This window comes from Actinoplanes palleronii, assembly GCF_016862315.1.
In the GTDB taxonomy this organism is placed as follows: Bacteria; Actinomycetota; Actinomycetes; order Mycobacteriales; family Micromonosporaceae; genus Actinoplanes; species Actinoplanes palleronii.
Map to the genome: position 1 here is coordinate 1 of NZ_BOMS01000102.1, position 55,307 is coordinate 55,307.

General features: G+C 71.4%; 53 protein-coding genes. 30 read left to right on the forward strand and 23 right to left on the reverse strand.

Annotated features, from left to right (window positions below; all coding sequences use genetic code 11):
* Positions 1-329 precede the first annotated feature (329 nt).
* Positions 330-788: a hypothetical protein gene (locus Apa02nite_RS31915; protein WP_239164703.1), complete on the forward strand. Its 459-nt coding sequence runs from the start codon at positions 330-332 to the stop codon at positions 786-788.
* 314 nt (positions 789-1,102) lie between these two features.
* Here the strand turns inward: Apa02nite_RS31915 and Apa02nite_RS31920 are convergent, their stop codons facing one another.
* Positions 1,103-1,951 (reverse strand): arylamine N-acetyltransferase family protein, encoded by an 849-nt coding sequence (locus Apa02nite_RS31920; RefSeq protein ID WP_203828342.1) that lies wholly within the window; start codon positions 1,949-1,951, stop codon positions 1,103-1,105.
* A gap of 26 nt (positions 1,952-1,977) precedes the next feature.
* Between Apa02nite_RS31920 and Apa02nite_RS31925 the strand changes: the two genes are divergently transcribed.
* Entirely contained in the window at positions 1,978-2,262 is a 285-nt protein-coding gene (locus Apa02nite_RS31925) for a putative quinol monooxygenase (RefSeq protein ID WP_203828343.1), read from the forward strand.
* On the opposite strand, the gene Apa02nite_RS31930 is transcribed toward Apa02nite_RS31925, so the two are convergent.
* Entirely contained in the window at positions 2,259-2,987 is a 729-nt protein-coding gene (locus Apa02nite_RS31930; protein ID WP_203828344.1) for a class I SAM-dependent methyltransferase, read from the reverse strand. The genes Apa02nite_RS31925 and Apa02nite_RS31930 overlap by 4 nt on opposite strands.
* A 116-nt stretch (positions 2,988-3,103) precedes the next feature.
* On the opposite strand from Apa02nite_RS31930, the gene Apa02nite_RS31935 reads away from it, so the two are divergent.
* Positions 3,104-3,295 (forward strand): CsbD family protein, encoded by a 192-nt coding sequence (locus Apa02nite_RS31935; RefSeq protein ID WP_067693612.1) that lies wholly within the window; start codon positions 3,104-3,106, stop codon positions 3,293-3,295.
* A 48-nt stretch (positions 3,296-3,343) separates the two neighbouring features.
* On the opposite strand, the gene Apa02nite_RS31940 is transcribed toward Apa02nite_RS31935, so the two are convergent.
* Positions 3,344-4,714 carry a KamA family radical SAM protein gene (locus Apa02nite_RS31940; protein ID WP_203828345.1) on the reverse strand — a complete coding sequence of 457 codons (1,371 nt, stop codon included), beginning with the start codon at positions 4,712-4,714 and terminating at the stop codon, positions 3,344-3,346.
* Between the two features lie 144 nt (positions 4,715-4,858).
* Between Apa02nite_RS31940 and kdd the strand changes: the two genes are divergently transcribed.
* The 9 genes from kdd (at position 4,859) to Apa02nite_RS31985 (ending at position 14,810) form a co-directional block, all read left to right on the forward strand.
* Positions 4,859-5,872, forward strand: a complete 1,014-nt coding sequence (gene kdd / locus Apa02nite_RS31945; protein ID WP_203828346.1) for an L-erythro-3,5-diaminohexanoate dehydrogenase — start codon at positions 4,859-4,861, stop codon at positions 5,870-5,872.
* A 5-nt stretch (positions 5,873-5,877) separates the two neighbouring features.
* Positions 5,878-7,425 carry an amidohydrolase gene (locus tag Apa02nite_RS31950; protein ID WP_203828347.1) on the forward strand — a complete coding sequence of 516 codons (1,548 nt, stop codon included), beginning with the start codon at positions 5,878-5,880 and terminating at the stop codon, positions 7,423-7,425.
* A 12-nt stretch (positions 7,426-7,437) separates the two neighbouring features.
* Complete coding sequence (gene kamD, locus Apa02nite_RS31955; RefSeq protein WP_203828348.1) at positions 7,438-8,994, forward strand: lysine 5,6-aminomutase subunit alpha; 1,557 nt, start codon at positions 7,438-7,440, stop codon at positions 8,992-8,994.
* Entirely contained in the window at positions 8,991-9,725 is a 735-nt protein-coding gene (gene kamE, locus Apa02nite_RS31960) for a lysine 5,6-aminomutase subunit beta (RefSeq protein WP_203828349.1), read from the forward strand. The genes kamD and kamE overlap by 4 nt, the downstream gene beginning before the upstream one ends.
* On the forward strand, positions 9,722-10,087 hold the full coding sequence (kal, locus tag Apa02nite_RS31965; protein ID WP_067693633.1) for a 3-aminobutyryl-CoA ammonia lyase: 366 nt from the start codon (positions 9,722-9,724) through the stop codon (positions 10,085-10,087). Before kamE ends, kal begins: the two co-directional genes overlap by 4 nt.
* Complete coding sequence (locus tag Apa02nite_RS31970) at positions 10,084-11,328, forward strand: glutamate mutase L (RefSeq protein WP_203828350.1); 1,245 nt, start codon at positions 10,084-10,086, stop codon at positions 11,326-11,328. Before kal ends, Apa02nite_RS31970 begins: the two co-directional genes overlap by 4 nt.
* A gap of 499 nt (positions 11,329-11,827) precedes the next feature.
* Positions 11,828-13,438: an apolipoprotein N-acyltransferase gene (gene lnt / locus Apa02nite_RS31975; RefSeq protein WP_203828421.1), complete on the forward strand. Its 1,611-nt coding sequence runs from the start codon at positions 11,828-11,830 to the stop codon at positions 13,436-13,438.
* Positions 13,435-14,223, forward strand: a complete 789-nt coding sequence (locus Apa02nite_RS31980) for a polyprenol monophosphomannose synthase (RefSeq protein ID WP_067693639.1) — start codon at positions 13,435-13,437, stop codon at positions 14,221-14,223. Before lnt ends, Apa02nite_RS31980 begins: the two co-directional genes overlap by 4 nt.
* A gap of 77 nt (positions 14,224-14,300) precedes the next feature.
* A complete protein-coding gene (locus Apa02nite_RS31985) occupies positions 14,301-14,810 on the forward strand; it encodes an FxsA family protein (protein ID WP_203828351.1) in 510 nt (169 codons plus the stop codon).
* 75 nt (positions 14,811-14,885) lie between these two features.
* Here the strand turns inward: Apa02nite_RS31985 and Apa02nite_RS31990 are convergent, their stop codons facing one another.
* Positions 14,886-15,224: an RNA polymerase-binding protein RbpA gene (locus Apa02nite_RS31990; protein WP_067693645.1), complete on the reverse strand. Its 339-nt coding sequence runs from the start codon at positions 15,222-15,224 to the stop codon at positions 14,886-14,888.
* 270 nt (positions 15,225-15,494) lie between these two features.
* Positions 15,495-16,637 carry a coiled-coil domain-containing protein gene (locus Apa02nite_RS31995; protein WP_203828352.1) on the reverse strand — a complete coding sequence of 381 codons (1,143 nt, stop codon included), beginning with the start codon at positions 16,635-16,637 and terminating at the stop codon, positions 15,495-15,497.
* Positions 16,638-16,745: 108 nt separating this feature from the next.
* On the opposite strand from Apa02nite_RS31995, the gene Apa02nite_RS32000 reads away from it, so the two are divergent.
* Together Apa02nite_RS32000 and Apa02nite_RS32005 are read left to right on the forward strand one after the other, a co-directional pair.
* Positions 16,746-17,279, forward strand: coding sequence for a TetR/AcrR family transcriptional regulator (locus Apa02nite_RS32000; RefSeq protein WP_239164718.1), 534 nt, complete (start codon positions 16,746-16,748; stop codon positions 17,277-17,279).
* Positions 17,276-18,769 (forward strand): MFS transporter, encoded by a 1,494-nt coding sequence (locus tag Apa02nite_RS32005; protein WP_239164704.1) that lies wholly within the window; start codon positions 17,276-17,278, stop codon positions 18,767-18,769. The genes Apa02nite_RS32000 and Apa02nite_RS32005 overlap by 4 nt, the downstream gene beginning before the upstream one ends.
* 67 nt (positions 18,770-18,836) lie before the next feature.
* On the opposite strand, the gene Apa02nite_RS32010 is transcribed toward Apa02nite_RS32005, so the two are convergent.
* Both Apa02nite_RS32010 and Apa02nite_RS32015 read right to left on the reverse strand, forming a co-directional pair.
* Positions 18,837-19,691 carry a phosphotransferase gene (locus tag Apa02nite_RS32010; RefSeq protein WP_203828354.1) on the reverse strand — a complete coding sequence of 285 codons (855 nt, stop codon included), beginning with the start codon at positions 19,689-19,691 and terminating at the stop codon, positions 18,837-18,839.
* Positions 19,688-20,917 (reverse strand): MFS transporter, encoded by a 1,230-nt coding sequence (locus tag Apa02nite_RS32015; protein WP_203828355.1) that lies wholly within the window; start codon positions 20,915-20,917, stop codon positions 19,688-19,690. The genes Apa02nite_RS32010 and Apa02nite_RS32015 overlap by 4 nt, the downstream gene beginning before the upstream one ends.
* Positions 20,918-20,984: 67 nt before the next feature.
* On the opposite strand from Apa02nite_RS32015, the gene Apa02nite_RS32020 reads away from it, so the two are divergent.
* The 5 genes from Apa02nite_RS32020 to Apa02nite_RS32040 all read left to right on the forward strand — a co-directional run bounded on the left by Apa02nite_RS32020 (position 20,985) and on the right by Apa02nite_RS32040 (position 24,920).
* Positions 20,985-21,959 (forward strand): ArsR/SmtB family transcription factor, encoded by a 975-nt coding sequence (locus Apa02nite_RS32020; RefSeq protein WP_203828356.1) that lies wholly within the window; start codon positions 20,985-20,987, stop codon positions 21,957-21,959.
* A 106-nt stretch (positions 21,960-22,065) separates the two neighbouring features.
* Positions 22,066-23,466: a PI-PLC domain-containing protein gene (locus tag Apa02nite_RS32025; RefSeq protein WP_203828357.1), complete on the forward strand. Its 1,401-nt coding sequence runs from the start codon at positions 22,066-22,068 to the stop codon at positions 23,464-23,466.
* Between the two features lie 135 nt (positions 23,467-23,601).
* Positions 23,602-23,997 carry a hypothetical protein gene (locus Apa02nite_RS32030; protein WP_067693661.1) on the forward strand — a complete coding sequence of 132 codons (396 nt, stop codon included), beginning with the start codon at positions 23,602-23,604 and terminating at the stop codon, positions 23,995-23,997.
* A gap of 132 nt (positions 23,998-24,129) precedes the next feature.
* A complete protein-coding gene (locus Apa02nite_RS32035; RefSeq protein ID WP_203828358.1) occupies positions 24,130-24,591 on the forward strand; it encodes an SRPBCC family protein in 462 nt (153 codons plus the stop codon).
* On the forward strand, positions 24,588-24,920 hold the full coding sequence (locus Apa02nite_RS32040; RefSeq protein ID WP_203828359.1) for an ArsR/SmtB family transcription factor: 333 nt from the start codon (positions 24,588-24,590) through the stop codon (positions 24,918-24,920). Before Apa02nite_RS32035 ends, Apa02nite_RS32040 begins: the two co-directional genes overlap by 4 nt.
* An 81-nt stretch (positions 24,921-25,001) precedes the next feature.
* On the opposite strand, the gene Apa02nite_RS32045 is transcribed toward Apa02nite_RS32040, so the two are convergent.
* Positions 25,002-25,886: a pentapeptide repeat-containing protein gene (locus Apa02nite_RS32045; RefSeq protein WP_239164705.1), complete on the reverse strand. Its 885-nt coding sequence runs from the start codon at positions 25,884-25,886 to the stop codon at positions 25,002-25,004.
* A gap of 36 nt (positions 25,887-25,922) precedes the next feature.
* Positions 25,923-26,942, reverse strand: coding sequence for a hypothetical protein (locus Apa02nite_RS32050; RefSeq protein WP_203828360.1), 1,020 nt, complete (start codon positions 26,940-26,942; stop codon positions 25,923-25,925).
* A 789-nt stretch (positions 26,943-27,731) separates the two neighbouring features.
* Here Apa02nite_RS32050 and Apa02nite_RS32055 point away from each other — a divergent pair.
* Positions 27,732-30,050, forward strand: coding sequence for an exonuclease domain-containing protein (locus Apa02nite_RS32055; protein WP_203828361.1), 2,319 nt, complete (start codon positions 27,732-27,734; stop codon positions 30,048-30,050).
* Positions 30,051-30,115: 65 nt separating this feature from the next.
* On the opposite strand, the gene Apa02nite_RS32060 is transcribed toward Apa02nite_RS32055, so the two are convergent.
* The 5 genes from Apa02nite_RS32060 to Apa02nite_RS32080 form a co-directional block, all read right to left on the reverse strand.
* Entirely contained in the window at positions 30,116-30,562 is a 447-nt protein-coding gene (locus Apa02nite_RS32060; RefSeq protein ID WP_203828362.1) for a VOC family protein, read from the reverse strand.
* A 157-nt stretch (positions 30,563-30,719) separates the two neighbouring features.
* On the reverse strand, positions 30,720-30,965 hold the full coding sequence (locus Apa02nite_RS32065) for a VOC family protein (RefSeq protein ID WP_239164706.1): 246 nt from the start codon (positions 30,963-30,965) through the stop codon (positions 30,720-30,722).
* Between the two features lie 37 nt (positions 30,966-31,002).
* The gene (locus Apa02nite_RS32070) at positions 31,003-31,632 is read right to left on the reverse strand and encodes a DUF2461 domain-containing protein (RefSeq protein ID WP_203828363.1); all 630 of its coding nucleotides are present in this window, start codon (positions 31,630-31,632) and stop codon (positions 31,003-31,005) included.
* A 112-nt stretch (positions 31,633-31,744) separates the two neighbouring features.
* Positions 31,745-33,943, reverse strand: a complete 2,199-nt coding sequence (locus tag Apa02nite_RS32075) for a tetratricopeptide repeat protein (protein WP_203828364.1) — start codon at positions 33,941-33,943, stop codon at positions 31,745-31,747.
* Between the two features lie 68 nt (positions 33,944-34,011).
* Positions 34,012-34,818, reverse strand: coding sequence for an NADPH-dependent oxidoreductase (locus Apa02nite_RS32080; protein WP_203828365.1), 807 nt, complete (start codon positions 34,816-34,818; stop codon positions 34,012-34,014).
* Positions 34,819-34,910: 92 nt separating this feature from the next.
* On the opposite strand from Apa02nite_RS32080, the gene Apa02nite_RS32085 reads away from it, so the two are divergent.
* Positions 34,911-35,951: an LLM class flavin-dependent oxidoreductase gene (locus Apa02nite_RS32085; protein WP_203828366.1), complete on the forward strand. Its 1,041-nt coding sequence runs from the start codon at positions 34,911-34,913 to the stop codon at positions 35,949-35,951.
* On the opposite strand, the gene Apa02nite_RS32090 is transcribed toward Apa02nite_RS32085, so the two are convergent.
* A complete protein-coding gene (locus Apa02nite_RS32090; RefSeq protein WP_203828367.1) occupies positions 35,941-37,554 on the reverse strand; it encodes a methyl-accepting chemotaxis protein in 1,614 nt (537 codons plus the stop codon). The genes Apa02nite_RS32085 and Apa02nite_RS32090 overlap by 11 nt on opposite strands.
* A gap of 122 nt (positions 37,555-37,676) precedes the next feature.
* On the opposite strand from Apa02nite_RS32090, the gene Apa02nite_RS32095 reads away from it, so the two are divergent.
* Entirely contained in the window at positions 37,677-37,952 is a 276-nt protein-coding gene (locus Apa02nite_RS32095; RefSeq protein WP_067693682.1) for a DUF6412 domain-containing protein, read from the forward strand.
* Between the two features lie 151 nt (positions 37,953-38,103).
* Positions 38,104-39,012 (forward strand): membrane protein insertase YidC, encoded by a 909-nt coding sequence (gene yidC, locus Apa02nite_RS32100; protein ID WP_239164707.1) that lies wholly within the window; start codon positions 38,104-38,106, stop codon positions 39,010-39,012.
* Here yidC and Apa02nite_RS32105 read toward each other — a convergent pair.
* The 4 genes from Apa02nite_RS32105 to Apa02nite_RS32120 all read right to left on the reverse strand — a co-directional run bounded on the left by Apa02nite_RS32105 (position 39,009) and on the right by Apa02nite_RS32120 (position 43,236).
* A complete protein-coding gene (locus Apa02nite_RS32105; protein WP_067693685.1) occupies positions 39,009-39,674 on the reverse strand; it encodes a SprT-like domain-containing protein in 666 nt (221 codons plus the stop codon). The genes yidC and Apa02nite_RS32105 overlap by 4 nt on opposite strands.
* A 75-nt stretch (positions 39,675-39,749) precedes the next feature.
* Positions 39,750-41,774, reverse strand: coding sequence for a xanthine dehydrogenase family protein molybdopterin-binding subunit (locus Apa02nite_RS32110; protein ID WP_203828368.1), 2,025 nt, complete (start codon positions 41,772-41,774; stop codon positions 39,750-39,752).
* On the reverse strand, positions 41,771-42,745 hold the full coding sequence (locus tag Apa02nite_RS32115) for an FAD binding domain-containing protein (RefSeq protein ID WP_203828369.1): 975 nt from the start codon (positions 42,743-42,745) through the stop codon (positions 41,771-41,773). The genes Apa02nite_RS32110 and Apa02nite_RS32115 overlap by 4 nt, the downstream gene beginning before the upstream one ends.
* A complete protein-coding gene (locus Apa02nite_RS32120) occupies positions 42,742-43,236 on the reverse strand; it encodes a (2Fe-2S)-binding protein (protein WP_203828370.1) in 495 nt (164 codons plus the stop codon). Before Apa02nite_RS32120 ends, Apa02nite_RS32115 begins: the two co-directional genes overlap by 4 nt.
* A gap of 120 nt (positions 43,237-43,356) precedes the next feature.
* Here Apa02nite_RS32120 and Apa02nite_RS32125 point away from each other — a divergent pair, with 120 nt between their 5' ends.
* On the forward strand, positions 43,357-43,791 hold the full coding sequence (locus tag Apa02nite_RS32125) for a DUF6010 family protein (RefSeq protein ID WP_203828371.1): 435 nt from the start codon (positions 43,357-43,359) through the stop codon (positions 43,789-43,791).
* On the opposite strand, the gene Apa02nite_RS32130 is transcribed toward Apa02nite_RS32125, so the two are convergent.
* Positions 43,742-43,936: a hypothetical protein gene (locus Apa02nite_RS32130; protein WP_203828372.1), complete on the reverse strand. Its 195-nt coding sequence runs from the start codon at positions 43,934-43,936 to the stop codon at positions 43,742-43,744. The two genes, Apa02nite_RS32125 and Apa02nite_RS32130, sit on opposite strands and share 50 nt — an antisense overlap.
* A 309-nt stretch (positions 43,937-44,245) precedes the next feature.
* On the opposite strand from Apa02nite_RS32130, the gene Apa02nite_RS32135 reads away from it, so the two are divergent.
* Complete coding sequence (locus tag Apa02nite_RS32135) at positions 44,246-45,562, forward strand: NAD(P)/FAD-dependent oxidoreductase (RefSeq protein ID WP_203828373.1); 1,317 nt, start codon at positions 44,246-44,248, stop codon at positions 45,560-45,562.
* Positions 45,563-45,925: 363 nt separating this feature from the next.
* Here Apa02nite_RS32135 and Apa02nite_RS32140 read toward each other — a convergent pair whose 3' ends face one another.
* Positions 45,926-46,660 (reverse strand): SDR family oxidoreductase, encoded by a 735-nt coding sequence (locus Apa02nite_RS32140; RefSeq protein ID WP_203828374.1) that lies wholly within the window; start codon positions 46,658-46,660, stop codon positions 45,926-45,928.
* A 174-nt stretch (positions 46,661-46,834) separates the two neighbouring features.
* Here Apa02nite_RS32140 and Apa02nite_RS32145 point away from each other — a divergent pair, with 174 nt between their 5' ends.
* The 3 genes from Apa02nite_RS32145 to Apa02nite_RS32155 all read left to right on the forward strand — a co-directional run bounded on the left by Apa02nite_RS32145 (position 46,835) and on the right by Apa02nite_RS32155 (position 50,302).
* Complete coding sequence (locus tag Apa02nite_RS32145) at positions 46,835-48,697, forward strand: hybrid sensor histidine kinase/response regulator (protein ID WP_239164708.1); 1,863 nt, start codon at positions 46,835-46,837, stop codon at positions 48,695-48,697.
* 175 nt (positions 48,698-48,872) lie between these two features.
* On the forward strand, positions 48,873-49,667 hold the full coding sequence (locus Apa02nite_RS32150) for an AbfB domain-containing protein (RefSeq protein ID WP_203828375.1): 795 nt from the start codon (positions 48,873-48,875) through the stop codon (positions 49,665-49,667).
* Complete coding sequence (locus tag Apa02nite_RS32155; RefSeq protein ID WP_239164709.1) at positions 49,664-50,302, forward strand: DivIVA domain-containing protein; 639 nt, start codon at positions 49,664-49,666, stop codon at positions 50,300-50,302. The genes Apa02nite_RS32150 and Apa02nite_RS32155 overlap by 4 nt, the downstream gene beginning before the upstream one ends.
* A 23-nt stretch (positions 50,303-50,325) precedes the next feature.
* On the opposite strand, the gene Apa02nite_RS32160 is transcribed toward Apa02nite_RS32155, so the two are convergent.
* Together Apa02nite_RS32160 and Apa02nite_RS32165 are read right to left on the reverse strand one after the other, a co-directional pair.
* A complete protein-coding gene (locus Apa02nite_RS32160; protein WP_067693714.1) occupies positions 50,326-50,652 on the reverse strand; it encodes an STAS domain-containing protein in 327 nt (108 codons plus the stop codon).
* A 95-nt stretch (positions 50,653-50,747) separates the two neighbouring features.
* Complete coding sequence (locus tag Apa02nite_RS32165) at positions 50,748-52,478, reverse strand: GAF domain-containing SpoIIE family protein phosphatase (RefSeq protein ID WP_239164710.1); 1,731 nt, start codon at positions 52,476-52,478, stop codon at positions 50,748-50,750.
* Between the two features lie 184 nt (positions 52,479-52,662).
* Here Apa02nite_RS32165 and Apa02nite_RS32170 point away from each other — a divergent pair, with 184 nt between their 5' ends.
* Positions 52,663-54,690: a PAS domain-containing sensor histidine kinase gene (locus Apa02nite_RS32170; protein WP_203828377.1), complete on the forward strand. Its 2,028-nt coding sequence runs from the start codon at positions 52,663-52,665 to the stop codon at positions 54,688-54,690.
* Between the two features lie 48 nt (positions 54,691-54,738).
* Positions 54,739-55,302 (forward strand): GNAT family N-acetyltransferase, encoded by a 564-nt coding sequence (locus Apa02nite_RS32175; protein ID WP_239164711.1) that lies wholly within the window; start codon positions 54,739-54,741, stop codon positions 55,300-55,302.
* The last annotated feature ends 5 nt before the right edge of the window (positions 55,303-55,307 follow it).

Below are 55,307 nucleotides of genomic sequence, written 5' to 3' on the forward strand. Positions count from 1 at the left end.
CCCACGTGTCCGGCTGGCGCTCAGGGGTGTCTCGCGGTCGTTGTGGCACCCCTGGGCGCCAGCCGTGCGCCTGCGGCTGGTCCGCAGCGGTGTCTCGCGGTGGTTTTGGGACCTCTGAGGGCCAGCCGGAGGCGCGCGGCCTTTTGGGTTCGCGGTGGGGACCGTCGGCACCGGCTGGGCGGGTCTTGCTAGGGCTGGGGGCTGTGTCGCGTTTGTTTGGCGGCGCTGGGAGCCAGCCGCACGGGCGCCGCGGGGACAGTTCGGTGAGGGGCTAACTGTCAGGGATTTAGCGTGGCGGGGCTCATGTCGTAGGGGAGAGGGAGGAAGCGGTGCCGGAACCGAACCGCATGATCGAGCAGGCTGTCTCTCATGCGCTGCGCCTCGCGCAGAGCTGGCCGCACTGGGACGGGACGCCGATCCCGGCCGATGACCGGTTCTACACACCGCACAAGGCGATCCGCCGGATCGGTGACCATCTGATCGACCACCTCGCCGAGGTCGAGGCGCGGCTGGCCGGGGTGCCGACGATCCCGGATCGCTGGCACGCGTCGGCGATCACCACGCCGGGGGACCTGGCAGTGTTCACCGCGGCGGACCTGGCCGAGGCGGAGAGCCGGCTGACCAGGTTGGCGCAGATCTGGACGGTGCGGCTGGCCGGGCTCACCGCGGAGCAACTGGACCGCCGTGAGCCCGGCGCCTGGACGATCCGGGAGATCGCCGAGCACCTGTCCGACACGTATTACGCGGACGCGGTCGGCTGGCTGTCAGGGGTCCCTCAGGTGCGGTGAGGCACCCCTGAGGCCCAGCCGGCCCAGCTTGCGCGGGCGCAGGACCGGTTCTGACCAGCCGGTGTCCGGGACTCCGGCGGCGAGCGCGCGTTCCTCGTACCGGAAATGGTTTCCATGATGGCCGCGAGATCGTCCAGTTCGCGCTGGACCGTGCCCGCCGGGCCGTCCGCGAGCCCCGCGACGCCCGGGCGAACGACGACCACATCCCGCAGCGGCCGAAAGCAGCGGCCGGGAGACGGCGGCCGGGAGACGGCGGCCGGGAGACGGCGGCCGGGAGACGGCGGCCGGGAAGTGGTGGCCGGGACAGCGAGCTGTCAGCTCGCCAGCCACTGCTCGTGGGCGGTGGCCAGCCGGGTCCACAGGTTGTCGCGCTCGGCCGCGGTGAACTCGGCGAAGGTGATCCCGAAGACGTCCGCGAGCGCCGTGAAATAGTCGTCCCGACTGGTCAGCTCGGTGCGGGCCGGCTCGTCACCGACCCGGGTGAGCACCAGGTTGCGCACGATGTCGGCCCCGGTGGCGTCCCGTCGCGCGGCCGTGGCGACCCGCACGAACCCGGACTCCGGCGACGTCGACAGGTGCTCGTGCTGGCCGGCGAACGCGGACATCCCGGTGGGTTCGGCCCGGAAGTCCATGCCGAGGAACGAGCCGCGCGGATCGTGGTCGAAGCGCCAGCCACCGGGTTCCGCCTCGGACGGCCGCAGCCGGTAGACGAACGGCCCCTGCCGGTGCTCGCCGGCCTCGAGGGGCAGCGGCCCGTGCAGCCCGTCACCCATGCCGAGGTCGACCAGCCAGGCACCGCCGGGCGCGTCGGCCGAGGGCAGCCCGGTGACGGTCAGGACCAGGTGGTTGGCGCTGGCCCCGGCCGGCTGCCCGGCGTTGCCCTGCACCCCGCCGACGTGCCGGGTGACCTGATAACCGAGGGTGTGCAGCAGTGCGGAGAACGCCCCGTTGAGGTGGTAGCAGTATCCGCCGCGCCCGGCCAGGATCCGCCGGGTGGACTCGGCCGGGTCGATGCCGGTGGGCTGGCCGAGCCAGATCTCCAGACATTCGTACGGCACGCGTTCGGCGTGTGCCCGGTGCAGCGCGTGCAGACCGGGCACGCTGGGCGCCTGCCCGGCCAGCTCGTCGAGCCCGAGCCGGCGCAGATATGCGACATCGTCCATGCCTGGACCCTATCGACGGAGAACACATGATTATCGTTGCCGGTGAGTTGCGGGTGCCCGCCGAGGACCGCGAGCGCTACCTGGCCGGGGTGGCGGAGGTGACCCGCTCGGCCCGTCGCGCGCCGGGCTGCCTGGAGTTCGCCCAGTCCGCCGACCCGCTCGAACCGGGCCGCATCCTGATCCACGAACGGTGGGACTCCGACGCGGACCTGCTGCGGTTCCGCGAGTCCGGCGGCCCGGAGCCGGCCCTGCCGCCGGTGCTCTCCGCCGACGTCAAGAAGTACCGGATCTCCGGCGTGGAAGCGCCCTAGCCCCGTTCGGCCCAGGCGCACGCGGTGCGGTAGGGCAGGGTGTAGGTGTCCTTGCCGAGCAGGGCCGGGTGGGTGGCGGTGAGCTGGCGGACCTGGGCGAGCACCGCGGCCCGTTCGTCGGCCGGGAGCAGGATGACGCCGCTGCGCGAGGCGACCAGGTCGAGCAGCTCGCCGGGCTGCACGGTGTGTGCCCAGTCGAAGGTGGCGGTGCTGACCGGGCCGAACGGCGGACCCATCGTGGTGTCGCGGGCGCGGTCCTCGCGGCCGATGATGGCGCCGAGGCGCTCCACCCAGTCGGCGCGTTCGTCGCGCAGGTTCCACAGCACGCCGAGCCGGCCGCCGGGGGTGAGCACCCGGGCGATCTCCGGCAGGGCGCGGGCCGGGTCGATCCAGTGCCAGGCCTGCGCGACCAGGACCACGTCGGCGCTGGCGTCCGGCAGCGGGATCCGTTCGGCGGTGCCGAGGTGGGCGGGCACCTCCGGCACGGCCCGGCGCAGCTCGCCGAGCATCCCCTCGGACGGGTCGACGGCGGTCACGTCGAGCCCCCGCGCCCGGATCTGCCGGGTCAGTTTGCCGGTGCCGGCCCCCAGGTCCAGCACGCGAGGCCGACCGGCGGGCAGCAGAAAATCAAGAGCGCTTTCCGGGTACGGCGGACGGCCCCGTTCGTAGGCCCCGGCTGCCGAGCCGAACGAGGAGGCGCCGGGGGCGGTACCGAAGGGATCCACGACGGTGACCCTATCGACAGCACCGGGAAAGATCACCTGGTGTGTTTCGGATCCGTGGCGATCGGGCAGTTCTCTGAGCGAAGCAACCGCAGCTAGCGACCACGGAGGGTTCACCGATGAGCATCACCGACAAGGCGAAGAACAAGGCCGAAGAGCTCGCCGGTAAGGCGAAGCAGGCCGTCGGCAACGCGACGGACAACGAGAGCCTGGTTGCCGAGGGCGTTGCTCAGGAGACCGCCGCGCACGCCAAGCAGGCCGGCGAGCACGTGAAGGACGCCGGCAACGACGTCCGCGACGCGTTCAAGTAGACCCAAGCGCACCAGAAGGCCCCGGCGGTTCGCCGGGGCCTTCTGCCGTCAGACGGCGAGAGCCGCGTCGGCTTCCTGCTTGCGCCACCACTCCTGGCCGGTCTTCGGCAGCGTGTCGATCGGGTCGTAGTAGGCGTAGAGCTTGGTCAACGCCTCGCTGTCGTCCTTCTCGATCGACGTGCGGTAGTTCTTCGTCCAGTACGAGATGCCGTGCTCACGGTCGTAGTCGGCGATCATGTGCACCCAGCGCTTGCCGACGAACGGCACGTCGCAGACGATCCGCGGCGTCGCATACCCCGGCAGGTAGCCCATCAGGTCGTGCTGCAGCTGCTGGGCGTGCCAGACCGGCACCCGCCAGTGCTCCGCGTTCGGGATCATGTCGCACATGTAGAAGTAGTACGGCAGGATCCCGGCCTCGCCCTGCAGCGCGAAGCACAGGTCGAGCAGGTCGGGCGCGGTGGCGTTGACGCCGCGCATCAGCACGCCCTGGTTGCGCACGTCGCGCACGCCGACCTCGAGCAGCGTCCGGGTGGCCTTGGCGACCAGCGGCGTCAGCGAGTTCACGTGGTTGACGTGGGTGTGCACGGCCAGGTTGACCCCGCGGCGCTCGGCGGTGACCGCGACCCGGTGCATGCCCTCGACCACGTCGTCCTGCAGCCAGTGCTGCGGCAGGCCCATCAGCGCCTTGGTGGCCAGCCGGATGTCGCGCACGGTCGGCACCGACAGCAGACCCATCAGGTACGCCTCGAGCTGCTTCCACGGCACGTTGGCCACGTCGCCACCGGAGACCACCACGTCGCGGACACCCGGGTGCGCCTTGAGGTATTCCAGGTGGGCGGCGTACCGGTCGACCGGCTTCTGCACCAGTTTGAGCTTGGGCACCGTGGGGGTGCTGTTGCCGACCAGGTCCATCCGGGTGCAGTGCCCGCAGTACTGCGGGCAGGTGGAGAGCAGTTCGGCGAGCACCTTGGTCGGGTACCGGTGGGTCAGGCCCTCGGCCACCCACATGTCGTGCTCGTGCAGCGAGTCGCGGCTGGCGTGCGGGTGCGACGGCCAGGTCAGGTGCCGGTCGGTGGCGACCGGCAGCATGTACCGCCGGATCGGGTCGGCGTAGAACGAGGCCGTGTCGGGCACCTCGTGCGGCACCATGGTGTTGACCATCTGCGGCGGGATCAGCATGGACATGGTGGCCATCTGGAGCTGGTCGGACTCCAGGTCGGCGTAGAACGACTCGTCGACGAGGTCGCCGAGCACGGCGCGCAGCTGCTTGATGTTCTTGACGCAGTTGACCCGCTGCCACTGCGAGGACTGCCACTGCGCGGCGGTGACGTCACGCCACCCGGGGAACCGGGTCCAATCCGGCTCGGCCAGCTCCCGCCGCTGGTACTCGTAGGGCTGTCCGGTCTCGAGATCGGTCACCTGGATTCCTCCCTGCTTCAGCTGTACAGATCAATCAAGCTACTGGAGAATCTTCGGCCTAGCCAGGTTGTGTACGAAAGATTTACGGTAGACCGGCACTTGGAAGCGATTGTTTAGCGTCTGCGATGAGAAGGAGCGTGTTCAATGTCGGGTTCGGTGGGTCTGGCGCGGGTGCTGGAACCGGCCGGGGTGCTGCCCCAGGCCGCTTGGCGCCTGGACGCCTCCCCGGAGATCGGGCCCGACGAGGTACGGATCCGCGTGCAGCGGCTCAACCTCGACGCCGCCAGTTATCGGCAGCTCGCGCAGAAACATGCGGGCGACGGCGCCGCGATCCGCGCCGAGGTGCTCGCGATCGTGGGTGACCGGGGCAAGATGCACAACCCGGTGACCGGCTCCGGGGGCATGCTGATCGGCGTGGTCGAGGAGGTCGGGCCGGAGTCGCCGCTGCAGGTCAAGCCGGGCGACCGGGTGGCCACCCTGGTGTCGCTGACGCTGACCCCGCTGCGGATCACCGACGGGCTGCGCGACTGGGACGGGCTCGGCGAGCAGGTCCCGGCGGACGGCACCGCGATCCTGTTCGGCCGCTCGATCGTCGGCGTGCTGCCCGACGACATGGCCCCTGAACTGGCCCTGGCGGTCTACGACGTGTGCGGCGCGCCGGCGCTGGTCGACCGGGTGGTCCGGCAGTACTCCGCACCGACCGTGCTGGTGCTGGGCGGGGCCGGGAAGAGCGGTTCGCTGTCCCTGGCGGCCGCCAAGCGCGCGGGTGCCCGTACCACAGCGATCGTCGTCTCCGCAGCGGAGCGCGACGCGCTGCAGCGGACCGGACTGGCCGACGAGATCGCGATCGCCGACGCGCGGAACCCGGTCGCGGTCTTCGACGCCGCCGGAGCGAACGACATCACCGTCGTCTGCGTGGACGTGCCGGGGTGCGAGCACGGCGCGATCCTGGCCACCGCACCCGGCGGCACCGTGATCTTCTTCTCGATGGCCACCAGTTTCTCCGCGGCCGCGCTCGGCGCCGAGGGCCTGGCCGCCGACGTGACGATGCTGGTCGGCAACGGTTACGTCCCCGGGCACGCCGCGTTCGCGGTCGACCTGGTGCGCACGGTGCCCGCGGTACGGGCCTTGTTCGAGGCGCGGGTAGCGGGAGACTGATCCGCATGACTTCACCCTCGGCCCAACCCTCGGTCCGCTACACCAACGGTCGCTTCTATTCCGCCGCCGAGCCGCGCGCCACCGCGATGCTGGTCCGCGACGGCGCCATCGCCTGGCTCGGGGACACCGCCGACGTGCCGGCCGCCGACCGTACGGTCGATCTGGCCGGCGCGCTGGTCACCCCGGCGTTCGTGGACGCGCACCTGCACGCCACCGACACCGGCCTGGCCGCCGACGGCCTCGACCTGTCCGGGGTCCGCTCGGCCGGTGAGCTGCTCGACGCGGTCGCCGCGTTCGCGGCCACCCGGCCGGCCGGCGGTGTGGTGCACGGGCACGGCTGGGACGAGTCGACCTGGACCGAGCAGACCCCGCCGGCCGCGGCCGAGCTGGACCGGGCCGCCGCCGGCCGCAAGGTGTACCTGTCGCAGGCGTCGGTGCACTCGGCGCTGGCGTCGTCGGCGCTGCTGCCGGCCGCCGAGGGAACCGACGGTTACCACCCGTCCGGCTGGGTGCGCGAGCAGGCCCACCACGCGGTACGCGCGGTCGCCCTCGGCGCGCTCACCCCGGAGCAGCGCACCGCGGCGCAGCGGACCGCGCTGAGCCGGGCCGCCGCGATGGGCATCGCCGCGGTGCACGAGTGCGGCGGGCCGGGCACGTCCAGCGAGGACGACTTCCGGTCGGTGCTGGCGCTGTCCGCGCAGGGCCTGCCGCAGGTGTTCGGGTTCTGGGGTGAGCTGGGCGGCGCCGAGCGGGCCCGGGAGCTGGGCGCGCACGGCGCGGCCGGCGACCTGTACGCCGACGGCGCGCTGGGGTCGCGGACCGCGTCGCTGCGCGCGCCGTACCACGACGGCGACCACGGGCACGGCGAGGCGTTCCTGACCGCCGAGCAGGCCGCCGCGCACATCCTGGACTGTGTCCGGGCCGGGTTCCAGAGCGGTTTCCACGCCATCGGCGACGCCGCGATCACCACCGTGCTGGAGGGCTTCGCGCTCGCCGCCAAGCAGGTCGGCGTCGACACGCTGCGCGAGGGGCACCACCGGATCGAGCACGTCGAGCTGATCGACAAGGCGATGATCGCCCGGCTGGTCGAGTTCGGGGTGATCGCCTCGGTCCAGCCGGTCTTCGACGCGCTGTGGGGCGGCACCGACCGGATGTACGCCCAGCGCCTCGGCGTCGAGCGGGCCCTGGCCAGCAACCCGATCGGCGCGATGCACGCGACCGGGGTGGCCCTGGCGTTCGGCTCGGACTCGCCGGTGACCGCGCTGGACCCGTGGTCGATCGTGGTGGCGGCGACCGCACCGCGCAACCCGGCGTACCGGATGAAGGTGCGGGCGGCGTTCGCGGCCGCCAGCCGGGGCGGGTGGCGGGCCGCCGCCGTGGACCGGGTCGGCGTGCTCGCGCCCGGCGCCTCGGCCACGTTCGCCGCCTGGGACACCCCGGGCGGGCTCAGCGAAGGACTTCCGGCACTGCTGCCGGACATCGACGGCGTGGTGCCGCCGCGGCCGGTCTGCCGGCGCACGGTGCTGCACGGCGACACGATCTACGAGAACTAGGAGCTCTTCACATTGGCCGGGAAGCTTGATCTGGACCCGCGGATCGTCGCGCGGGCGCGGGCGCTCGCCGTGCGGGCCGGGCAGCCCGTCGTCGACATCGCGCGGTCGCACACCACCGTGTCGGTGGAGCGGGCAGTGCTGCGCCTGGCCGGGGTGCACGGCGCCGACTCGGACGGGATCCCCTGGGTGAACCGTCTGGTCGACGCCGTGCGCGCGGATGTCGGGCTGGGCCACGGGGTGGCGGTGCCGGTGTTCCACGCGGCGGCCGCTACCGGCGTGGACGACCTGACCGTTCTGGCGCAGAAGGCGGCGGCCGGGGCGGTGCGCTTCGACGTACCGGAGAAGAAGGCCGAGGTGACCGCGGCCCGCAGGCGGGCCAAGAAGTCGGCCGCCGACGGTCTCAAGATCGTTGATCGGCGCCGGGCCGAGCGGGACCGGCTGATCAAACGGTACGGCGATCCGCAGCAACGGCCGTGGATCTACCTGATCGTGGCGACCGGGGACATCTACGAGGACATCCCGCAGGCGCAGGCGGCGGCCCGGGCCGGCGCCGACGTGATCGCGGTGATCCGGTCCACCGGGCAGTCGTTGCTGGACTACGTGCCCGAGGGCGCCACCCGGGAGGGTTTCGCCGGCACCTACGCCACCCAGGAGAACTTCCGGCTGATGCGGGCCGCGCTGGACGTGACGTCCAAGGAGCTGGGCCGCTACATCCGGCTGACCAACTACGCGTCCGGGCTGTGCATGCCCGAGATGGCCGCGCTGGCCGGCATGGAACGCCTGGACATGATGCTCAACGACTCGATGTACGGGATCCTGTTCCGCGACATCAACCCGATCCGCACCTTCGTCGACCAGCGGTTCAGCCGTCAGGTGCACGCCCGCGCCGGGATCATCATCAACACCGGCGAGGACAACTACCTGACCACCGCGGACGCGGTCGACGCCGCGCACACGGTGACGGTGTCGCAGCTGCTCAACGAGTTCTTCGCGCACGAGGCCGGGCTCGCCGACTGGCAGCTCGGGCTGGGCCACGCGTTCGAGATCAACCCGGATCTGCCGGAGTCGTTCCGGATGGAGCTGGCGCACGCGCTGCTGGCCCGGGAGATCTTCCCGGACGCGCCGCTGAAGTGGATGCCGCCGACCAAGCACATGACCGGCGACGTGTTCCGCGGCAACCTGCTCGACGGCTTCTTCAACCTGGTCGGCGCGCTCACCGGGCAGGGCATCCTGCTGGTCGGCATGATGACCGAGGCGGTGGTCACGCCGTGGATCTCGGACCGCGACATCGCCCTGCAGAACGTGCGGTACGTGCTCAACGGCGCCGGCAACCTGCACGAGGACTTCGTGCCGGCGCCGGGCGGGTTCATCCGCAACCGGGCGAACCAGGTGCTCGGCGAGGCGATCGAGCTGCTCGAGCGGATCGTCGACGACACGCTGATGGAGGCGATCGCGGACGGCACGTTCGGCCTGATGAAGCGCCCGGCGACCCGGGGCAAGGGCCTCGACGGCGTGGCCAAGCAGGATGCCGACTACTACAACCCCGTCACGGAAGCGTTGGAAGCATGAGCATCGTCCGGCCCTACGGGGACACCACCGGGGACGGGATGGTGCAGCTGTCGTTCACGCTGCCGATCCCGCACGACAAGCGCGCCGAGGGCGCCGCGATCCAGCTCGCCAACAAGATGGGCATGGACCCGGCGCTGCTGGTGCACGCGAAGCCGATGGGTGACGGGTTCACCTTCTTCGTCGTCTACGGCAAGGTCAGCCACCTGGTCGACACCGAGAAGGTGCAGATCGTCGAGCGCGACTTCCCGCTGCTGAGCGCGAAGGAGGTCAACGCCGTGATCAAGCGCAAGCTGCGGCGGCGGCTGAACGTGGTCGGCGCGTGCATCGGCACCGACGCGCACACCGTCGGCATCGACGCGATCCTCAACCTCAAGGGCATCGCCGGTGAGAAGGGCCTGGAGTACTACGCCGAGCTGTCGGTCACCAACATGGGCGCCCAGGTGTCGGTGCCCGAGCTGGTCGAGACGGCCCGCGAGCAGAAGGCCGACGCGGTGCTGGTCTCCCAGGTGGTCACCCAGCGCGACGCGCACCTGCACAACACCCGGGCCATGTCGGCGGCGTTCCGCGAGGCGCTGCCGGCCGGCAAACGTCCGCTGCTGATCGTCGGCGGGCCGCGGTTCGACGAGCTGATGACCGCCGACCTCGGCGTCGACCGGATCTTCACCCGCGGCACCACGCCCCGTGAGGTCGCCTCCTACCTGGTACACGCCCTGATCGGGAGCAAAGCATGATCACCGTGACGCATCGGCGCTACGTCCCGTACTCGCACGCGCACTACGCCGGGAACCTGGTCGACGGGGCGTACTCGCTCGGCCTGTTCGGTGACGTCGCCACCGAGGTGTGCATCCAGCTCGACGGCGACGAGGGGCTGTTCGCCTCCTACGACGACGTGCAGTTCAAGGCGCCGGTGCAGGCCGGCGACGTCCTGGAGATCACCGCCACGGTGGTCACGATGGGCACCCGCAGCCGCAGGATCGAGTTCGCGTCGACGGTGGTCTGCCGGGGGACCGGCGGCTCGGCCGCGCAGGTGCTCGCCGAGCCGATCGTCGCGGTGACCGCGGTGGGCACCGTGGTCGTGCCGCCGAAGGCGTGAGCGAGGTCGTCTGCGTCGACGTCGGGTCGACGTACACCAAAGCCGCCAAGATCGATCTGACCGGCGCGCGGCTGGTCACCCGGGCCGAGACGCCGACCACCACCGGAACGGACGTCCTGGCCGGTCTGGACGCCGCGGTGGCCGCGGTCGGCGGTCCCGGCCTGCCGCTCTACGTCTGCTCGTCGGCCGGCGGCGGGCTGCGGCTCGCGGTGGTCGGCTACGAGAGCCTGGTCACCGCGGAGGCCGGGCACCGGGTCGGGTTGTCGGCCGGCGCCCAGGTGGTGCACGTCGCGGCCGGTCCGCTGACCGGCGCGGCGATCACCGCGCTGCGCGCGGCCCGCCCGGACGTGCTGCTGCTGGTCGGTGGCACGGACGGCGGCGACGGCGAGGTGTTGCTGCACAACGCCCGGCGCCTGGCCGCGAATCGCTTGCGGATCCCGGTGGTCCTGGCCGGCAACGCGGAGGTACGGGCGGAAGCTCGTGAAATCCTGGAGAACCGTGGCGTGCCGGTGACCGTGACCGGCAACGTGCTGCCCAGGATCGGCGTGCTCGACCCGCTGCCGGCCCGCGCCGCGATCCGCGAGGTGTTCCTCAAGCACGTGATCGGCGGCAAACGCCTGTCCAAGGGCCCCCGGTTCGCGTCGCTGGTGCGCGCGGCCACCCCGGACGCGGTCCTGGCCGGGGTGGAACTGCTCGCCGACCGGGCCGCCGCCGGGGTGCTGGTCGTCGACGTCGGCGGAGCCACCACCGACGTGTACTCGGCGCTGCTGCCGGACGCCGAGGAGGAGACCGGCCCGCGCCGCGACGTGGCCGGCACGCTCTGGCGCTCCCGCACGGTCGAGGGCGACCTCGGGGTGGCCGTCGGCGCGGACGCCACCCGGGAGGCCGCCGCGGCGGAGAAGCTGCCGGTGCCCCGGGAGGACCGGGAGCTGGCCGCCACCGCCGCGATGATCGCGCTGCGCCGGCACGCCCGGGGCCACGCGGCCGGCCCGGGGCTGCCCCGCACCGGTGGCCGGGACCTGCGTGACGTACGCCTGGTGGTCGGCTCCGGCGGGGTGCTGCGGCACGGCGGGGGCGAGCACGTGCTGGGCGCGCTGCTGGCCGACACGGCCGGCGGCTGGGCCCTGCCGGACCGCGCCCGCACCGTCGTCGACACCCAGTACGTGCTCGCCGCGGCGGGCCTGCTGTCCACCGATCATCCAGCGGTGGCCACCGGACTGCTCGATACCCTGCTGTCCTGACGGGCGACGTCGATGGAGTGCATTTCCGGACACGCCGAGGAACGCGACACGCCGGTAGGCGCACCTGACGGTTGACAGACCGCCCCCGTCCGGACGTACCGTCTTCAGGTCCTGTTTCACGGTAGGCGACTGTGATTCGCTTCGTTCCCGTACCCACTGGCCCGCAGTCCTCGCTGGGGTCGCGCGTTCAGCCAGGTCCAGGGGGTACGGGCGCGCTGGCGACGCGGACCGGGTCGCGACACCGGTAGCCGAGACGAACCGAGCCTGGCCAGTAGACAACGGCACGCCGCGGGCAGCCAGCCCGTGCCGCGCCGGTCCGAAGGTCAGCGGGAGGTTCGGCGGGCACACCGGCCTGAGACGGATAGAAGCACCCGAGGGGCGCGGCTTCACGACGCCGCGTCCCTCAGCCACCTCTCATCCGCCCGGTACGCATTTGCCGCCGACTACCCGGCCGGAACGCCCCCACCAGGCAGGTAACCTGCTCCGCGTGGAACTGACGATGCCGCCACCCGACCTCGCCGAGCCGGGTCCGAGCACCCCGCCGCCCGACCGGCCCGCGCCGCTGCGCCTGCCGGTCGCCGCCGCCCTCGCGGTGGCCGCCGGCGTCGCGCTGCTGCTCGCCCTGCCGCCGTACGATCTGTGGTGGCTCGCCCCGGCCGGTGTCGCGCTGCTGGCCGCGGCCGTGCACCGGCGGCGGCTGCGGGCCGGTCTCGGCCTCGGCTTCCTGGCCGGGCTGGTGCTGTTCTTCCCGCTGCTGGAGTGGACCCGGATCGCGGCCGGTTTCGCGCCCTGGGCGCTGCTGAGCACCGCCCAGGCCGCGGTGCTCGGCCTGGCCGGTCTGGCCGGCGCGTGGCTGTCCCCGGTGATCGACCGGTGGCGGGCGCTGTGGCCGCTGCTCACCGGCCTGCTCTGGGTCGCCGACGAGGCGCTGCGCGACCGGGCGCCGTTCGGCGGCTTCCCGTGGGGCCGGATCGCGTTCAGCCAGGGCGACGCCCCGTCGCTGCGGCTCGCGGCGTGGGGCGGCGCGCCGCTGGTGACGTTCGCGGTGGCGGCGGCCGGCGGCACCCTGGTCGCGCTGGCCTGGCGCCGCTGGAGCGCCGCGGCGCTGCTGCCGGCCGCCGGGTTCGCCGTCGCCTTCGCCGTGCTGACCGCCGGGCCGGCCGCGGTGCCGCTCTCCGCGCCGGCCGGCCCGTCGCGCACCGTCGCGATCGTGCAGGGCAACGTGCCCCGGCTGGGCCTGGACTTCAACGCCCAGCGCCGGGCGGTGCTCGACAACCACGTCAGCGCGACCCGGCAGCTGGCGATCGACGTGGCCGCCGGCAAACAGCCGCAGCCCGACCTGGTGGTGTGGCCGGAGAACTCCAGCGACATCGACCCGCTGCGCAACACCGACGCCGCGCAGGAGATCTCCGACGCGGCCCGGGCGATCGGGGTGCCGATCCTGGTCGGCGCGGTGCTGCGCACCGACAACCCGGCCGACATCAAGAACGCCGGGCTGCTCTGGATGCCGGTCACCGGCCCCGACCTGACCCAGACGTACGTCAAGCAGCACCCGGTGCCGTTCGCCGAGTACATGCCGCTGCGCTCGGTCGCCCGGCTGGTCAGCGACAAGGTCGACCTGGTCAAGAACATGCTGGCCGGTGACCACGCCGGTGTGATCGACACCGGCGCGCTGACGCTCGGCGACGTGATCTGCTTCGAGGTCGCCTACGACGGGATCGTCCGCGACACGGTCACCAAGGGCGCCCAGATCCTCACCGTGCAGACCAACAACGCCACGTTCGACGAGGGCGAGGCCCGGCAGCAGCTGGCCATGGTCCGGCTGCGCGCGGTCGAGCACGGCCTCGACTCGCTGATGGTGTCGACGGTCGGTGTTTCGGCTTTCGTCGATACAGCCGGTGGCGTGCACGGCGCCACGGCCTTCAACACCGCCGGGGTGGTGGTGCATAAAATGTCCACCGGAGGTACGCGTACGCTGGCGACTCGTTCCGGGATCTGGCCCGAGGCGATCGCGGTGGCGCTGACCGTCATTCTCCTGGTCTGCGCGTGGCCGCTGCGCCGGAGGCGGACCATCACGAGCACAGGCGTAGAGAGCACGGAGGCACGGTGAGCGAGGTAGAAGGCTACCCGGGAGTGGGACGGGTCCTCGTGATCATTCCCACGTACAACGAGGCGGACAACGTCCGCCTGATCACCGCGCGGGTCCGCAAGGCGGTTCCCGAGGTGGACATCCTGGTGGCCGACGACAACTCGCCGGACGGTACCGGGGACATCGCCGACGAGCTCGCGCTCGCCGACGACCACCTCTTCGTGCTGCACCGTCAGGGCAAGGAAGGTCTCGGCGCGGCGTACAAGGCCGGTTTCGCCTGGGCCAAGGACAAGGGCTACGACGTCGTCGTCGAGATGGACGCGGACGGCTCGCACGCCCCCGAGGAACTGCCCAACCTGCTCGGCGCGCTGACCGAGGCGGACGCGGTGCTCGGCACCCGGTACATCGCCGGCGGCAGCGTGCACAACTGGCCGATGCACCGGCTGCTGCTCTCCCGCGGCGGCAACATCTACATCCGGATGGCGCTCGGCATGCCGTTCCGGGACGCGACCGGCGGCTACCGGGCGTACCGGATGGCCGTCCTCGACGCCATCGACGTGGCCACGGTCGCCTCCACCGGGTATTCGTTCCAGGTCGAGCTGGCCTGGCGGGCGTTCAAGAGCGGGTTCCGGGTGGTCGAGGTGCCGATCACGTTCACCGAGCGCGAACACGGCGTCAGCAAGATGAGCGGCAACATCTTCAAGGAACAGCTGCTCAGGGTCACCGTGTGGGGCGCGCAGGCGCGCAAGGAGAGCCTGATGAACCTGCTGGGGCGCAAACCCAAGCAGGAGCAGACCTGGCCGTGACGGCGCACTCAGGCAGGTCGCAGGTTCTGGTGTCATGCTGAAGAGGAACGCATGACACCCGATCGGGGAGAGTACTGATGCGCCGCAGCCGGATGGCCTACCTTCCCTTCGTCTTCCCCCTGCTCGCGATCGCCGAGATCTCGGCCTTCGTGGCGGTGGCCCACCTGATCGGCGCGGGCTGGGCGTTCCTGCTGCTCGCCGGGTTCACCCTGGCCGGGTTCGCGCTGCTGCGCCAGGAGGGCATCCGCGGCTGGCGGCACTTCCAGCAGGCCGCCGCAGCCGGCCGCCCGCCCGGCGCCGAGGTGGCCAACTCGCTCGTCGGCCTCGGCGGCGCGCTGCTGCTGGCCCTGCCCGGCTTCGTCACCGGTCTCGCCGGCCTGGCCCTGCTGCTGCCGCCCGGGCGGATCGTCGCGCGCCGCGGTGTGGAGCGGTTCGCCGAGCGCCGGCTCGGCGGCGGTGTCACCGGCGACCTGTTCGGCCCGCGCAAGGTGCGAGTGCACGTCGAGGACACGGTCGACTCGACCGTCGTCACCGATGACGTCCCGCGCCAGCCGGCCGCCGCCATTGAAGGGGAAATTGTCCGCTAGAGCGGCGGATGCCAGACACAGCAGAAGGGCCGTCCCGCGAGGGGCGGCCCTTCTTGTCAGTTCAACCTGCTGCGGTCAGCGGCCCCGGCGGGTCCGCACTTCCTGCAGCCGCTCGTTGAGGATGTCCTCCAGTTCGGCGATCGAACGCCGTTCCAGCAGCATGTCCCAGTGGGTGCGCGGCGGCTTGGCCTTCTTCGCCTCCGGCTCGTTGCCGTCGACCAGCCGGGCCACGCTGCCGTCGAACTTGCACTCCCAGGTGGTGGGCACCTCGGCGTCGACGGCGAACGGAACCTCGAACTGGTGACCCTTGACGCACAGGTACTCACGGGTCTGTCGGGGCGCCAGCTCGGTGTTACGGTCGGACTCGTAGCTGACTGCGCCTAGACGGCTGCCGCGCAGCATGCGTTCGCCCATGATCGGCTTCCCCTCGCTCGTGGTGCTGCTCTCGTTGGTGTAACGAAAGGGGCGGCCGCCGGATTCCTGCGCCCGCCGAGTATCTATCGGTCTCTTACCCGCCCGGTAAAGGCGATGTAACGCATTGAGCGTAACCGGCCAGCGACCATACCCTGCAAATTGAACGGTCGTGAAGTGGACCTTGGTCCCCTTTACGAGTGTTTGACCCATCTACGGGTGGTGCGATGTCGGTCACTCGGACGTTCATCACCCATTAACCGAGCGCCGGGCTCAGCTTTGTGCCGGAGCCGTCTGGGCCGGAGCCGGTGGACGACCCGCGCCGAGTGTGGCGAGCGCCGAGGCCAGGTCGCTGACCTGTGCGGTGAGCTGCCCGGCCCGCTGCTGCGCGGCGTCCGCGTCGGCGCGTGCCACCGCCAGGCGGCGTTCCAGATCGGCGCGCTCGTCGGCGGCCCGCTCCAGGTCCTTGCGGACCCGGTCCAGTTCCCCCACGGTACGCCGCAGCTCGTCACGTTCGGACGTCATCGCGGCCAGCTCCTGCCGGACCGCGGTGACCTCGCCGGCGGCCCGCTCGGCGCGCGCGGCGGCCTCGGCGGTCGCCTGTTCCGCGGCCTGCGTGCGGCGGTCCGCCTGGTCGGCGGCCTTGCGCAGCTCACCGGCCTCGGAGCGGGCCGCCGTGAGTGCCTCCTCGGCCCGGGTGGCGGCCTGCTCCGCCGTACGCCGGAAATCGTTGTGGTCGCGCAGCGCCGAAGCCAGATCGCGTTCCGCGGTGTCGCGCTGCGCCTTGGTCTCCTGGGTCTCGCGGCGCGCCGCGGACAGTTCCTCGGCGGCGGTGTCGCGTTCCGCCTCGGCGCGTTCGCGCAGCGCGGCCGCGGCCGTCGCGGCCCGCACCGCCTCGTCGCGGACCGTGACCGCCTCCTGCTCACGCTGGCCGGCCTGTTCGGCGGCCCGCGCGGCGTCGGTGGCCCGCTGCCGGGACTCGTCGCGTTCCGCGGTCGCGGCCACCGCGATCTGCTGGGCCGCCGCGGTCGCCGTCGCGGCCTGCTCGGCGTCGCGGCGCGCGTCGTCCCGCTCGCCGTGCGCGGCCGCCACCGCCCGGGACGTCTCGGCTCGGACCTCGGCCACCTGGCGCTCGACGCCGGCCGGGGACATCTCCGAGTGCAGTGCCTCGGTCAGCGTGCCGACCATCTGGTCGAGCCGATCGACCGCCTCCCAGGTGCGGGCCACCGAGCCGGCCAGGCCGGGGGAGGAACGGTGCCGCATCCGCACGTTGCGGGAGGCGCGCTGGCACTCGCCGTCGTTGTCCCGGCAGTACCGGAACGGCCGGCCGGCGGAGTTGCGCTGCGGCACCGGGCGCCCGCAGTGGGCACAGGGTCGGGTCTCGTTCGCCTCGGCGGCGTGGTCCTGCGTCGTCATAGCGTTGCCCACCCTAGGCCGCGCGACGATCTTCCCGGCGTCACCACACCGGGGGACTTTTTACGTGAGACAAGTTTGTCTCACGTGAGCTATTCTCGTCTCGTGCAGATGGATCAAGAGGCGTTGCTGCGGGCCGCCGCGGAGTTCCTCGGCCGCCGGCCGAACGCCACCCAGGACGAGATCGCCGAGGCGGCCGGGGTCAGCCGGGCCACCCTGCACCGGCACTTCGCCGGGCGCCGGGCGCTGCTCGACGCGGTCGACGCGCTCGCCGTGCGGGAGATGCGCCAGGCCCTCGACGACGTCCGGCTGACCGAGGGGCCGGCCGCCGACGCGCTGCGCCGGCTGATCACGGCGAGCCAGCCGGTCTCGCCGTTCCTGGCGCTGCTCTACTCACAGAGCCAGGAGTACGACTCGGACGAGCCGGGCGCCGCCTGGGCCGAGATCGACGAGGCGCTGATGGCGCTGTTCCGGCGGGGTCAGGAGAACGGCGAGTTCCGTACCGACCTGAGCCCGGCCTGGTTCTCCGACGCGCTGTTCAGTGTGGTCGCCGGGGCCGCCTGGTCGGTCAAGGTGGGCCGGGCCGCGGCCCGCGACTACCCCGCGATGATCACCGGGCTGATGCTGGACGGGGTGCTGCGGTGACCGCCGAGCTGGCGATGCAGCGGCGCGGGCGGACCGGGCGCTGGCTGGCGTTCAGCGTGCTGGTGCTGGCCGTGCTGCTGATCGCGGTCGACGCCACGGTGCTCAGCCTGGCCACCCCGTTCATCAGCCGTGAGCTCGGCCCGACCGGCACCCAGCTGCTCTGGATCGGCGACGTCTACTCGTTCGTGCTGGCCGGGCTGCTGGTCACGATGGGCAGCCTGGGTGACCGGATCGGCCGCAAGAAGCTGCTGCTGATCGGCGCGACCGCGTTCGGGGTGGCGTCCGCGCTGGTCGCCTACGCGCCGAGCGCCGAGCTGCTGATCGCGGCGCGGGCCCTGCTCGGGGTGGCCGGCGCCACCCTGATGCCGTCCACCCTGGCGCTGATCCGCAACATCTTCGCCGACCCGGCCGAGCGCAGCACCGCGATCGGCATCTGGGCGGCCGGCGCGTCGGCCGGCACCGCGTTCGGGCCGGTGGTCGGCGGGTTCCTGCTGGAGCACTTCTGGTGGGGCTCGGTCTTCCTGATCAACGTGCCGGTGATGGCGGTGCTGGTGCCGGTCGGCCTGTGGCTGCTGCCCGAGTCCCGCGACCCGGCGCCCGGGCCGTGGGACCCGGCCAGCGTCGCGCTCTCGCTGATCGGCATGATCGGGACGGTCTACGCGATCAAAGAAGCGGCCGTGCACGGGCTGCGGCCGGACATCGCGGCCGCCGGGGTGGTCGGCGTCGGCTCGCTGATCGTTTTCGCCCGGCGGCAGCTGCGCCTGCCGCACCCGCTGATCGACGTACGGCTCTTCCGGCACAGGACGTTCACCGGCGTGGTCGGCGCGAACCTGGTCTCGGTGCTCGGGCTGGCCGGGCTGGTCTACTTCCTCTCCCAGTACTTCCAGCTGGTCGCCGGTTATGCCCCGCTGAAAGCCGGCCTCGCCGAACTGCCCGCCACGATCGCGTCCACGGTCTCCGGGGTGCTGGCCGGCGCGCTGGTCCGGCGTACCTCGATGCGGATCGCGCTCAGCGGTGGCATCGCGCTGACCGGCCTGGCCATGGCCGCGCTGACAGTGCTGCGGCCGGACACCGGGTACCCGCTGCTGGGTGCTGCCCTGTTCGTCCTCGGCGTCGGGGTCGGCATCGCGTTCACCCTGGCCAGCGACGTGGTGCTGAGCAGCGTGCCGAAGGAGCAGGCCGGCGCGGCGTCGGCGGTCTCCGAGACCGCGTACGAGCTGGGCATGGCCCTGGGCATCGCGACCATCGGCTCGATCGTCACCGGCGTGTACCGCAGCGCCGCTCTGCCCGCCGAGGTGCGTGAGTCCCTGGCCACGGCGGTCGACACCGCGGCCCGGCTGCCCGTGGCCCGCTCGGCCGAGCTGCTCGAGAGGGCGCGGGCCGCGTTCACCGACGGGCTGGCCATCGCGTCCGGGATCGGCGCGGTGCTGCTGCTGGCCTCGGCCGCGGCGATCTGGGTGGTGTTCCGCGACTACCCGGACCGGCGGTGAGCCGAAGATCGGCCGGCCTCGGTCACCGGGCTGAGCGCTTCCGCAGGTGGGCGGCGTTCGGTCTCGGTCACCGGGCTGAATGCTTCCGCAGGTGGGCGACGTTCCAGGTGAGGTCGAGGGTGGCCGGGTCGGCGCCGGCGATGCCGAGGAAGAGCCAGGCGTGGAAGACCGGGCGGATCAGCCGCCGCTCGAGCTCGGACAGCGGGCGGACCTGGTGGTATCCGTCGATCACCGGGTCCTGGTAGCCGCGCCAGGCCAGCGCGAAGTCGGCGACCTGGAACGTGTGGTGGGCGAACTCGAAGTCCAGCAGGCCGGTCAGCCGGCCGTTGTCATAGAGCAGGTTCCACGGCGCGAAGTCACCGTGGATCACGCTGCGCGGGGCGGCGTCGGTGGGGTGGGTGGCGAACCACTCGGCGGCCGCTTCGCGGCATCGCCGCAACAGACCGCCGTCGACCGGATGGATCATTTCGTACGACCGGAGCGTCCGGTCCAGTTCCGGGTCGGCGACGACGTCGGCGGGGGAGTGGTACCCGCCGCACTGCTCGGTGATTCCGGTGGCGGCGAGGTCGTGATGCAGCTCGGCGAGCAGCCGGCCTCGGGCGCGTTGCTGTTCCGCACTTCCCGGACCCGCGCTGATCAGTGGGCGGCCGGGCAGTTCCGGGCAGAGCAGCCAGACGCCGTCCGGGGTGGGCAGCGGCGCCTCGGCCGGGTCCGGGGTGGGCCAGCCCCGGGCGCGCAGGGCCGCCGCGACCCGCAGCGGGTACCGCCAATCCGGGCTGTCGGCCGGGTTCAGCCGCTGCAGCACGAACGGCCGGCCGGCCCGGGTCACCGACCAGGTGAGAGTGGAGCGGGCGCCCAGCAGCGGACCCGGCGTGAGACGCCACCGGGCGAGAACACCGGGATCCGGGGCGGCCGTGGTCACCCCGCGATCGTATCGACCCCGGCCGCTCTCGCCGGACGGGTTCGCCGCCGGGGGATCAGCGGGGCGCAGAGCACGGTTGCCGCGGCGGCCGCTCCGATCGCCACGCTCGGCGAGCTGACCTGCGCGACCGTGCCGAGCAGTAGCGGGGACAGGCCCTGCAGGGTCATCAGGCCGGTGGAGAGCAGGGCGAACATCTGCCCGCGGCGGGACTCCGGGGTGGCGTCCAGCAACGGGCGTTGCAGGCCCAGCTGGTAGGCGTAGCCCGTACCGGAAAGGATCAGGACCGTGAGCGCGCCGCCCAGCGGCAGGCCGACGGTGAGCAGCGCCAGCGCGCCGCCGGCCAGCAGCACCAGCGGCCCGGACAGTCGTTCGCGGACCGCCGGCCGCACCCAGCGGCCGACGATCAGGTCGCCGAGCAGCATGCCGACCGGGACCGCGGCCATCAGCGCGCCCGCCGACCCGGCCGGGAAGTCACGCGCGGTGGCATACGCGACGAGCAGTGCCTCGGCGCCCGCCAGGAACGCCGACGGCAGCCAGTGCGCCAGCAGCAACCGGCGGATCAGCGGATCACCGAACAGTTGACCGACTCCGGTCAGGCTGGCCCGCACCGCCGAGCCGGCCTCCCCGGGCACGCTGTCCAGATCAGGCAGACCGGTGCGTACGATCAGCGCCGCCACCGCCTGCCCGGCCGCCGCGATCAGCAGCCCTTGCCGCGGGCCGGCCGCCGCGACCGCCACACCCCCGACGGCCAGCCCGAGCAGCTGCGCGCCGGACGACGCGGCGTTGAAGACCGAGCGGCCCAGCACGTACGCGTCGCCGGTGAGCACGTCGGCGACCAGCCGGCTGGTGGCGCCCATGAAGATCGGCGTGCCGCAGGCGACCACCCCGATGATGGTGAGCTGCGCCGCGACCGGCATGTCGACGGTGCCGATGAGCAGCGCCGCGGCGCCACCGGCCAGGTAGCCGGCGACGATCAGCGGACGCGGCCGGATCCGGTCGGTCAGCGCGCCCAGCAGCAGCCCGCCGACCAGCTGCGGGAGGAAGCCGGCCGCGAACGCCAGGGCGCTCAGCAGGGCGGAGCCGGTGCGCTCGAAGACCAGCACCGACAACGCGAAGATCCGCAACGACTCGGCGGCGATCGCGGCGGTGCGGGCCAGGAACAGCACGCGGAAGCGGGGTTCGGCGAAGACCTCGCGGTAGGTGGCGCCTTGTTCGGCAGCGGTCATGGGAGCACGGTGCCGTGCAACGGGCCGGCACCGCGACTGATTCGCCTGGGGACGTAACATCGACCGGGTGGTGCGGTTCGAGGTCGGGGCCGAGGATCTGGTGCGGACGCGGTTCGCGGTGTCGCCGATCTTCGAGCTGCAGTCGTTGCTGCGGGTGCTGGCCGGGCCGGCGCCGGGTCCGCCGGCCTCCTGGCTGGCGCGCTTTAGGTCCGGTTTTGATCAGCTGCGTGACGACCCCTGCCTGGCCGCGGTGCTCGCGTTGAAGACCGCGCGGTCGGGGGCGAACTTCTATGCGCCACCGCCGCGCGGGATGGCGCAGACGATCGGCGAGGATCTCGCCGCGGTGCGCGCCGTGCCGTTGCCGGTGGCCCGCCAGGAGATCGATTTCTATCTGACCCGGCGACGGGTCACGGCGGCGGCCCGGACCGTCCTGTACGCCGGCGACGTGCTCGACCGGATCGCCGACTTCCTGGCGAGAGCCTGGTCGGTGCTGCTCGCCGAGCAGTGGCCGGCGATGCGCGCGGTCTGCGAGCGCGACGTCGTGCACCGCGCCGCCGAACTGGGCCGGGCCGGCTGGGCGGCCGCGCTGTCCGGGCTCGGCCCGAAGGTCCGCTGGCGCGACGGTGGCATCGACCTGTCCGGGCACACCGGCACGGCGGGCGCCCTCGACGGCAGCGGCCTGCTGCTCGTGCCCTCGGTGCTGATCTGGCCGGGCACCGCCGTGTTCGGCGATGACCCCTGGCCGAAAGCGATCGTGTATCCGGCGCGGGGTGTCGGCACCCTGTTCGAGCCGTCGCCGCCGGCCGCGCCGGACGCCCTGGCCGCGCTGCTGGGCCGCAGCCGGGCGCAGCTGCTGATCAGTCTGGCCGAGCCGGCCAGCACCACCCAGCTGGCCACGGTCCTCGGCCTGGCCACCGGCGCGGTGGGTGACCACCTCGCGGTCCTGCACCGGGCCGGCCTGGTGAGCCGGGCGAGGGCGGGGCGCTCGGTGCTCTACACGCGCACCCCGCTGGGCGACGCCCTCGCCGTTGCCGCCGCCTGATCCTGGTGCGGACGCCGCTGCTGATGCGCGATGGCGGAGGTTCTTCATCTGGTGTTCGGCGAGTGGTGCATCGACGGGAGGTGATGGATTTTCTAGGGTTTCGGCCATGACTGATCTTCGGGTTCGGGCGCGGTTCGTGGCGGTCGCCGCGACGCTGCTCACCGCCGTGCCGCTGACCGCGCATGCCGCTGCCGGCGACGACCTGCCGTTCGCCGGAGCGGTGTTCCGGGCCACGCACAACTCCTACTCGGGTGACATCGCCGGGGCGCGGGGCTCGATCACGGAGCAGCTCGACGCCGGGGTGCGCTTCCTGGAATACGACGTGTGGAGCGGGGACCACGCGAGCGCCGGCGACTACCGGATCGGGCACAGCGCGGCCGGTGATCAGGTCGACCACACCGGTGGCAATCCGGCCGGGGATCAGCTGCGGGCCTGGCTGACCGTGGTGAACGACTGGTCGGCGGGGCACCCGGCGGCGGCGCCGATCACGGTGCTGCTCGATCTGAAGGACGACCTGACCGCGCGGACGTCGTACAAGAACGGGAATCTCGCGGCCCTGAACGAAGAGATCGGTGACGTGTTCGGCGGTCGTCTGGTCCGCGGTCTCGACACACCCGCGGGACTGGGGCCGATCGGGTCGCTGCGGGGGCGCGTGGTGACCGTGCTGTCCGGCAGCGCGACGGCCCGCACCGGATACCGGCGGGATACCGGCAACAATCCGGCGGTGGCGATCAACGCGCGCGGGCAGGTCGTCGAGGTGCACGACAACGGGGCCGGCGTGCTCTGGTACTGGACCGGTGTCCACGGCGCGGACGGCTCGCTGACCTGGCGGCGGCACGGGAAATACGACACCGGCAAGACGCCGGCGGTGGCGCTGAACAACGACGGCACCGTCGTCGAGGTGCACCAGGCGCCGACCGGAAACGCCCTCTGGTCCCGGGTCGGCCGGCTCGACGACGCCGGCGAGATCACCTGGTCGGCGTCGGCGAAGTACGACACCGGGGTGCTGCCGACGGTCGCCTTCCCGGACCTGGCCGGCAGTGCGGTCCGCGAGATCCACCGCAGCCAGAACGGCAGCCAGAACTGGGACTGGACCGGCACGGCCGGTGCCACGGCGGTCGCCTGGGGCGCGCACGGGACGACCGCTGACCCGCGCTTCCCGACCACCACCGCGACCGTTGACGGTCACTCGGTGACCGTGGCGGCGGCGGGTTCGCTGACCGCGGCCACCGATCGGGTGGCGGCCGCGCCGATCCGGCTGCCGCAGCTGGCGTTCGTCGAGTACCAGTCCGGGGACAGTGCACTGCTCAAGGACGGTGCGGTGTTCTGGGCCGCGACGGCGTCGAACAAGTCGTTCATGGTGGCCGGGCGGCAGGCCGGGGTGAGCGTGCGGGGGTGGGACTTCGACGCGGCGGGCCTGGCGACGGTGCCACTGGCGAACTTCCCGGCGACGAACACCCCGGCCGCGGCGTGGTACCGGACGCTGCTCGAGGACGCGGTGGCCTGACCGGGCCGCGGTCCCGTCCGCCGGAAAGCCCCGCAGATCGGCCGAAAAAGAAAATTGATGTTCGTCTGTTTAGGCCGGGCTTATGAGGTCATTGACTCCCCGAAGGTTGCCAGTACCTACAAAGGAGGATCATTCATGGCGTTCCGGACCCGAACCCTCAGTGCCGCCGTTGCCCTCGCCGGTGCGGCCGGCCTGACCGTGTTCGCGGTGTCGCCCGCCCAGGCCGCGACCCCCTGCGTTCAGAAGATCTCCGTCGTCAACAACGGCGGCTTCGTGATCAACTACCAGGTCACCACCCGTACGGGTGAGCTGTCCGCGCCCACCGACGACTACCCGATCAACCAGTACCGGGTGGTCGACCTGAACTCGACGCCGATCGCGGAGGGTTCCGACGTGCGGCCTCTGGTGCACGCCCAGGCCGGCAACACGGTTGCCGGCAACGTGTTCGTGTCGTTCTGCAACAACGGGCAGACCGCGACCTACACCGCGAGCGGCACCACCCTGAACTACAGCGTCACCCTGCTGACCTGATAGCGCGCCGGGTCCGGCCGGGCGATCGGCCGGGCCCTGGCGGCAGGACAACTCCCCATGTGCAACCGAAGGTTGCGCCAGCCGTGGCGGCAGGCTAGCGTTATGTGCAACCAAAGGTTGCAGGAGGGTGTCATGGAGCTGGGAAGCATCGAGCGCGAGATCTTCGTCGACGCGTCGCCGGAGGTGGTCTTCGAGGTGGTCAGCAGCCCGGAGCACATCAAGGGCTGGTGGCCGGACGACGCCGACTACCAGGCCGTTCCCGGGTCGGCCGGGACGATCAGCTTCGGGGACTGCGACGCGGGCGGCAAGTCGGAGACGTTCACGGTCGTCGCCGTCGAGCCGCCGACGACGTTCTCGTTCCGCTGGACGCATCCGGTCGGTGTGGCCGCCGCGGTGGACAACTCGCTGCTGGTCACGTTCGATCTGACCGCGAGCGGCGGCGGCACGCTGGTGAGGATGACCGAGACCGGGTTCCGCGAGCGGGGCTGGTCGCAGGCGCTGATCGAGGAGCAGTACCAGGCGCACGTCACCGGGTGGGACTTCTTCCTGCCGCGGCTCGCGCCCTACGCCGGGTCGCTCCAGGTCCGGAAATGACCACCGCGGTCGACGACGATCTCTGGTCGGCGATCGGCGACCCGACCCGGCGGCGGATGCTCGACCTGCTGCTCGTCGCGGGGGAGGGCACCGCGACGTCGCTCAGCCAGCAGATGACGGTGACCCGGCAGGCGGTCGCCAAGCACCTCGGCGTGCTCGACCGGGCCGGCCTGGTCCGGGGCGCGGCGGCCGGCCGGGAGAAGCGGTACCGGGTCGACGACGCGCAGCTGGCCCGGGCGGTGGCCCAGCTGTCGTCGGTCGGCGCGGCGTGGGACGCCCGGTTGCGGCGGATCAAGCAGATCGCCGAGGCGATCCAACAGGATCGATGACCTTTATCGGTACGGGGTGCCGGCCGACCCGCGCCCCGTACCGAAAAGGATCAGTCTTGGTAGGAGGTGGAGTCCTCGCTGTCAGCCGCAGGCGGCACGGCCACTCTCGCTCGGTGTGTTCCAGCCGATTATCGCTCGAGCGGCAGGCCCGTCGATGTGTACGCCGCTGACCACGGCACCCGTCAGGTTGGCGCCGGTCAGGTCTGCGCCGGTGAGATTCGCCCCGGCGAGGCAGGCGTCGGTCAGGATGCCCTTGGGGAGGTCGGCGCCGGCCAGCACCGCGCCGCGAAGGTCGGCGCCGCGCAGCTGTACACCGGCCATCTTGGCTCCGCTCAGATCCGCTCCGGCCAGGCTGCCACCGTCGAGGATGGCTCGGATCAGGGTGATGCCGGACGCGTGGGCACCGTCGAGTGCCGCATTGGTGATGCTCTGGCCGGTGAGGTCCGCACTGCGGAGATCGGCTCCGGCGCCCCAGCCGCTGTTCAGCATGGCCACTAGCTCGGCCGGCGAGCTCGGCGTGGCGGAGGGCCTGACCGATGCGACGGCCGCGGCGGTGCGCACCGGCTCGTCCGGCAGGACTTTCATCTGCCAGCCCACGAACGCGACGCCGATGAGGCCGGTCGAGACCGCCAGGACGGCTACTTTGGTGGGGCGCTCGAAGGTGGCACCGCCGACCACCATCACAATCGTCGCTACTGCCGCGATGCCGGCGGCGGTTACTCCGAATGCGCCGAACAGCTGGCTCGCGAGGGCCAGGAGCCCGAGCACGACCAGCGGCCAGAGCCACAGGACTCCGTCGAACCAGCGCCGGTCTGAGGGAACGCCAGCGGTTCGAGGGGTGATCGTGGGGGCCGTGCCGGGACCCTCGGCTGTCCGACCGGCAGGGTTGCCCGTGGCTGCCGGGTCGTGGTCTGTCCGCTCCGGCGGTGCGGCGTCGGGAGGAAGTGGGCCCGGGTCCTCGGTCACGCTGGCATCTTGCCAGGCGTCGTGGTTCTGCTGCACCTACTCCGGAGCGTCAGGTGGCGTCCGGTCGGACGGTGGCGCAGGCGTCCCGGCCGCCGGTGACTCGGGCCGTTCATAGGTCAACCAGGCACTGTCGTTCATGCGGAACAGTTCCATCAGGGACCGATTCAGCTGTCGTTCGGCAAGGGTGTTCGGAGGATGGGGCAGGTGCAGGCGCTCGTACAGGGCGAAGCGGCCGAGGTCCGTCAGGACGGCGAGGCTCATGCCGTATTCGTGTGCGAGTGCCACCGCGCCGCGGTAGGAGAGATACGCGACCGAGTACGGCGCCGCGGCGAGCAACAGCCACGCCCCGTTGCTGCTCATCACGACGACAGTCACCAGCGTTGCCAGCAGGGCCAGGAACGAGGTCCGCAGGGCGAGTTCCATCTGTACGCGCTGGTTCTGTACGTAGTCGATCTCGGGCTGGCCGGCCACCATGACCAGCCGTGGCACGGTCACCAGTGGATCCAGTCCGTACGGCCGGGCAATGGCGTCCTCGTAGCGGCGCAACACGTTCCCGAGCCGCGTCGGCAGTTCGCGGCCCAGGTCGGGTTCGGGATATGCCGCCAGCTCGCGCTGGATCTCGTCAGCGGTCATCCCGGCTCGGATCTCGTCGGGGGAGGCGCTGTAACGCCGTCGGGGATCACGGCCGGTGAGTCCGGGCCGTGCCTTTCCGTGGCGGCGGATCAGCGTGCGGCGGCGTTGCCGGTGGTGGATGGTGCGGATCAGCGCGAGTTCGACGGCGAGCCGGGAGCTACCCCAATATCCCTCGAAGAGCTGGATGAGCGGGAATTGCAGAGGATTCAGGGCCAGCGCGAGTACCAGCGCGCCGATGCCCAGTGCGGCGAGTCCAGCGGGGTCGAAGTCCGTCGCCTTCGACCAGTCGACCGGCTCGGTGGGGGCTCCGGTGCGGAACAGCAGGTAGAGGTACGAGACGAAGACCGTCGCAGGAAGGGCGCTGACCACACTGAAGTAGCGTCCGATCCGTCCTGCTCCGGAACTGACGACGTCGGTGCTCATCTCCGGCCCGGCGGTGGCTCAGTGCACGACTCGCACCGTTGTTCGCCCCCTTCCCTCGCCCTGACCAGATTTCCGAACTGGCAACTCGGGCACCCTCTCGTGGTGACGTAGAACCACGTCCCGTCGTGGTGGCACCGGAGCCAGCGTGGATCCAGCCCGGCCCGGGCCTGCCCGAGACCCCAGCAGTGCGGGCACAGGTGGCCGTCGAAGGAGTGCAAGCCGGTGTTGCACTGCCATCGTGATCCGGGGACGGTGCGGTATGCGGTGCCGCCGCAGGGGCACACGCACCACAGGAACAGCCGGTCGAAAGTCTCGCAGAGACCGGCATGCCGGCCCGGTATCTGTCGCGCCGGATCGGCACAGCCCGCGTACGGGCAGGGAACCGTGGTGAGCTGCCCGCCCAGTGGTCCGGGCGGGATGTTCCCGGTGGAGGATGCCAGCATGATGGTCGGCATCAGCAAGAGCAGTTCCGTGACGGCGTTGCGGGACGGGGCGGATTGCCGACAGCCCATCAGCCACCCCCTCGTCGGCTCCTATCGTCAGGCTAGGAACCCGTCGGCATGGTCGGAACCGCCGTTCAGCCGATAGTTACTGATCGATATCAATAGCGGTCTACCGGCGTCGGCGGCATCAGGGTGGACACGGCACGGGGGTACTTGAGGCTCACGGTCGTGCTGTGTGGAGGATGCGCGCATGGCGACACGTTTGCACTTTCCTGGTCGTGTGGTGCGCGGGCCGCTCTTTCCGGTGGCTGTGGAGCGGGGAATGGTGTGACTAGCGTGCCTGGTCGTGGTAGATCGTTTCGGCGCGGCCGACTCTGTGGACGTACGGCATCTGGTTGAGGTGCACCGGGAGAACTTTGTTGTTGCGCGGCCTCGGGTCGCGGTGGCGGCACCGCTACCGGATCGTGAGGCTGTGTACCGGCATTACGAAAAGCATGCCCTGCGTGGTGTCGGATTGTTTGATCGGGCGGGGCGGGCCCGTGCGCGTCAGACGGCTGCTGAGTACACCGAGCAGTGGCTCGCGGTGCAGCGGGCTGAAGGCGAAGCGCAGCGGATCGCGCAGCAAGCCGGTTTCGATGATCAGTGGCAGCGGCTTGTCGGCAACGACGAGGACACCGTTCTCGGAGTCCTCGCGGCGGCATTTGAGGCAGTGCCGGGTTGCGCTCCCGTCGCGTCTCTTACTGTCGACGAGGATCGGGTAGGGCTGGCGTTGGTCGCGGCGACGGACAATGTGGTGCCGGCTGGGTTGACCGGCAGCCAACGCGCAGGGGTCTATCAGACGATGGTGAAAAGCCATGCGCTCGCGGCGGCCAAGCAGACCTTCGCGCTGGCGCCGGGTCTGACATTGGCGCGGGTGGTGGTGGTCCGCAACGACCTCAGGCGGCCCTGCATTCTTTCGTTCGCGGTGACTCGGGCGGCGGTGGAGAGCATCCGGTGGGATGTGGCCGGTGCCGATGAGATCGTCGCGTCGGTCGCCTCCGAGGTGCTGGTCGAGCGCGATGGCGTGTTTGGCGATCTCGGACCAGTCGATGCCCTGATGAACGAGGTATACGCAGAACTGGCCGCGGGCGCGCGGCGTGCTCTCGCCGACATGGCGGCGGGGGAGCCCGAGGCGGCGGCCGAGTATCCGGCCGGGTTCGCGGTAGTCGATGTGGAGACCAGCGGGCTGTCGCCGGAGTACGACCGGATCGTCGAGGTCGCCGTCGTCGGAACCGACCGGAACGGAAACGTCGTCGATGAGTGGACGACGCTGGTGAATCCGGACGGACCGGTGGGCCGGACCGACCTTCACCGGATTTCTGTCGCTGACGTGGCTGACGCGCCTCGCTTCTCGGACATCGTCGGGGAGCTGACCCGCCGGGTGGCAGGACGGGTGATCGTCGGTCATAACGTGCAGTTCGATCTTCGGTTCCTGCACGCGGAATTCGCTCGGGCACGGCTGCGGATGCCGCAGGTGGTGTCGTTGTGTACCTATCAGGAGAGCCACGGGTATCTCCCCGGCTTGCGTCGGCGGCGCCTCCCGGACTGCTGCCACGCCGCGGGCGTGGTACTCACCGACGCCCACGCGGCACTGGAAGACGCCCGGGCGGCCGCGGGATTGCTGCGTGTCTATCTGGGGTCCGGGCACGACCTTGTCGACACACATCGGCGACTGCCTCAGCATGCCGCACGGATCGGATGGCCGCGGGTGACCGGGACCGGCGCAGCGGTCAAAGTCCGGCCTCCGGCGGTCCCGCCGCCGATCCCGGCGCCCGCCGGCGCGCTCGCCGCGTTGCTGGAGGATCTGCCGATCTCGGATCTTCTCTCGGAGGAGGCGCCGCTGTCCGCCGCCGGTTATGTCGAACTTCTCGCTGAAGCGCTTGAGGACGGCGTTCTCACCGCGGAAGAGGCGGCCGCGCTCGCCGAGCATGCCCGGTTCGCCGGCCTCACTCGTTCCGACGTGGATGCCGCGCATCGCGGGTTCGTGCTGGCCTTGGCTCGCACGGCAGTGGCGGACGGCCGGGTTTCGGTCGACGAGCGGCGCGAGTTGAACAACGCCGCGGACATGCTCGGTCTGCCGGAGGGCTTGGTCAAGCGGCTGCTGTCCGAGGCGGACTCGGAATGGGTTGCGCAGCTGAGCCGTGCGTGCCGGCCTTTGCCGGGCGGATGGGCTCATGGTGAGCCGCTGCGAGTGGGTCAGAAGGTGGCCTTCACCGGCGGCGACCCGGTCCGTCGCGAACGCCTGGAGATCGCCGCGCAGGCGGCCGGGCTCCGGGTGATGAACAACGTGTCGAGGCTGACAACGGTGCTGGTGACGCCGGAGGCGCAGCCGGATTCCCGCAAGGGTGAGGCTGCTCGTCAGCACGGCACCCGCATCGTGCGGCCAGGTGTGTTCGAGCAGCTTGTCGCGAACGTCCAGGCGGCGGCACCGGAGATGTCGGTGGCGCCGAACGCCGAGCCTGAGGTGGCTGTAGCGGCGGTGACCGGCAGGCGAGTGCCGGGTGTGCCGGCTTCGCCGGCGATCATCCGAGCGTGGGCGCGGGAGAACGGCTACGTCGTCGGACCACGAGGGCGCCTGCCGCAGGATATCCAAGCCGCGTTCGTCGCCGCTCAGGGAGCGATATAGATCTCGTGCTGACCCGTGTCAGCCTCGCGGCTCACCCTGCCGCGGGGCTGGCCTGGTTCTCGCGTTCAGGAGACGCAGAATTCGTTGCCTTCGGGGTCGGTGAGGACGGTCCACTCGCCGCCGGGTTCTTTGACGTGGCGGAGCAGTGTGGCGCCGTGTTTCTGCAGCCGGGCTACCGTCTCATCGCGCCGGCCCTCGGAGTGGACGTCGACGTGGAGCCGGTTTTTCACTGTTTTTGCCTCGGGAACCCGGGTGAACAGCAGCCGGCGGCCCTGGCCGGTGCCGCTGACCGGGTCGAACGGGTCGTCGGGGTGGCGAACGGCGGCGTAGTCACGCCAGTACCGCCGGCTCTGGAACTCGATGGTCAAGCTCTCCGGGGCTGCCTTGGCGGCGAGGAGCTGTTCGATCAGCGGGCTGTTGTCCTCGATCACGTACTCCAGTGCTTCGGACCAGAACACCGCCTGCTGGTGCGGATCGCCCGCGTCGATGACCAGCTTCCAACCGAGTGCCATGAACATCTCTTCCTGCTCGGGACCGCGCCGCGCGCAGCCTCATGATTACCGTCCGTCCTGCCATCGGCAGCAACGAGAGGCAGAATCCTTACAGGGCGCAAGGGTGAAAGTCACGCATGGTAATTATGCCGCGAAATTGATTCTTGGTTCATCACACTTACCCTCCGGGATGCGCTGGAAGAACAGGCGCGGGCCGGTGGCCTTGGGGTCGGCCGCGGCCGAGGCGTCGTTGCGGCGTTCCGGGGGGGACGCCCCACGCGTCCAGGGCCTGCTCCCAGGAGTCGAAGCCGGGCGGTGGGGGCTGCACCTGATAGCCGAGAGCCTCGGCCCAGAACGCGGCGAGCGCGCCCGGGTCGGCGCAGTCGAAGGTGATCTGAACTTCGCGTGCGATGTCTGGAGGCATCCCTCGAGCTTGCCGCAGATAGCGGTCAGGTCCCGTCCTAATCCGTGCCGGGGACGTTGTCGTTCAGCCATCCGCGCAGCGGCAGGCTCGCGCGCAGGAAGCCGACGATCCGGGTCTTGGCGGCCGCGGTGCCCAGCCAGGCGGCCGGTGGCCAGTCGTGCCAGGTGGTCAGTCCCTTGTGCCGGAGCAGCTCGATGCGCGGATGGTCCTTCGGGTAGCCGCGCGGCGCGGTCTTGAGGCTGCCGTGCCCGACCACCTTGACGCCGGCCTTCTCGGTCGCGGCGATGATCTCGGTCAGCTCGGTGCCGGTGCCGGCCGCCGCGACCGCGCCGCGGTAGCGGGCCAGCTGGCCGGGGTCCATCTGGTACATCCCGGACCCGGCGGCCAGCCCGTCCGCGGACAGCTGGAGGTAGCCGCCGTCGGTCAGCCACGCCCCGAGGTGCGTCTTGTACGGCGTCTTGTCCTTGCTGAACCGCACGTCCCGGTACGGCCGGAAGATCTTCCCGGGCCCGAACTCCGGCTCCAGCTCGTCGAGCAGCGCGAGCATCGGCCCGCGCACCTGGGCCTCGTAGAACTCCAGGTGCTTGGTCCAGTACGTCTTGGAGTTGTCGGCGGCGAGCCCCTCGTAGAACTCGAGCGCCTCCACCGGCCAGCCACGGAACGTCATAGGGGTCACGGTAGGGCACGTACATGACCCGTGCAGCGACCGTTTCTCGGCGAGCGGGCAGGAGCCGCGGCATCCGGTGCTGAGGATCAGGAGTCTTGACCGTTGGCTGCGGTCAGCCCAGTTGCTGTCCAGCCTGCTGTCGGGCATAGGCAAGATTACTTTTGCTGATCCGGGTGGTCGGGTGATCGTCGCCGAGAACTCGGCGTAACTCGGCGACCGTTATTTCGAAAAGTGGAATCGCTCGATCAAATTTGCCCGCGAATTGGTAGGCGCTGGCCAGGTTATCCTGGCATATCAGCGTGCTGGGATGGGCCTCGCCCAGGACCTCGCGGTAATCAACGATAACTGCCTCGAGGAGAGGGATTGCCTCGTGCGCCTGACCAGCTTTGCGGTAGGTGTCGGCAAAGTTCATGCGGGCGGTCAAGGTATCGGGATGTTTTTCGCCGAGTAAACGTTCATTCTCGGGTACAAGTGCTGCGAATAACTGGATGGCGTCGGCAAGTCTATCAATGGAAAGATATGCTTGGGCGAGATTATTGCGGGCGGTCAGGGTGCCAGGATGATTTTCGTGAGACATCAATATTTCGTCGGCAAGGACGTGCTCAAGCAACTGCACACTCTCAGCCGATCGGCCTACTTCCTGGTAAGCCTGAGCGAGGAAGCTGCGGCAGGCCGAGACGTGTGGATTCGGTTCTCCGTATATGCGGCGGAAGTCGACGAGATTGGCTTCAAGAATGGTAATAGCCTCAGTGGGGCGGCCAACCGAGGTATAGGCGTGCGCAAGGTTGTCGCGGCAGTTCAGGACCAGAGAGTGATCGCCGCCAAGGGAGGGACCTGCGATGGCAAGAATGCGCTCGTATTGCCGGATCGCGGCGGCTGGTCGTCCGGCGGACTGATGGGCGTGCGCAAGATTGTGACCTACCACCAGAGTCCTCGGGTGATAGGCGCCGAGTGTGTGGCTCAAATCCGTAAAAAGCGACTCGAACATGGACGTCGCCTGGTCGAAGGCGCCCTGATTTTCAAGGTAGGTGGCGGTGCGGTCGAGTAGTGCCGCGAGTGTGTCGGTTCGGTCCATGCCCTCAAGGTGTGTGCTAACAGCGTCGATGTGGGGCAGGAGAGCGTTCCATCGCGGCCAGTTGTTTACGTCGCTGAACGGGTCCTGGGAGATCGCGCGGGCCAGAAGTCCGACTGCGGCCAGCGGTGCTGCCGGGCCACCGGTCTGAGTGCGACTGACTGCCTGGACAAGGCGATGGACGCTGAGGGTTCGCGCAGTCCGCGTGATCATGCTGTACGACGCGAGCAATGCCAGCGCGTCCTCGACGTCCAGGGGGTCCTTCGCTGCCGGGTCCAGCACCGTCTCCGGCAGGGCGTCCGGAGCGAAGAACGCGAGAATCAGCAGCAATCGTGGAGCGATCTGTGACCGCTCGGCGACAGTCTCCATCGTTAATGCCCACACTTGATGGAGGGCCCGTTCGGCGGGGAATCCTTCCGGCACGGTGGCATACATCTTCTTCGGAAAACGAGCGAGCCTTCGCCGATATTCGGCAAAGGCGATGCCCCGCTGTCCGATGTAGGCAGCTGCCTGGTCCAAAGCCAGAGGCAGGTCACCCAACTCCTCGGCCAGCAGATCAGCCTCGCCGTCGGTGTCCTCGCTGCCGCTCAGATTCGACAGAAGCTCCAGGCTGGCGGCTCGGTCGAGTGGCGACAGGCGCAGGGGACTGAGCCGCAACCGGGTCCAGACCAGTTCGCCGAGATCCCGGCGGGTGGTCATCAGGACGCTGCCTTGGCCGCGGATCTGTCCCAGCAGGGTAGTGATGTCGGCCGGGTCCTCCACGTTGTCCAGGATCAGCAGCCACCCCGTGTGATTCTGCAGCCAGCCCAGTGCCCATTCCGCAGCATCAGCCAGCAGCGTCACCTCGGGGTGCAGGCGCCTCGTGAGATCAACTAGTCCCAAAGCTACGCGTTCTGGGGTGTCCGCGGTGATCCACCAGACCAATGAGTACCGCTCGCGATGGGCGTGGGCGAACTGTAATGCCAACTCGATCTTTCCGACCCCGCCGAGTCCGTGCAGTGTCTGCCCGATGACGTCGCCGGACTCGGCCTTCGCGGAAAGCGTGGCCATGGCCTCGGCCCGCCCCACGAACACGCTACCCGCCGGGTGCGGCAGGTTGTGCGTGCCGCCCGGCGGGTTCACCGCTTCCGGCGCCGAGCCTGCTCCGGCGAGGATCTGGCTGATATTGATCTGCGTGCTCCGATTGCCGACCTGAACACCCTGCGAATTCTGAATGGAGATCGGCTTGCCGTCCGTCATGAGCGCCCCTCGCCTCGCTGCCCTGATGACGTTTAGCAGCTGGAAGCGTTAGCCGCCACCCGCCTCGGTCAGCGGGACGGGAGGCCGAGGCGGTCGAGGATCTCGCGGAGGCGGTGGCGGCCGGCCAGGGACTCCGGGCCGCGCAGCCGGGCGAGCACCCGGTCGGACCAGCCGCCGGTCAGGCCGTAGCGGGCGTGGTAGCCGGCCAGCCGCTCGTCGTAGGCGGGGATGTGCGCGTCGGCGGCGTCCGCGTCGTACTGCTCGTGGTGCAGGACCGCGGCCTGGGGCAGGCGGGGTTTGACACCGGCCGCCTCGGCCGGGTCGGGTTCGCCGACGGCCAGGCCGAAGACCGCGACCGTGTGCGGGGGCAGCTTGAGCTCGGCGGCGATCTCCTCCGGGTGGTTGCGGACCGCGCCGACGAAGACCGAGCCCAGGCCCAGCGACGTGGCGGCGAGCACCGCGTTCTGCGCGGCCAGCGCGGTGTCGACCAGGCCGATCACGGTGGTCTCCAGATAGTCCGCGGCGTCCAGCGCGGCGTCGGCGCGGACGGCCAGGCGGCGGGCCCGGCCCAGGTCGGCGATCCAGACCAGGAACAGCGGGGCCTGGGCGACGAACGCCTGGTTGCCGGCGAGGGCGGCGAGCCGGGCGCGGCGGCCCGGGTCGCGGACCGCGATCACGCTCCAGGCCTGCAGGTTGGACGAGGTGGGCGCGGACTGTGCGGCGGCGACCAGGGCGGTCAGCTCGTCGTCGGTGACCTCGCGCGCGGTGAACCGGCGCACCGAGCGGCGGGCCAGTTGCAGCTCGAGCACCTCGGTGAGCACACCGAGGCGGGCGTCGGGGTCGCCGTAGCGATCGGTGGCGAGCGTGTCGGACATCCGGGCTCCAGGTGTCGAAGGTGTGGGCGGGGGCGGGCCGCATCCATATATTAGCTATAGAGTGGATAGGAAATGCGAGAGAGGGTACGTCGATGAGTCTCGAATTCCTCTGGTACATCCCCAACCAGGATCGTCCCGGGCACCGCGGTGACGACGTGGTGGCCGGGCACAACAGTCTGGACACCCTGACCGAGCAGGCCCTCGCGCTGGAGGAGCACGGCTGGGGCGGTGCGCTGCTGGGCACCGGCTGGGGCCGTCCGGACACGTTCACCGTGGCCACCGCGCTGGCCGCGCGCACCACCACGTTCCAGCCGCTGATCGCGGCCCGCCCAGGGTACTGGCGTCCGGCGCACTTCGCCTCGGCGGCCGCGACCCTGCAGCACCTCAGCGGCGGGCGGGTGCTGATCAACATCGTGTCCGGGAAGGACAATCTCGCCGCCTACGGCGACAGCGAGGGCGATCAGGCCCATCGGTACGCCCGGACGGCCGAGTTCCTGCGCATCGTCCGCAAGCTGTGGACCGAGGAGCACGTCACCTACCAGGGCGAGCACTTCCAGGTCACCGACGCGACGGTGGTGCCGCGGTTGAGCAAGCCGCCGCGGCTGTACTTCGGCGGCGCGTCCGAGGCGGCCGAGAAGGTGGCCGCCGCGGAAGCCGACGTGCAGCTGTTCTGGGGCGAGCCGCTCGACGGCGTACGAGAAAGGATCGAACGTCTCAGGGCGCTCAGCAGTGCGGTGGGCCGCGAACATCAGCCACTGGAATTCGGTCTTCGGATCACCACGCTGGTCCGGGACACGACCGAGCAGGCCTGGGCCGACGCCGAGGCGAAGGTCGCCGAGATGGCGCGGGCCCATCAGACCGACCCGAACCGGCACGCGGCCGTCGGCCAGCAGCGGCTGCTCGACCTCGCGACCCGGGGCGAGGTGCTCGACGACAACCTCTACACCGCGCCGGGCCGGTTCGGCGGGGGTGGCGCCGGCACCACCTGGCTGGTCGGGTCGGCGCAGGACGTGGCCAAGTCGCTGCGGAAATACCAGGACCTGGGCATCACCCACTTCGTGCTGTCCGACACGCCCTACCTCTCGGAGATCAGGAGGCAGGGCGAGCAGTTGCTGCCGTTGCTCAGAGGGTGAAGCCGGCCACCAGTTCGCGCAGTTCGGCGCTGGTGCGGGCCAGGCCGGCGGCGTTCTCCTGAGCCTGGTCGGCCACCGCCGTGGTGGTCGCCACCGCGGTCGCCACCCCGGCGATGCTGGTGGCGATGGTCGCGCTGCTGTCCGCGACCTCGACCACGTTGCGGCCCATCTCGCTGGTCGTGGCGGTCTGTTCCTCGACGGCTGCCGCGATCAGGGTCTGGAAGTCGCTGATCCGGGACACCACGTCGCCGATCCGGTCGATCGCGCCGACCGCGTCCGACGAGTCGGTTTGCAGCGCCTTGACCAGCCGGCCGATCTCGTCGGTCGCCTTCGCGGTCTCCTGGGCCAGCTCCTTGACCTCACCGGCCACCACCGCGAAGCCCTTGCCCAGTTCGCCGGCGCGGGCCGCCTCGATCGTCGCGTTCAGGGCCAGCAGGTTCGTCTGCTCGGCGATCGAGGTGATCATGGAGACCACCTTGCCGATCTCGGTCGAGGACGCGCCGAGCTTGCCGACGGTCTGGTTGGTGCGGGCGACCTCGCCCACCGCCTCGCCGGCCACCTGGGCGGCCTGGCCGGCGTTGCGGGCGATCTCGTCGATCGCCAGGGTCATCTCGGAGCTGCCGGCCTGCAGGGTCTGCACGTTGCCGGAGACGTGGTCGGCGGAGGTGGCCACCGCGGTGGCCTTCGCGTCCACCTCGGCGCTGGCCGCGGCGATCTGTGCGGACACCTCGTGCAACTCCTGCGAGGAGGTGGAGACCGCGCCGGCGTGCCCGGCGATCGCGGAGACCGTGGTGCGCAGCGACGCGGCGGTGCTGTTCACCGCGTCGCCGAGGACACCCAGCTCGTCGCGGCGCTTCAGGTCGACGCGAACGGTCAGGTCGTGGCCGGCGAGTCGCTTGAGCGCCTCGACCACGGTGGCGAGCGGGCCGGTCACCGAGCGGGTGACCCAGACGCCCATCACCACGGCGAGGACCAGGGCGAGGCCGAGCGCGATGGCGAGCATCCGCAGGGCGGTGTCGCGGGCCCGCTGCACCTCGGCGCGCAGGGTGTCCGCGCGGTTGTTCACCGATGTATCCAGGTCAGCGGTGATTTCCAGAACTTTTCCGTACGCGTCGGCCGCCTCGCCGCCGTTGACGCTGGTCATCACCTTGGCGCGGCCCGCCTTGGTGTCCGCGGCCAGCCAGTCCATGATCGTGGTGTCCCAGCCGAAGAACTCGTCCCAGGCGGTCTTCAGCTGGGCGAACTGAGCCTGCTCGGCCGCGGTCATGTCGCCGAGGGCGGCGCCCTTGAGCTGGGCGTAGATGGCGTCCTTGGACTTCAGCTCGCCCTGGCGGTTGTAGCCGTCCGGGCCGAGGGCGTAGCCGGCGCCGAACGCTCCGGCGTCCGCGATGACCAGACCCTGCCAGCCGGTCACGTCCGCGGCGTTGTACTTGGCGGCCTGGATGTCGTCGCGCACCTGTTCCAGCGCGCCGAGCTCGGACTGGGCCGAGGCCTGCTGACGCAGACCCCACCAGCCGGTTCCGGCCGAGCTGACGATCAGCGCGGTAAGGACTAGATAGGACGCCCCGAGGCGCTTGCCGACGCTGATGTCACCGATACCCATGAGGGTTTTTCTCCCGACGCTGTGCTCGGACTTGTCGGCGGGGCGGCACGATTCTGAAGCACATGTGACGCGGCAGCGGTCTCGGCGAGGGGCGGGCCTGGCGGTGCTACGGTTGCGCCGTGATGTGGATGGACGCGCTCTGGCGACTGGTCAGCATGCTGGCCTCCGCCAGTTCGTCCGAGTTCGTGGCCGGCACCAGCGCCCTGGTCGGCGTCGTGCTGGTTGCCGTGCTCGCGCGAGTGCTGCTGGTCCGCCCCGCCGGCTTCGGTGATTTCCGCGGCGCCGGGCGGGCGCTGCGCCGCCGCGCCGACCGGGTCGGCGTGCCCCGCCATCGTGACCCCGATGCCTCCGGCCGGACCCGCCCCAGGGGACCGACGGCCGCCGCAGCGGTCGCCTGAGCGGGCCTTTCTCCACGATCTACCGCTGTGCCCGGCCCGCTTCCTGCGGCCGCTGGTGACTGTCCGTCGTTGACCAGTTGCTAGTCGCCCCTGGGGGTTCCTTCATGTCGTCCATCGTTCGTTTCACCCTGTCCGGATCGCGGTCCACCCGATGAGTGCGCTGTTCGGCGGGCTGATGTCGGTCGTCTACCACGTGATCTCCGCGGTGCTGCTGTTCTGGCACGCCGTCTGGGACCGGGTTCTCGGTGATCCGCACGTGCTGGCCACCGACTGGGCCTGGGTGCTCGGCATCGTGTTCCTGGTGCTGACCGTCCGGGCGCTGCTGGTGCCGATCTACGTGCGGCAGATGCACTCGCAGCGCGCCCTGCAGCGGCTGCAGCCCAAGCTCAAGGAGTTGCGGGAGAAGCACAAGGGTGACCCGGCCGGTCTGCAGGCCGCGCTGCCCGCGCTCTACCAGGCCGAGAACGTCAGCCCGTTCGGCAGTTTCGTGCCGATGCTGCTGCAGATCCCGATCTTCATCGGCCTGCTGCACGTGCTGCGTCACCTCCGGCCGACGATCGTCAGCGCCGATGCGCAGACCCTGTACGGCTGGACCGTCACGCAGTTCCACGACGCCTCGCACGCCAAGCTGTTCGGCGCTCCGATCGCGGCCGGGTTCCAGGCCACCGCGGATCAGCTGGGCCCGCTCGGCGCGCACAGCGTCACCGTCAAGATCGTGGCGGCGGTGCTGATCGTCGCGATGATCACCACGACGTACCTGACCAGCCGGATGTCCATCCTCAAGACGGGCTGGGCGCAGGAGCCGCAGCAGCGGATGGTGCAGCGGCTGATGCTCTACGGCGTACCGGTGTCGTTGCTGATCTCCGGGGTGATCTTCCCGGTCGGCGTGATCCTGTACTGGACCACGCAGAACGTCTTCGCGCTGGGCCAGCAGATGTGGATGCACCGGAGGTATCCGCTGGACACACCGCCGGCGACGACCGCCGAGGAGGCGCCGAAGGTCGTCGCGGCCCCGAAGGTCGGTGCCAAGCCGGCCGGGCGGCGGCCGAAACGGTCCTAGAGGGCCCGTTCGACCATGGCGAACGACGCGTTCAGCAGGCCGAGCCGGGTCTGTACCTGGTAGCGGCTGCGGCCCCGCTTCACGATGGTCCCGGCCAGGCCGCCGTACTTGCCGCCGCCCTTGAGCCGGACCCGGTCGCCGATCGCCAGCCGGGGTGCGGCGGCGCCGCGCAGCCGGGTCAGCTCGGCCACGTAGCCGGGGTGCATCGGGGCCGGGTGACCCTGGTACGTCCAGGCGAACAGCGCCGAGTGGTCGAACGCGCGGGAACAGTGCCGGCAGGACCGGACCCGGACCGGTCGGCGGTGGGCGGTGGTGCGGTGACCGGCCCGGCAGACGCCCTGCCAGGAGCCGTCGACCCGGGGCGCGTCCTCCGGGATGCACCGCCGCCCGGTGCAGCCGATCCGGATCGCGGTCGCCCGCCACACCTTGTCGTGACCGTGTTTCGGGCCGGCGAGCGCGTGGGCGATCTCGTGCAGCACCGTCTCGGTCACCTGCTCGGGTGTGTACAGCCCGATCAGGGGACCGGAAAGGCTGATCTCCCGGCGGTCCGATCGGCAGACCCCGGCCCGGGTCTTGGCGTCGTCGAACGTGAGTCGCCAGGTGGTGAGCCCGTGCCGGGCCAGCAGACCGGTCGCGAGTTCCCGTGCGTGGTTCAGATCCAACCGTGCTGCTCCTTGTCGTCGTCCCCACCATGATGACGGGCGGGGCGGACGGGGTGCAGCGGGGTCGGCCGGGGTTCAGAGACTCGGCAGCAGCTTGTCCAGTCGTACCGGCAGGTCGCGGATCCGGACGCCGGTGGCGTGCCAGACCGCGTTGACGATGGCGGCCGGGGAGCCGACGATGCCGATCTCGCCGATGCCCTTGGCGCCCATCGGGTTCAGGTCCGCCGCGGGCTCGTCCAGCCACTCGGCGTCGATCTGCTCGACGTCGGCGTGCGCCGGGATGTGGTACTCGGCGAGGTCGTGGTTGACCCAGGCGCCGAGGGCGGGGTCCAGCACCGACTCCTCGTGCAGGGCCATCCCGATGCCCATCACCATGCCGCCGATGAACTGGCTGCGGGCGGTGCGCGGGTTGAGGATGCGGCCGGTGTCGTACATGCCGAACAGGCGGGACACCCGGACCTCACCGGTGACCGCGTCGACGCGTACCTCGGCGAAGTGCGCGCCGTAGGCGTGCCGGTCCGTGGGCATCTTCCCGACCAGCTCGGTGGTGTCGAACGTGGCCTCGTCGTCGCCGGACTCGCGCAGCGCGCGGCAGGCGCCGGTGACCGCCCAGCCCCAGGACGCGCTGCCGGACGAGCCGCCGGCCACCGACGCGACCGGCAGGGTGCTGTCGCCGATCCGGATGTGCACGTCGTCGACCGGCACGCCGAGCTCGTCGGCGGCGATCTGGGCCAGGATGGTCCGCGCGCCGGTACCCAGGTCGGCGGCGCCGATCGCGACCTCGTACCCGTCGTGGCCGAGGGCTCGGACCCGCGCGGTCGACGGCATCGCGTTCGCCGGGTAGGTGGCGCCGGCCATCCCGGTGCCGATCCACCAGTCGCCCTCGCGGCGCTGCCGGGGCCGGTTGTCCCGCCCGGACCAGCCGAAACGTTCCGCGCCACGGCGGAGGCAGCTGAGGTATCCGGGGTTCGCGGACCGGGCGCGCAGCTCGACCGGGTCCAGGTCGAGCCGGATGGCGAGCTCGTCGAGCGCGCACTCCAGGGCGACCATGCCGGGGGCCTCGCCGGGTCCGCGCATCCAGCGCGGGGTGGGCACGTCCAGCGGGACGACACGGTGGCTGGTCCGCAGGTTCGGCACCGGGTACATGCTGCGGGTCACCACGCCGGGCGACTCGACGAACTCGAAGAGCCGGCTGGTCTGCGTCCACGACTCGTGGTCGATCGCGGTCAGCTCGCCGTCGAGGGAAGCGCCGATCCGGATCCGCTGGACGGTCGGTGCGCGGTGCCCGACCATGCTGAACATCGCCTGCCGGGGCAGGGCCAGCTGGACCGGGCGGCCGGTGACCCACGAGCCCATGGCGGCGAGCACCGCGTTCGGGCGGGCCGAGCCCTTCGAGCCGAAGCCGCCGCCGATGTGCTCGGCGATCACGTGGACCCGCTCGGCGGGCAGCCCGAAGACCGTGCCCAGGGTCTTCGCGATGCCGGACGGGTGCTGGTTGGAGTCGTAGAGGACCAGGTCCTCGCCGTCCCAGCGGGCGATCGTGGCGTGCGGCTCCATCGGGTTGTTGTGCAGCGCCGGCGTGGAGTAGGTGACGTCCACCGTGGCCGGGGCGGTGGCCAGCGCCGCGTCGACGTCGCCGGTCGCCGTGTCGGCGGGCACACCCGGCACGACCTCGTCCGGGGTGTGGAGATCGGGATGGTCGGCGCGCAGCTCGACGTCGTGGTCCTCGGCCGTGATGTCCAGCTGCACGACCTGGGCGGCGCGCCGGGCACCTTCCAGGGTGCGGGCCACCACCAGCGCGACCGGCTGGCCGCGGTAGGCGATCCGGTCCGACTGCAGCACGGCCAGCTCGGGGTCGTCGGACTTCTCCAGGTGGGGCGCGTTGCCGTGCCAGAGCACGACCAGCACGTCGTCCTCCTCGGCCGGGTCGGTGAGCACCGCGTCGAGGCGGCCACGGGGGACCGGGGACGGGACGATCCAGGCGTACGCCATCTGGTCCTGCGGATATTCCGCGGCGTAGCGGGCCGCGCCGGAGACCTTGGCCGGGCCCTCCAGCCGGGCCAGCGGGCTGCCGACGGCGCGGGAGAGAGTGTTCGTCATCGGACATCTCCGGTCAGCGCGGACAGGGTCGCTGCGGTCAGGTTGCGGATCAGCGTGACCTTGTAGGCGTTGTCCCGCAGCGGCTGCGCGGCCGCGAGTTCGGCGTCCGCGGCGGCCAGGAACGACTCGCGGGTGGCCGGCTGACCACGCAGCGCCTGCTCGGCGGCGAGTGCGCGCCACGGCTTCGGCGCCACCGCGCCGAACGCCAGACGTACGTCGTGGACCAGGCCGTCCTTGACCTCCAGGGCCGCGGCGACCGCGCCGACGGCGAAGGCGTACGAGGCCCGGTCGCGGGCCTTCCGGTATGCCGAGCGGGCCGCCACCGGCAGCACCGGCAGGTCCACCGCGGTGATCAGCTCACCGTGCTCGAGGGCGGTGTCCCGCTCCGGCGTGTCCCCGGGCAGCCGATGCAGATCGGTCACCGGGATGCTGCGTGACCCGGCCGGTCCATCGATCTGCACCACCGCGTCCAGGGCCGCGAGCGCGACCGCCATGTCCGACGGATGGGTGGCGATGCACGCGTCCGAGCCGCCCAGTACGGCCAGGTTGCGGTGATCGCCCTCGCGGGCCGGGCAGCCCGAGCCGGGCAGGTGCTTGTTGCACGGCATGGTGGCGTCCATGAAATACCGGCACCGGGTGCGTTGCAGCAGGTTTCCGCCGGTCGTCGCCATGTTGCGCAGCTGCCCGGACGCGCCCGCGAGCAGGGCCTGGCTGAGCACCGGGTAGCCGGTCCGGATCCGGCGATCCGCGGCAAGATCACTATTTCGTACGGCGGAGCCGATCCGTACCCCGCCCCCGGGCAGCTCGGTGACCTGGTCGAGGGGCAGGCGGGTCACGTCGACGAGCACGTCCGGGGTGGCCACGCCGAGCTTCATCAGGTCGACCAGGTTGGTGCCGCCGGCCAGGAACACCGCGCCCGGCTCCAGGCCGTCGGCGAGTCCGGTGGCGGTGCGGTACTCGAACGTCTTCACCGGCCCGCCGCCTCGCGGATCGCCGGAACCATGTTCGGGTAGGCGCCGCACCGGCACAGGTTCCCGCTCATCCGTTCCCGGATCTCCGCGTCGGCGAGCAGATCCTCGCTGTCACTTTCGGTCACCGCGCTCGGCCAGCCCTGCGCCACCTCGTCCAGCATGCCGACCGCCGAGCAGATCTGGCCCGGCGTGCAGTACCCGCACTGGAACCCGTCGTGCTCCAGGAACCCCTGCTGCACCGGGTGCGGCTCACCCCGATGCCCCAGGCCCTCGACCGTGGTGACCCGCGCGTCCGGCTGGGTGATCGCCAGGATCAGGCAGCTGTTGACCCGCCGGCCGTCGAGCAGGACCGTGCACGCCCCGCACTGGCCGTGGTCGCAGCCCTTCTTGGCCCCGGTCAGGTGCAGCCGTTCGCGCAGCACGTCGAGCAGCGTGGTGCGCGGATCCAGGCCGACGAGATGGTGCTGTGCACCGTTGACGGTGAGACGCATGGCCCGCCGATACCCGTATAACAGCAGTTCAACCGTCTTCTCCGGCGGTTGGCCGAATCCCGTTGAAGGTGGGCGTTTCAGCCACTGTTCGCCGGTGCCGCCGATTTCTAGGTTCAGGACATGTCTGTGATCGTCCCGCTGCTCATCGGGCTCGCCTACGTCCTGGCCATGTCCCTGCTCCCGGACCGGCACCGCCGCCGGTTCAACGCCGTCATGGTCGGTGGCGCGGGCGCCGCCTATCTGAGCGGCGGTGGTCTGGGGCTGTGGGAGTTCGCCTTCACCACGGTGATGGCGGTCGTCGCCTACCGCGGCCTGGACTCCTGGACCTGGATCGGGGTGGGCTGGCTGCTGCACACCGGCTGGGACGTCGCCCATCACGTGGCGGGCAGCCCGATCGTGCCGTTCGCGCACGACTCGTCGTTCGGGTGCGCGATCTGCGACCCGGTGATCGCGGTGTGGTGCTTCGCCGGCGGTCCCTCGGTGACCCGGCTGGTCGCGGAGCGGTTCAGGCGTCCTCGGCCGCGCGCGGATGCCCGGCCGCGTCCGGAGGTCTGATCGACTCGGCGGCGGCGTCCGGCATGATCCGGCTGTCGTCGGACTCCCGGGTGCCGTCCGCGGAGATGTCCGGGTGCACGTCACGCCGATGCCCGTCCACCTCGTCGTCGGACATGTCCCGGCGGCACAGGTTGCAGGTCGCCACGATGATCACTCCTCTCGCCGGACAGCGGGTTACCCACTTTCCCACCCACCTACCCACGTCACGCGGCGGGCCGGGTTGTGCTCCGCCGCGCCGGTCACGACGGCCAGGGCCGAGGCGAAGGTGATCTCCGAGGACGAGGCGGAGGTGACCAGGAGCCAGAAGGCGGTGGCCCAGGCGCAGCAGAGCACCGGCTCCACGCGGCCCCGGTCGCACCCGGCCGCCTGGACGTAACTGTCTGAAAGCTGAGCCGTCTGGAAGCCGAACACCCCCGGCTGTCACAAATCCGGGGGCTGTCCGGTCCTCACTTGTGTGAGAACGATTCTGGTGGTGGGCGGCGGATACGCCGGGTTCTATGCAGCGTGGAAGCTGGAGAAGAAGCTCCGGCACGACGAGGCACGGGTGATCGTTGTCGATCCGCGGCCCTACATGACCTATCAGCCGTTCCTGCCCGAGGTGCTGGCCGGTTCGGTCGAGGCGCGGCACGCCGCCGTCTCACAGCGGCGGCACCTCAAGACAACGAAGATCATCTCCGGGTCGGTCGTCATGATCGATCACGCCCGGCGCTCGGTGACGGTGCGTCCCACCGAGGGCGAGGAGTACCCCCTGGCCTACGACACGATCGTGGTCACCGCCGGGGCGGTCACCCGGAAGTTCGCCATTCCCGGTGTGGCCGAGCAGGCGATCGGCCTCAAGCACGTCGAGGAGGCGGTGGCGATCCGGGACCAGCTGCTGACCGCGTTCGATCGGGCCTCGACGCTGCCGCCCGGCCCACGCCGCCGGCGGCTGCTGACGGTGGCCTTCGTGGGTGGCGGGTTCTCCGGCGTGGAGGGCTTCGGCGAGCTGTTGTCGCTGGCCACCGCGCTGGTCAAGGCGTACCCGGAGCTCGACCCCGCGGAGCTGTCCTTCCACCTGGTGGAGGCCCGCGGCCGGATCCTGCCCGAGGTCGCCGACGAACCGGGCCGCTGGGTGGTCCGTGAGCTGGAACGACGCGGCGGGCAGGTGCACCTGAACGCCCAGGTGATGTCCGCCGAGGACGGTCACGTGGTGCTGTCGACCGGCGTCGAGTTCGACTCGGATCTGATCGTGTGGACCGCCGGCAACGCCGCGAACCCGATGGTGCACAACCACACCGACCTGCCGATCGACGCGCGCGGTCTGCTGGTGGTGCGCGCTGACCTGCGGGTCGGCACCGAGGACGCGCCGATCCCGGACGCCTGGGGTGGTGGCGACGACGCGGCCGTGCCGGACCTCGCGCTCGGCAACGGCGCCGCGACCGTGCCGAACGCCCAGCACGCCGTCCGCCAGGGCAAACTGCTGGCCCGCAACATCCTCGCCGACCTGCGCGGCCGCCCCGCCAAGAAGTATGTGCACCGCAGCCTCGGCACGGTCGCCACCCTCGGCCTGGGCCGCGGGATCTTCGAGTGGCGCGGCATCGTGATCAAGGGCTTGCCGGCCTGGCTGATGCACCGCGGCTACCACGTCCTCGCGGTGCCGAGCTGGGAGCGCAAGGTCCGGGTCCTGGCGATCTGGCTGGCCGCCGCGTTCTTCGGCCGCGACATCGTCTCGCTCGTCTCGGTCCAGCACCCCCGCCAGGCCTTCGTCACCGCCGGCGAGACCAAACACTAAAACCCCATCTGGTACGAACAATGGAGCGCTCGTCCGCAGGCTACGAGCCGCGTCCCGCCCGTGAGGCGACCGCGACACCGTGCCTACCCCGGACCGCGGCGCGGCTCCCGGTCGCCGGCTGGTTTCCAGGGGTGTCTCCGTGTCGCGGAGGCACCCCTCACGACCAGCCGGGACCGGGAGCCGCGCTGCGGTCCGGAGCACCCATGGTCTTGCGTCGTGACGCGCGCACCGGCCGGGAGCAGCCACGGTCTCGCGGTGGCCGCACGGGCGGGACCCGGCCTGTAGCCTGCGGACGAGCGCTCCATAGTCGTACCAAATGGGGGTTGAGACGGCCCGCACCACCGGGATGCGGGCCGTGATCGACTACCGGGAGAGCCATTCCTTGTAGGAGGTGGGGGCGATCACTGCGCCTTCCGTCGCGATGATCGCGGAGCCCGGGACGGCGGCGAACATGCCGGCCGAGGCGTCGGTGAGCACGGTGCGCGGGTCGCCCTTGCTGGTGAGGGTGAGACGGCCCAGCTCGTCGAGGGTGAAGACCTCCGGGCCGGCGACGTCGCGGGTGGCGTTGAGCGGGGCGCCGACGGTGACCTCGGTGACAGCCTGCGCGACGTCGGCGGCGGCCATCGGCTGGATCGGGGTGGCCGGGAGCCGGACCGTGTCGCCGTCGGCGGTCCAGGAGAGCACCGCCTCGACGAACTCGAAGAACTGGGTGGCGCGGACGATCGACCACGGGACCGGGCCGGCCTTGAGGATGTCCTCCTGCAGCACCTTGGCCTGGTAGTAGACCAGGTCCGGCACCAGCTCCGCGCCGACGATCGACAGGATCACCGCGTGGCCGACACCGGCGTCCTTCGCGGCGGCCAGCAGATGGTCCATGGTGGTGCGGAAGAACGCGGGGGAGGCCTCGTCGAAGGTCGGCGAGTTGGTCAGGTTGACCACGACGTCGGCGCCGGTCAGCGCGGCGGTCAGGCCCTCGCCGGTGAGCAGGTTCAGGCCGGTCGACAGGGAGTGCGGCACGGCCTCGTGCCCGGCCGCCGTGAGCAGCGTGACGACCTGCGAGCCGATCAGCCCGGTGCCTCCGATGACGGCGATCTTCATGGTGGTGCCCTTCTGTCATCCGCGGCGGCTGTCCGCAACGGTTCACCGGCTATGACCGGGCAGCCCGGCGATCTGTGACAGCCGCAGATAGTTGTCCGGGGGCAATCTCTGCGGGAAGAGGACTACTCTGGGGCCCGGACAAATCAGGACCAGCCTCGCGGAAAGGTCGCCCCGGTGGGCAAGTTTCCGATCGTGGCAGCCGACGTACGGGGACGGCTGCGGACGACGTACCTCCTGGTCTCGGTGCTGATGGTGACCGTGCTCACCGCGATCTCGGCGGCCCTGCCGGCGAACGGTCTGTTGTTCGGCATGGTGGCGATCGGGCCGGCGCTCGCCGCTCCGTCGGCCAGCCCGCCGGCCGTGCTCGCGGTGGGCGGCTACGCGTGCGCCGCCGCTTTCGCCGTCTCCACCTGGCAGGGGCTGCTCGGCGACAGCGCCCAGTACGCCCGCCTGCTGTTCGTGGCCCTCACCACCGCGATCTGCTGGCTGCTCGCCTACCACCACCGGCGGATGCTGCGATCCACCGCGGGCGCCATCCGCGAGCGCGAGATGCTGGCCGCGCTCGCCGAGCAGTCCGGCGACGCGATCATCGTGAGCACCCTCGACGGCATCGTGCTGACCTGGAACAGCGGCGCGGAACGGATGTACGGCTGGACGGCGGCCGAGACGATCGGCCGGTCCTTCGACGTCATCCTGCCGCCCGACCGGGGCGACGCCCTGGAGCTGGCCCTGGCCGGGCTGGCCGCGGGCGACCAGCTCTTCCTGGCCGAGACCCGCCGGGTCCGCAAGGACGGCACGCCGTTCCTGGTCTCGGCGACCGTCTGGCCGATCCGCGACGGGTCCGGCGCGGTGGTCGCCGCTGCCGCCACCGAACGTGACGTCACCGAGGAGCGGCAGGCCCGGGAACGCTCCGCGCGCGCCGACCGGCTGGAGAGCCTCGGCCAGCTGGCCGGCGGGGTCGCGCACGACTTCAACAACCTGCTCGCGATCATCCTGAACTACGCGGACTTCCTCGCCGACGAGGTCACCGGCGAGGCGGCCGACGACCTCGGCCGGATCCGCAGCGCCGCGGACCGGGCGCGGTCGCTGACCGGGCAGCTGCTGCTGTTCGCCAAGCGGGAACCGACCGAGGTCGAGACGATCGACCTGAACCGGGTGGTGATCGAGGCCGACGACCTGCTCAGCCGGACCATCGGCGAGAACATCCGGCTGATCTGCCGCCCGCAGGACGACGTCATGCCGGTCCGGGCCAACCGCGGCCGGCTCGACCAGATCCTGCTCAACCTGGTGATCAACGCGCGGGACGCGATGCCGACCGGCGGGGTGCTGGTCCTGGAGACCGACCGGGTGGAATTCGCCGACGGGCCGGCGGACCCGTTGCCGCCCGGCCGCTACGCGCAGCTGACGGTCAGTGACACCGGCAGCGGGATGACCGCCGAGGTGCGCGACCGGATCTTCGAGCCGTTCTTCACCACCAAGTCCGCCGACCGCGGGACCGGGCTCGGGCTGGCGACCGTCTACGGCATCGTCGGTGACGCCGGCGGGCACATCGCCGTCGACTCGGCGCCGGGGATCGGGACGACGTTCCGGATCCTGCTGCCGTCGGCCACGGCCGACGTCGCACCGCAGACCGGCCCGGCGCCGGACCCGGCCCCCGGTCACGGTGAGCTGATCATGGTGGTGGAGGACGACGATTTCGTACGGGACCTGGTGACCCGGATCCTCCAGGACCACGGGTATCGCGCCACCGCGCTCGGCGAGGGGTCACTCGCCCGGATGGACCTGGACGACGTGTCGCTGGTGATCAGTGACATCGTGCTGCGCGGACGCTCCGGCCCGGCGCTGATGGCCCGGCTCCGCAGCCGCCGCCCGGATCTGCGGGTGCTGTTCATGTCGGGGTACAGCGAAGCCGAGGTGCGCCGCCAGCACGGCATCGACGCGGGCACCCGGATCGTGCCGAAGCCGTTCACCGCGATCGAGCTGCTCGCCGGGGTGACCGAGGCGCTCGCCGTCGATCATGCGGACAGCGACGCCTGAACCTCACTCATGGGTGCATGGCCGCCACTCGATGTTGACATTGGAGGTGGTGGCGGGTGTACTTCGTGGCGACGTGGGCCGGGTCAGGTCTGTTGTCCTCCCTGCACCGACCTGACCAGGGGCGTTACCGCGTCGGTATGGGAACGTGCACAGGTCGGCAGCTGACCGGAGAGCGATGGGAATGCCGGAGGACGAGGTGCCAGCGGGAGTCCGCGCCGGCCGCCGGAACCCGCCCTACCAGGGATCCCGGCGCTCCGACGGCCCGCTGATCCCGCGCGGCCCGCTGCTGGCGCTGGCCGGCGCGGTCACCCTTACCCTGATCGGGTACGCCGTGGTCCTGGGCATGGTCCGGGGACCCGGCGACGACGACCCGGTCCCGGCGGTGGCCGAGCCGTACCCGACCCTGCCGCGGGTCTCCCCGCCGGTGTCGGTCGGCCCCGCCCCGAGCCGGTCGCCGGAGTCGGCGCCCTACACCCCGACCCGCCGTCCGGCCAGCTCCCGCCCGGTCACCGCCACCACCGCCACCTCGGCCGGTCCGGCGCCGAGCCTGCCGGTCCTGCCGGTGGTCGGTACCACCGTCGGCCTGTCCCCGGCCGGCGACCCCACCCGGCGGGTCCGGCACCGCGACGCGGTGGCCAGGCTGGACACGATCAGCGCCACCAGCTCCACGACCGACCGGTCCGACAGCCGCTTCGTGGTCCGGGCCGGCCGGTCCGACCCGGCCTGCGTCTCGTTCGAGGCCGCCGGGGTACCCGGGACCTTCCTGCGACACCAGAGCTTCGTGATCCGGCTGGCCGCGCCGGACGGCACCGCACTGTTCCAGCAGGACGCCACGTTCTGCCCGGTGGCGCGGGGCACCGGGTTCGTGCTGCGGTCCACCAACTATCCGTCCCTCCACATGCACGTGAGCGGGGACGAGTTGCGACTCGAGGAGGCGGCGACGGTGTTCCGCACGGTCGCCCCGCTGTGATCAGAAAGGCAGGTGTCGCCGTGCCGCTCACCCCGGCCGAGATCGACAGCGTCGCGTTCCGGCGACCGCACACCGGTACCACCGGGTACCACGAGGACGACGTCGACCGGTTCCTGGACGACGTCGCCGGGGAGATGCGCCGGCTGGAGTCGGAGAACCGTACGCTCACCGACCAGCTCACCCACACCGATCTGGCCGACCACGCCGACCTGGCCGAACGGGTGCGCCGGGCGGAGCTGGACTGCCTGGTCGCGCAGGAACGGGCCCGGGCCCTGGAAGCCGAGCTGGAGCAGGCGCGGGCGGCGGCGTCGGCCGCCCGGCGCCCGGCCGACCCGCGGATGCTGGAGATGGCACAGCGGACCGCCGACGATCACCTGGGCGACGCCCACCGGGAGGCCGAGATGCTCGTCGAGCAGGCGATCACGAAGGCCGGGCAGCTGGTCAGCGAGGCGCAGCTGCGGGCCTCCACGATCGTCGCGGACGCCCGGCACGCGCACGCCGAGGCGATCGCCGGGCTGACCGCCAAGCGGGCCGCCGCGCTCGACGAGATCAACGAACTGTCCGACGTCGTCCGGCAGATCCGGGCGGCGGTGGCCGACGACGCCACCCGGCGCCTGACCGACCTCGGCGCCTGACCCGGTCTGAGGATCCGCCAGGATCAGGCCGCGTCGGTCAGGATGTCGTAGACGCCGCTGATGTCCAGGATGCGGCGGACCGGGCGGGTCGGGTTCGCCAGGGTGAACCGTTCGCCGGTCTCCTGGGCGTGCCGGTACGCGACGATCAGCGAGCCGAGGGCCGCCGAGTCCAGGAACGTGACCGCGGTGAGATCGGCGATCACGCGGACGGTGCCGGGCCGGTCGAGCCGGGTGATCAGCAGCTGGGTGAGCTCGTCGGCGACGAGCAGATCGAGTTCGCCGGTGAGCGCGACGGTGTTCGTGTCACCCTCTTCGGTGACGTGTGCCGACCATTGCGGGGCAGTGGTCATGATGAGTCCTCGGGCCGCGTGCGGTGCGCTCGGCCTGCGGGCACCGCGACGCTTGAATGGCGATTACGTACCCTCAGCCGCCGATTGCATGCCTGTCACGGCCGGAACGGGGTGCGGACCGCCAGCATCGCGACGTCGTCCTCGTGGTCGTCGCCGGCGAACGTGGTGTAGAGCCGGTCGAGCAGCTCGGGCAGCGGGGCCCCGCCCAGGTGCCGCAGGGCCTCGGCCAGTTCCTGTTCGCGGTCGTCGAGCGGACGGTCCCGGGTCTCGATCAGGCCGTCGGTGTAGAACAGCACCGTCGACCCGGGTGCCAGATGCCGGCTGTGACTCCGGCGCGGCAGCTCACGCAGCACCCCGAGCATCGGGTCGTGGCCGGTCAGCGCGGTCACCCCGGTCGCGTCCAGCAGCAGCGGGACCGGGTGCCCGGCGTTCGACCAGAGCAGCCGGTGCCCGGCGCCGTCCGGGGCCAGGTAGCCGAGCACCGCGGTCGCGGTGATCCGCCCGAGCATCTGGTTGGCGGCGTCCAGGCGGCGCAGCAGGGCGGCGGGCGGCTCGTTCCGGTCGGTCAGGAAAGCGCGCAGCATGTTGCGCAACTGGCCCATCCGGGCGGCGGCGCGCATGTCGTGGCCGGTGACGTCCCCGACCACCAGGGCCAGGTGCCGGTCCAGGCGGACGGCGTCGTACCAGTCGCCGCCGACCTGCTCGCCCCGGGCGGCGGGTTCGTAGCGGGCGGCCAGTTCGTACGGGGCGGCGCCGGGCAGGTCGGTGAGCATCGCCTTCTGCAGGACCGTGGCGACGTTCTCCCGGGCGGAGAGGTGTTCGGCGCGCTGCAGGGCCTGCGCGACGTATCCGGCCAGCGCCGCCAGGGTGGCCTGCTCGGCGGCGTCGAGGGCGTACGGCCGCTTCCAGACGAAGGTGAGCGCGCCGATCGGCGCCTCCGCGCCGGGTAGCGCCACGCTCGCCGCGGCCTGCCAGCCCATCTCGGCGAAGGTGCCCGCCGCGTCCGGCGCCCGGTCCAGCACCGCGGTCAGGTCGGGCAGCAGCACCACCGCGCCCTCCCGGGCGGCCAGCGCGGACGGGGTGGTGGCGGTGCCGGCGTAGCCCCGCCACTGCCTCGCCAGGTGCGCGGGCAGGTCCCGGCCGGACTGCAGCTCGATCCGGCCGTCGGCGTCGACGAGCGAGAGGCCCACGTACGCGGGGTCCAGGGTCCCGGTGACCAGGTCGCGGACCGCGCCGACGATGTCCTCGGCGGTGCTGGTGTTGGCCAGCGCGACGCTCGCGCGCAGCAGCAGCTGGACACGGTCGAGCGCGGCGCCGGTCTGGTCGGCGCGGCGGCGCGCGTCGTGGCCGGCGATCCGCAGCCGCAGGCTGTCCGAGCAGGCGGCGGCCAGGTCGGCGAGCATCTCCAGCTCGGCGGCGGTCCACCGGCGCGGTGCGGTGTCGATGGCGCAGAGCGAACCGAGCACCAGCCCGGTCTGGTCGGTCAGCGGCATCCCGGCGTAGCCGACCACGTTCAGCTCGTCGATCGCCAGGTTGCCGGCGACCCGGGGATCGGTGCGCGCGTCCTCGACGACCAGCGGGGCGCCGCTGATCACCACGTGCTGGCAGAACGAGTGGGACAGCGGGGTGTGCCGTTGCCGCTGCCACGGCTCGCCGAGCCCGCACGCGCCGGGGAAGACCTGCCGGTCCGGCTCCACCAGGGTGACCAGTGCGATGGGCACCCGCAGCGCGGCACGCACCATCGCGGCGAACCTGTCGAAAGTGGGGTCGGCGGAAGCGGTGAGCCCGGTCCGGTGCAGTGCGGTGACACGGGCCGCTGCGTTCACGCGCTCCCCACGAGGTCGCCTGAGGCGGGCGGAGGATTCTGCACCCACGAATCCTCACACATTTCGGAGGTGGACCCTACCTCTGAGGTGGGCATTTGTTGCAGACCGGCAAGTAACGCCGCCAGATCGGCGCACACTGTGCGTATCGGGGCCCCTTGGTGTCAGGGAGAAGGCTGATCGAGTGATGGCGAACGGGGCGGCGCCGGGCACGGCGGCCGCCGGGTCGGCCTGGACGGCGTCGCTGGACAGTGCCGTACTGCTGGACTGCGTGCAGGAGGCGTTCCTGGCGGTCGACGCCGACGGGGTGGTGCGCGGGGTCAACCGGGTCGCCCAGGAACTGCTCGGATTCACCTCGGACGAGGTCTGCGGCCGGCACCTGGACGACACCCTGCAGCCGGAGCACGGCGGGCCGACCGCGTCGGCGCTGGCCCGGCTGTTCGCCCAGGCCCCGCGGCTTCCGGTGCGGCGCAACGTCCGGTTCCGGCACCGCGACGGGCACTACCTGCCGGTCCGCGCGGCCGTCTCGGTGATCACCGCCGAGTCCGGCCCGTTGGCCTGCGTCTTCCTCACCGACCTGTCCGGACAGGCCAGCGCGGAGGAACGCGCCGACCGCAACGACACGTTCCTGGCCACCCTGCTGGACAGCCTCTCGGTCGGGGTCGGCGCCTGCGACGACACCGGCAAGCTGGTGGTGCTCAACCGGGCCGCCCGCGAGATCATGGGCCTGCCCGGGATCGGACCGCTGCCGACCCCGGCGGAGATCGCCACCAGCGTCGCGTTCGCCGACGGCGGGGCCGAGCCGATCCCCTGGGAGCTGACCCCGCTGCCCCGGGCCTGCCGGGGCGAGACGGTGGACGAGACGGTGCACGTCCGGGTGGCCGGGCGCAGCCCGCAGACGTTCGCCACGACCGCCCGGCCGATCGTCGGACCGGACGGGCAGCGGATCGGCGCGATGTCGGTGGCCCACGACGTCACCGCGATCCGCCGGCTCGAGCAGTTCCGGGCCTGCCAGGACACCGTCGACGAGATCCTGACGTCATCGGCGTCGATCACCGAGGTGGCGCCGACCGTGCTGCGGACCGTGGTCACCACGCTCGGCTGGCCGGGCGCCGAGCTGTTCCTGATCGACGAACGGTCCGGCGCGCTGCGGGCGGCCGGGCACTGGAGTGCCGAGGACCTCGAGGACAGCGGCTTCTTCGGCCACGTGCCGATCCGCGGTGAGGCGATCACCGGCCGGGTCTGGGACACCGGCCAGGCGATCCTGCTGCCGGACATCGCCGCCTACCGCGACCGGTGCACCGACTACGAGCGGGAGCGCCTGGAGGTCTGCCTCACGCACGGGGTGGGCACCGTGGTCGCCGTCCCGCTCCGCAACGGCAGCACCCTGCTCGGCGTGCTCACCTGCTACGCCGCCGAGCCGGAACTGCACGAGGACCAGCTCGTCGTGCTGCTCAGCGGGGTGGCCGCCCAGCTCGGCGCGTACGTCGCGCTGCACCGGGCCGAGCAGGTGGCCCGGCAGCTCAGCCAGGTGCAGGAGGACTTCATCAACCTGGTCGGGCACGAGCTGCGCACCCCGCTGACCTCGATCACCGCGAACTCCCGGATGCTCGTCGACGACGTCGGCCTGCTCGACGAGGAGCACCGGCAGATGGTCGCCGCGATCGACCGCAACGCGACCACCCTGCAGAGCATCGTCGACGCCCTGCTCGACCTGGCCCACCTGGACTCCGGCCGGGCCGGTATCGAGGGCGGCACCGTCGACCTGGCCGCGGTGGCCGGCGAGGCGATCACCGCGGCCCGGCTCATCGCCGCCGATGCCGGGGTGCGGCTGGAGGCCGTGCTGCCGGACACCGTGCCGCTGCCCGGCGACGCCGTCCGGCTCCGGCAGGTCGTCGACGACCTGCTGATCAACGCGATCACCTACAGCCGGGCCGGCGCCCCGGTCCGGGTCGAGCTGACCGTCGACCCGGCCACCGCGCACCTGTGCGTGGCCGACCTGGGCATCGGTGTCCCGGCCGGCGAGCACGGCCGGGTCTTCGACCGGTTCTACCGCGGCACCAACGTGCGCCATCACGGCATCGCCGGCCACGGCCTGGGCCTCAGCCTGGCCCGGACGATCGTGCACCTGCACCACGGCACCATCGAGCTGACCGACAACGATCCCTCCGGCACCGTCGTGCGGCTGTGCCTCCCGCTGCGACCGGCGGAGTAACCGCCGCCCGCTTCCCGCGCCGGGACCGCGCCGGTTAGCGTGGCGGTGGTGTTGAGACCACTGCGGTTCGAGGACTGGCCGGCCGTGCACGAGTGGGCCCGGCGGCCCGAGGTCTGCGTCTATCAGGCGTGGGGGCCGAACACCCTGGACGAGACCCGGGAGTTCGCGCGGGTCGCGGCGCAGGCCTGGGACGAGCGGCCGCAGCAGCGGTTCCCCTACGCGATCGTCCGGGACGGGCGGACGGTCGGCAACGTGGAGCTGTTCCTGCGGAGCGAAGGCGTCGGTGAGATCGGCTACCTCGTGCACCCGGAGTTCTGGGGCCGCGGCGTCGCCACCTCCGCGGCCCGGGAGCTGCTCACCCTCGGGTTCACCGAGCACGGGCTGCACCGGATCTTCGCGACCTGCGATCCGCGCAACGTCGCCTCGGCCGCCGTGCTGCGCCGGCTCGGCATGCGCCACGAGGGGCGGATGCGCGAGACGCACCTCATCCGCGACGGGTGGCGGGACTCCGATCGGTACGCGATGCTGGCGCCCGAGTGGCGCGGCGCGGTAGACGTACCCCGTCCATCGTCCGCATCGCGGCCGGACCGCGACGCCGCGGCCGGGTCGTGACCTTC

Excerpts from the sequence above, each read along its gene's own strand:
- Apa02nite_RS31920 (WP_203828342.1), bottom strand. The coding sequence starts at position 1,951 with ATGGACGATGTCGCATATCTGCGCCGGCTCGGGCTCGACGAGCTGGCC.
- Apa02nite_RS31925 (WP_203828343.1), top strand. The coding sequence starts at position 1,978 with ATGATTATCGTTGCCGGTGAGTTGCGGGTGCCCGCCGAGGACCGCGAG.
- Apa02nite_RS31935 (WP_067693612.1), top strand. The coding sequence starts at position 3,104 with ATGAGCATCACCGACAAGGCGAAGAACAAGGCCGAAGAGCTCGCCGGT.
- kdd (WP_203828346.1), top strand. The coding sequence starts at position 4,859 with ATGTCGGGTTCGGTGGGTCTGGCGCGGGTGCTGGAACCGGCCGGGGTG.
- Apa02nite_RS31950 (WP_203828347.1), top strand. The coding sequence starts at position 5,878 with ATGACTTCACCCTCGGCCCAACCCTCGGTCCGCTACACCAACGGTCGC.
- kamE (WP_203828349.1), top strand. The coding sequence starts at position 8,991 with ATGAGCATCGTCCGGCCCTACGGGGACACCACCGGGGACGGGATGGTG.
- kal (WP_067693633.1), top strand. The coding sequence starts at position 9,722 with ATGATCACCGTGACGCATCGGCGCTACGTCCCGTACTCGCACGCGCAC.
- lnt (WP_203828421.1), top strand. The coding sequence starts at position 11,828 with ATGCCGCCACCCGACCTCGCCGAGCCGGGTCCGAGCACCCCGCCGCCC.
- Apa02nite_RS31985 (WP_203828351.1), top strand. The coding sequence starts at position 14,301 with ATGCGCCGCAGCCGGATGGCCTACCTTCCCTTCGTCTTCCCCCTGCTC.
- Apa02nite_RS31990 (WP_067693645.1), bottom strand. The coding sequence starts at position 15,224 with ATGGGCGAACGCATGCTGCGCGGCAGCCGTCTAGGCGCAGTCAGCTAC.
- Apa02nite_RS31995 (WP_203828352.1), bottom strand. The coding sequence starts at position 16,637 with ATGACGACGCAGGACCACGCCGCCGAGGCGAACGAGACCCGACCCTGT.
- Apa02nite_RS32000 (WP_239164718.1), top strand. The coding sequence starts at position 16,746 with ATGGATCAAGAGGCGTTGCTGCGGGCCGCCGCGGAGTTCCTCGGCCGC.
- Apa02nite_RS32015 (WP_203828355.1), bottom strand. The coding sequence starts at position 20,917 with ATGACCGCTGCCGAACAAGGCGCCACCTACCGCGAGGTCTTCGCCGAA.
- Apa02nite_RS32025 (WP_203828357.1), top strand. The coding sequence starts at position 22,066 with ATGACTGATCTTCGGGTTCGGGCGCGGTTCGTGGCGGTCGCCGCGACG.
- Apa02nite_RS32030 (WP_067693661.1), top strand. The coding sequence starts at position 23,602 with ATGGCGTTCCGGACCCGAACCCTCAGTGCCGCCGTTGCCCTCGCCGGT.
- Apa02nite_RS32035 (WP_203828358.1), top strand. The coding sequence starts at position 24,130 with ATGGAGCTGGGAAGCATCGAGCGCGAGATCTTCGTCGACGCGTCGCCG.
- Apa02nite_RS32040 (WP_203828359.1), top strand. The coding sequence starts at position 24,588 with ATGACCACCGCGGTCGACGACGATCTCTGGTCGGCGATCGGCGACCCG.
- Apa02nite_RS32050 (WP_203828360.1), bottom strand. The coding sequence starts at position 26,942 with ATGAGCACCGACGTCGTCAGTTCCGGAGCAGGACGGATCGGACGCTAC.
- Apa02nite_RS32060 (WP_203828362.1), bottom strand. The coding sequence starts at position 30,562 with ATGGCACTCGGTTGGAAGCTGGTCATCGACGCGGGCGATCCGCACCAG.
- Apa02nite_RS32065 (WP_239164706.1), bottom strand. The coding sequence starts at position 30,965 with ATGCCTCCAGACATCGCACGCGAAGTTCAGATCACCTTCGACTGCGCC.
- Apa02nite_RS32070 (WP_203828363.1), bottom strand. The coding sequence starts at position 31,632 with ATGACGTTCCGTGGCTGGCCGGTGGAGGCGCTCGAGTTCTACGAGGGG.
- Apa02nite_RS32075 (WP_203828364.1), bottom strand. The coding sequence starts at position 33,943 with ATGACGGACGGCAAGCCGATCTCCATTCAGAATTCGCAGGGTGTTCAG.
- Apa02nite_RS32080 (WP_203828365.1), bottom strand. The coding sequence starts at position 34,818 with ATGTCCGACACGCTCGCCACCGATCGCTACGGCGACCCCGACGCCCGC.
- Apa02nite_RS32085 (WP_203828366.1), top strand. The coding sequence starts at position 34,911 with ATGAGTCTCGAATTCCTCTGGTACATCCCCAACCAGGATCGTCCCGGG.
- Apa02nite_RS32090 (WP_203828367.1), bottom strand. The coding sequence starts at position 37,554 with ATGGGTATCGGTGACATCAGCGTCGGCAAGCGCCTCGGGGCGTCCTAT.
- Apa02nite_RS32095 (WP_067693682.1), top strand. The coding sequence starts at position 37,677 with ATGTGGATGGACGCGCTCTGGCGACTGGTCAGCATGCTGGCCTCCGCC.
- yidC (WP_239164707.1), top strand. The coding sequence starts at position 38,104 with ATGAGTGCGCTGTTCGGCGGGCTGATGTCGGTCGTCTACCACGTGATC.
- Apa02nite_RS32110 (WP_203828368.1), bottom strand. The coding sequence starts at position 41,774 with ATGACGAACACTCTCTCCCGCGCCGTCGGCAGCCCGCTGGCCCGGCTG.
- Apa02nite_RS32120 (WP_203828370.1), bottom strand. The coding sequence starts at position 43,236 with ATGCGTCTCACCGTCAACGGTGCACAGCACCATCTCGTCGGCCTGGAT.
- Apa02nite_RS32125 (WP_203828371.1), top strand. The coding sequence starts at position 43,357 with ATGTCTGTGATCGTCCCGCTGCTCATCGGGCTCGCCTACGTCCTGGCC.
- Apa02nite_RS32140 (WP_203828374.1), bottom strand. The coding sequence starts at position 46,660 with ATGAAGATCGCCGTCATCGGAGGCACCGGGCTGATCGGCTCGCAGGTC.
- Apa02nite_RS32150 (WP_203828375.1), top strand. The coding sequence starts at position 48,873 with ATGGGAATGCCGGAGGACGAGGTGCCAGCGGGAGTCCGCGCCGGCCGC.
- Apa02nite_RS32160 (WP_067693714.1), bottom strand. The coding sequence starts at position 50,652 with ATGACCACTGCCCCGCAATGGTCGGCACACGTCACCGAAGAGGGTGAC.
- Apa02nite_RS32170 (WP_203828377.1), top strand. The coding sequence starts at position 52,663 with ATGGCGAACGGGGCGGCGCCGGGCACGGCGGCCGCCGGGTCGGCCTGG.